This window comes from Povalibacter sp., from assembly GCF_036735925.1.
In the GTDB taxonomy this organism is placed as follows: domain Bacteria; phylum Pseudomonadota; class Gammaproteobacteria; order Steroidobacterales; family Steroidobacteraceae; genus Steroidobacter.
Window position 1 is genome coordinate 1 of sequence record NZ_DAINNK010000032.1, and the last position, 52,117, is coordinate 52,117.

Genomic DNA, 52,117 nt, shown 5'->3' on the forward strand with positions numbered 1-52,117 from the left:
ACCCTCTCCCCTCGCTGGGGGATTCCGGCGCGCATTCGCTCGCCTCCTCCCCGCTGCGCGGGGGAGGGGGCCGGATCTTCATCCCTCCTCCGCGCAGCGGGGGAGGGCAGGGAGGGGGTCTCCGACTGCACGGCGACAGTCTCACCGTCTTCGAGATACAGAGAACCATCGGTCACGACGGTCTCGCCGCTCTCCACGCCAGCAACCAGCGCAACGGCAGCGTTCTCGATGAACGCCACTTCCACTTCACGCCGTCGCGCGTGCTTGCCGTCGAGCACGAAGACGCTGGCGCGCCGGCCGTTGCCTTCGACGATGGCGGCGATGGGCACGTACACGCGTTCCGCCGCATGCGCGGTGGCCGGCACGATGTCGAGCTTGGCGACGAGGCCGCTCTTCAGCGGCTGGGTCGTCGCATCGAGCTGCACTTCGATGTTGAACAGGCCGCTGGCCGGATCGGCGGCGCTGGCGATCTCGCTGACCTTGCCGGTCAGCGTCACGCCCGGCAGCGCATCGAGCCGCACGTTCGCCGCATCGTGCGGCTTGATCTGCACGATCTCGCGGTCGGCGAGGCCGGCGCGCACCACGAAACCCTTGTCCTGCGCGCCCAGCACCAGCACCGGATTGCCGGCCGCGACCAGTTCGCGTTCTTCCGCCAGCCGGCGCAGCACCGTGCCATCGCGGGGCGCGACGATCGACGAGTAGCTGGAATTGAACTGCGCCGACTTCAGCGCGGCCTCGCTCACCGCGCTTTGCGTGCGCAGATCCTGCAGCTGTTCCAGGCTGATCACCTGATCGGCGTACAGGCGCTCGCCGCGTTCGACGTCGCGCTGCGCTTTCTCATGGGCCTGGCGAGCCTGCTCGACCTGCGCATTGACTTCCGCCAGTTCGATCTCCGCCAGCTTCTGGCCCTTGCGCACGCGATCGCCCTCGCGCACCGCGAGCTGACGGATGACGCCGCCCATCTTGAACGACAGACGGATCTCGTCCTTGTTGAGCAGCAGCCCGTTGGTGTGGATGGGCGGCGCGGCCGGACCGTTGAATGCGGCGGCCACGCGCACGGGTGTCGCCGTGACGATGGCCTCTTCGGTCTTGCCCTTGCAGCCGGCCAGGCCGAATGCGGCCGTTGCTGCGATCAGCGCCACGCGCACACCGGCTTCTTTTGCCTTCGTCACTGTCATCACCTTCGTCACATCCGTCACTTTCGATTCTCAGATCCCTGGATCGAGCGGCAGATCGCCGCTCGATGTCGCGTACTCGAGATCGGCACGCCGCGCGAGCACGTTGAAACGCGTGAGGTTGAGGTTCAGCTCGGCGCTGGTCAGCGTGCTGCGCGCATCGATGAACTCGACCTGGTTGATCACGCCTTCGTCGCGTTTGCGGCTGGCGATGCGGAAGGCCGCACTGGCCGCTTCGGCGCGCGCCTGCGCCGTGGCGAGCGAATCGCGCGCCGTCGTCAGACGATTGAAGGCCTGCTGGACTTCGAGACGGATCTGCTGGGCGACTTCTTCCTGACGCAGCACCAGTTGCCGCTCGGTCGCGCGGGCCTGCGCCACGCGTGCGTTGTCGCCGCCGCCGTCGAAGAGCTTCCACGTGAACATCAGCGAAGCCGTGCCGAAGTTGTAACCCTCGCCGAAACGGTATTCCTCGCCCTGGGAGCCGGCGTCGACGGCGAAGGCGAGCATCGGCCACTTCTGTTTGCGTGCCAGCGTCACCTGTTCGGTGCTCGCCTGTTTCAGCCGTTCGACCTGCGCGACTTCGGGGCGGCGCTGCAAGGCGTCGGACCAGAGTCGTTCCAGGGCCGAAGGCTGTTGGGCCAGCGTATTCGGCGCGGCGGTCGCGTCGATCGACGTCAGCAGGTCGCGGTTCAGCAGGAAGTTGAACCAGCTCTGCGCCTGCGTCGTCAGGTTCGCCACTTCGCGCTTCTGCTGTTCGACTTCGAGCAGTTCCGCCTTCGCGCGCAGGACCTGGTCTTCGGTGACCTTGCCGTTGTCGAACAGCGACTGATTGACGCGCACGTTCTCGCGCAGCAGCTCTTCGCTGGCAGCGACGATCTCGGTGGAACTGCGCGCCTTGAGCCAGTCGATGTAGGCACCGGTGATGTCGCGGCGCAGGGTGCGTGCGATCGCCATGCGCCGGTAATTGCTCGCGCCGAGCAGCGCACTCTGCGCGCGCACGGCGGCGGAAAGGGTCGGGGCATACAGCGGCTGGCGCAGCAGCAGCCGCGTGTCCTGTTCCTTCTCGCGCAGGAAGGGAATCTCGACATTGGCGAGCTGCGGAAACGGCGCGGGCTGGCCCTGCGCTGCCAGCATGTCGTTCAGCGTCGCGTAGACGGGATTCAGCGCATCGCCGATGGGAAACTCGATGACGCGGCCGCCCTCCGCGCGCGTGTACCGCGCCTGCATCGACAGCTCCGGAAAGAACCGGGCGCGTGCTTCGGCGAGCGCCTGCGTCGCCTTCTCGACCTCGAGGCCTTCCGTCTGCAGTCCCAGATTGGTCCGCAGGCCTTCGGCGACATAGTTCTCGACCGTCGTGTCGAAGTCCGCGACCGGCTGCGACAACGCAGCGAGCGGCATCAGGCACAGGCCGGCAATGATCTGGAGAAACCTCATTCCCTTCGTTCTCGTGTGTAAAAACGGTAGACAGTTGTCAAAAATCGGTCAAAAAAAGAGCTAATCCGCCGGACCCGACAGGGTGCGACGGATCAGGTCGATGGCGTGCTGGGTGAGCTGGGAAACGCTGATGCCCTGGTCGGCGAGCAGGGCGCCCTTGGTGATCGCGATCTGGATCAGTCCGTGCGTGAAGCCCCACAGTACGCGCGAGGTGATGGCGAGATCGCCCAGATCGCCGCGCACCGTGCCATCGCGCTGGCCGATGGCGAGTGCCTCTTCGACGATCTGGTGCACACGCTTGCCGGCTTCGAGCGAGGAGCTTTCCTGCGGACTGCCCTCGCCGGCGTCGGGCGCATGCAGTTCGAGACGTGCGCAGGCATCGAAATAGTGCGGAAATTCATGCCCATACGCCATGTAGGCGCGGCCCAGCGCCTCGACCTTCTCCATGCCCAGGCGGGTGCGGGCGCTGGCTTCCTCGAAGCGCTGGCGCAGCGTTTCCATGGCGCGCGCCGCGATGGCGAAATGCAGGTCGCGCTTGTCCTTGAAGTACACGTACACCAGCGCACGGCTCAGGCGCGCGCGCCGGGCGACGCTGTCCATGGTCACGGCGTCCCAGCCCATCTCCCGGTACAGGGCCTCGGCCGCATCGACGATCTCGGCGCGGCGGCGATCCTTTTCTTCCTGGCGTCTTTCGGCGATGTACGACATGCGCGGCACCCTAGCGAATGCATTGACACAATGTCAATGGATCAATTCATGTCCAGGTGAACAGTCCCAGCTGGCTGGACGAGTGCCCAGGGCCCACACTCGCGCCCACGTCAGTCATCCAGCGACGCATGGGACTACAAAGCGAACAGGAAGCGGAATGGGCTGATCTTCCCGCGATCGTGCGGCGGCTGCCGCTGTTCGAGGGACTCGAGCCCGAACTGCTGGATGGCATCACCGCGCAGATCGAATGGTTCGCGCTGCCGGGCGGCACCACGCTGTTCGAAGCCGGCGACGCGCCGGACGCGCTGTACCTGGTCATCAGCGGCAATCTCGGCGCCTATTCCGCTTCGGCCGAAGGCCATCGCCGCCTGGTCGGCACGATCGCCGCGGGCGAAACCGTCGGCGAGATGGCGCTGATTTCCGGCAAGCCGCGCAACGCCACCGTCATCGCGCTGCGCGACAGCGAACTCGGCCGTCTTTCGCGCGAAGCCTTCGAACAATTGATGCTGTCGCATCCGCAAGGCCTGCTGCGCGTCGCGCAGCTGATGGCGCAGCGGCTCGATGCTTCGCAGAACCAGGTGCGCGGCCGGCGCGCAACGCCGCGAACCTTCGCCGTCGTGCCCAACGACAAGCACGCGCATGCGACCAGCTTCGCCGCGCAGCTTGCCACGCATCTCGAACATGCCGGCCGCACCGAACTGGTCTGGAGCCAGCGCGGCGCCGATCACACGAGCCTGTGGTTCCACACCGTCGAGCGCGCCAACGAATTCGTCGTGTATGTCTGCGATCCCGGTCCGACGAGCTGGAGCAAGCTGTGCCTGCGTCAGGCGGACGTCGTGCTGCTGCTGGCGCAGGCCGACTCGAAACCCGCCGACTGGCCGGCGTTCGCGAATCATCAGGTGCGGCCCGTGGCGCAGCGAACGGAACTGGTGCTGCTGCACAAGGAACGGCTGCTGCCCGGCGTCGCTGCCGCGTGGCTCGATGTCCGCCCGGGCATGCCGTATCACCACGTGCGCGGCACGGCCGACATCGCGCGGCTGGCGCGGCTGCTCACCGGCCGCGGCCTCGGCATCGTGCTCTCGGGCGGCGGCGCGCGCGGCTTCGCGCACATCGGCGTGCTGCGCGCGGTGCGTGAAGCCGGCATCACGATCGATGCGGTCGGCGGTACCAGCATCGGCGCCATCATTGCTGCCGGTTTCGCGCTGGAATGGAGTGCGGAGGAGCTGAACCGGCGCGTCTACGAGTGCTTCGTGCGCACCAATCCCCTCAACGACTACACCCTGCCGCTGGTGTCGCTGGTATCGGGCCGCAAGGTCACGCGACTGCTGAAGCGCGAATTCGCAGATCTGCAGATCGAGGACATTCCGCTGCCGTTCTTCTGCGTGTCCTCGAATCTCAGCACCGGCCAGCTCGCGCTGCACCGACGCGGCGAACTATGGCGCTGGCTGCGCGCGTCGGTCGCGATTCCCGGCGTGCTGCCGCCGGTGGTTCACAAGGGCGAGCTGTTCGTCGACGGCGCCACCATCAACAACCTGCCCGTGGACGTCATGCGCGAAGCGGGACTCGGCCAGGTGATCGGCGTCGATGTCGGTTCCGACCGCGCCTTCGTCACCGACACCGTGGATTCGGACGTGCCGCCGTTCTGGAAGATGCCGCAGTGGTTCCGCGGCCGCAAACAGCCGGTGAACATCCTGCAGATCCTGTGGCGCGCCGGCATGATCAACAGCGCCGGCAATCGTGCGGCACGACACGAGATTTCGGATCTGCTGCTGCAGCCGCCGCTGGAACAGATCGACATGCTGAACTGGCGCGCATTCGAGCGCGCCGTCGATGTCGGCTACCGGCATGCACAGCAGCGGCTCAGCGAATGGCAGCGGGGGTAGGACCGTGGCCGACAATCTGTTCTTGCTGCAGGTCAGGCTTCAGCCTGACTGCGAAAAGGCCGGCTGAAGCCGGCCCCACAGTCAGGGCAGAGCAAAGTCCCCCGAGACGCTATTGCCGCGGCAGAACGAATCGCAGTCCCTGCTGGTTGAGCACCGCGCCTTCCGGCGTGATGCGCTCCACGGTCGGCCCCTCGGTGAGCGTCTGGCCTTCGGTGTACTTGCGCATGTTGATGAAGACGAAGCGCTCCGACGGCGTATTCGAGTAGACGTGGATGTCGAGCCGCATGTCGGGCAGCGACGTGCCGCTCGCGATGAGCGACGACGCGTTCGGCAGGACTTCGGCGCGCGGCTCGGCAGCCGGGCGCGCTGCAAGCGGTGCAACCGCAGGCGGTTCGATCGGACGAGCGGCGGCGGCAGCCGGCGGGTGTTCGTCGAAACCGGAGTCGTCCACGAAGTCGCTGCCTTCGTAGCTCTCTGCGGAAGCACCGGCCTCTTCCGCGAGCGAACGGACCGACGGATCGATGCTCGGCCGGCTCGCCGGCGGCGTGCGCGTGTAGGGAACCGGTGACGCGGCCGGGGCTGTCGTCACCGCCGCAGCGACGGGCGCAGCCGCTGCCGGCGCCTTGTCATCGCGCAGCAGCACGAAGAGCAGGATCGCGAGATTGCCGACCAGCAATCCGGCGACGGCCACGGCCCACCACGGACGCTCGCTCTGCGGCGCGCGTGCGGGCGCATCGGCGAGCGAGGGTCCGATGGTGCGCTGACGTTCGTTCTCGGATTTCTTCAGCGCATCGAGAATGAAGCTCATGCGTCAGCCTCCCGCCTGCGCCAGCAGCAGCGGACCGCCCACCTTGTTGCTGAGCGTGTCGAGCACGATCTGCGTCTGTACGCCGGCGATGCCGTCGACGTTCAGACGATGCCGACGCTGGAAATCCTCCACCATCTTCACGAGCTCCTGATCGTAAACGTCGCTGGCGGACCGGTCCGGCTGGCCCTGCAGCGAATTGAGGCTGCGCCGCAGCCAGCGAACGCCGTCGCCGCGCATGCCGGCCGACAGCGCGCGCGGCGACGTGGCCACCTGCGGCCGCCACAGCACGAGGTAGTCGCCGTACCAGAGTCGCGAGATCGAGGCGATCGAGACTTCGGGCTGCGAGTTGGCGAGCGCGATGAGTGCGTTGTCGGTGTCGTTCAGTCCGGTCACCGTGACCTGGTGCGCGCTGCCGTTGTCGTCGATCAGCGTGAGGATGGCCGGGCGGTTCAGCGTGCGCAGCTGACCCCACGAGCCCTGCTGGTAGACGCATTCGAGACCCTGCTGCAGCGCCTGATCGCAGGGCCTCGCGCCGAGCGGATCGTACTTCGCGCCCCAGGCGGCGAACATCTGCGAGAAGGCGCCTTCGGTATTGGTTTCGCTGGCGTGATCGCGCAGCACGTCGGCGATATCGCGCGCTTCGGGCGGCGCGGGCGGCGGAACGATTGCCGGCGTCGGTGCTGGCTGCGCTGCCGGCGGCGGCGAAGCCAGGGCGACGGCTGCCGGTTCGTGCGTCTGCTTCTTCATCAGCAGCCACAGGCCGATGCCCATGACTGCGAGCGCCGCGGCGATCGATGCGCCTGCCGCGGCCTTCATCCACGGCGGACTGAACGGCCGGCCATAGACTTCGCCGGCCGCGGCACGCACCAGCGACGGACCGACGCGATGCGATTCCTGCGTGAAGGCGCCGAGCAGGGCGCGGTCGCAGATGACATTGATGATGCGCGGAATGCCATTGCTGAGGCGATGGATTTCACGCAATGCGGCGCCGGTGAAGATCTCGCCGTTGGCACCCGCGACGCGCAGGCGATGGTTCACGTACAGCGCAGTTTCGTGCTTCGACAGCGGATCGAGGTGATAGCGGCCGGTGATGCGCTGCGCGAGCTGACGCAGCTCGACGCGATCGAGCACTTCGCGCAGTTCGGGCTGGCCGATCAGGATGATCTGCAGCAGCTTGTGCGAGGCCGTTTCGAGATTGGTCAGCAGGCGCACCTGCTCCAGCGTCTCGGGCGAAAGATTCTGTGCCTCGTCGACGATCACCACGACGCGACGGCCCTTGGCGTGCGCGTCGAGCAGGCGCCGATTCAGCGTGTCGATCAGATCCTTGAGGCTGGTCGTGTCCTCGTCGCGCAGGAAGAGGCCGAGTTCCTCGCAGATCGTCACGACGAACTGCAGCGGCGACAGCTGCGGATTGAGGATCACCGCGACGTCGGCGTGACCGGGCATGCGTTCGAGCAGCGAACGCACCACGGTGGTCTTGCCCGTGCCCACTTCGCCGGTGAGCTGGATGAAGCCGCCGGCCTCGGTGATGCCGTACAGCAGGTGTGCGAGCGCCTCGGCGTGCCGCGCACTCATGAAGAGGTAACGCGGATCCGGCGTGATGGCGAACGGCTTTTCGGTCAGGCCAAAAAAGCTCGCGTACATAGGGACTTAGGGGGACGGTCGAACCGCGGCTCGGGGACGGGATAATGCCATCGCCGCTACGCGCGGCGAAAGCTTTGCGGCCACGCGGTGGCGCTGCTGTGTCGTTGGCGATGCGGACGCTCCTGTCGCGCCGTCATCTCATTCGTGACGGGACTCGCCTTGCTCGCCCCGGAGGGGACCGATACGCTTGCGCGCCGATTTCGTCCCCGCTTCCGCGCGTGTTTTTCCGTCCTCACTCAAGGCTGTAGCGTCATTCCTCACATGCAGGCACTGTCATTTCGCGGTCTGACCAAGACCTACAAGAACGGGGTTCAGGCGCTCAAGGGCATCGACCTCGACGTGGAAGAGGGCGACTTCTTCGCGCTGCTCGGACCGAACGGCGCTGGCAAGACCACCGCGATCGGGATCGTGACCTCGCTGGTGAACAAGAGCGGCGGCACGGTCGAGGTGTTCGGGCACGACATCGACCGGGAACTGGCGGCGGCCAAGTCCTGCATCGGCCTCGTGCCGCAGGAAATGAACTTCAACCAGTTCGAGACGGTGACGACCATCCTGATCAACCAGGCCGGTTTCTACGGCATTCCGCGTCATACCGCGCGCGAGCGTCTGGAGAAGAACCTCAACGCCCTGCAGCTCTGGGACAAGCGCAACGCGGTCGCGCGCAGCCTGTCGGGCGGCATGAAGCGCCGGCTGATGATCGCCCGCGCGCTGATGCACGAACCGCGGCTACTGATCCTGGACGAGCCCACGGCCGGCGTGGACATTGAAGTGCGGCGCACGATGTGGACGTTCATGCGCGACATCAACGCCGCCGGCACGACCATCATCCTCACCACGCACTATCTCGAAGAGGCGGAGAACCTCTGCCGGCACGTCGCCATCATCGACAAGGGCCGCATCATCGAGAACGATCGCATGAGCCGCGTGCTGCGCAAGCTGCAGACCGAAGTGTTCGTCTTCAATCTGCGCAATCCGATCGCGGCCGCGCCGGCGCTGCCCGGTTACACCGTGACGATGCCGGACGATCACACGCTGGAGATCGAAGTCTCCAAGGACCAGAACCTCAACGACATCTTTTCGCGCCTGAGTGGCGTCGGCATCGAAGTGCTGTCGATGCGCAACAAGTCGAACCGGCTGGAGGAACTGTTCATGCGGCTGGTCGACAAGGGCAGCGAGCAGGCGGCGGCCCACGTTTGACCCGGCCAGGGCTGACATCCATGACACAGACAACGCAAGCGACCGCCATGAGCACACCTGCCGAACCCAACCTGGCGCACACGAATCTCGTCGGCTTCAACACCATCGTCATCCGCGAGTTCAGCCGCATCGTCCGCATCTGGAGCCAGACCGTCGTTCCGCCGGCGATCACCGCGACGCTCTACTTCGTCATCTTCGGCAGCCTGATCGGCCGTCGTCTCGGCGACATGGGCGGCTACACGTACATCCAGTACATCGCGCCCGGCCTCATCATGATGCAGGTGATCACGAACTCGTACGGCAACGTGGTCTCGTCGTTCTTCGGCGCCAAGTTCGGCAAGCACATCGAAGAACTGCTGGTCTCGCCGCTACCGAACTGGCTGATCGTCGCCGGCTACGTGGTCGGCGGCGTCAGTCGCGGCCTGGTGGTCGGCGGCGTAGTGACCGTCATCACCCTCATCTTCACGCACCTGCACGTGCACGACATGCTGGTCGTGATGTCCGCCGTACTGCTGAGTTCGATCGTGTTCTCGCTGCTCGGCATGATCAACGCGATCTTCGCCAAGAACTTCGATCAGATCACCTTCATCCCGACCTTCGTGCTGACGCCGCTGACCTACCTGGGCGGCGTGTTCTACACGATCGAGATGCTGCCGCAGTGGGCGCAGCATGTCTCGCACGCGAATCCGATCCTGTACATGGTGAACGCCTTCCGCTTCGGCTTCATCGGGGTGTCGGACGTGAACGTGGGATTCGCCTACGCCATCATGATCGGCGCCGTCGTCGTGCTGTATGTCGCCTGCGTGTGGCTACTGCAGCGGGGCGTGGGGACGAGGGAGTAGGCGGTGTCAGACCGGCGGGTGCTCTGCTAGGCTCGGCCTGCGATGAACGTAGTCAACGCAACAACCCCGGCCTGTCTTGCAGCCCAGCAGGCAGGGTTCGATCTCAGCCTCATGGAGGAGAGTCTGCGGTGCTCCTACGAACAGCGCGCCCTGCAGCATCAGGCTGCACTGCAACTGGCTCTGGAACTGGAAGCGGTCGGCAAGCAACTCCGTGAACGAGCTGAATCGCCTTCTGCAGATTCTCTGCGACGCTGACATTCCATTCGTCATCGTCGGAGGCTTTGCGGGGATGCTGTACGGCTCCTCGCTGGTCACGTGCGCCATCGATCTTTGCGCCGTGTTGACCGATGAGAACGTGGCGAAGCTGCGAACGGCGCTGCACGATCTGAAGCCGGTCCATCGGCTTACGCCGCAGCGTCTGTCATTCCTCGACAACCCCGAGCCCGGTGTGTCGGTCCGCAACCTGTACCTTCAGACGGACGTCGGACCCGTCGATCTGCTGACGTCCATCACGGGTGTCGGTGGCTTCGAGCGGGTCAATGCAAAGGCAATCGAGATCGTGCTGTTCGGTCGCCGCATCCGCGTGATCGGTCTCGATGATCTGATCGCAGCCAAGGAAGCCCTGGGCCGGGAAAAGGATCTGCTGGCGGCCAAGGAACTCAGGGCGATTCGCGAAGCTCAGCACGATGGGGAAAGCGGCTAGCGGCTACCCGCTCGCCGCCAACCGCTTCTTACGGCAGCTCCGTCGTCCCCATCAGATACCGGTCGCACTCGCGCGCTGCGCCGCGACCTTCGTTGATCGCCCACACCACCAGGCTCTGGCCGCGGCGGCAGTCGCCGGCGGCGAAGACGCCCTTGAGGTTGGTGTTGTACTTGCCGTGCTCGGCCTTGATGTTGCTGCGCGGATCGGCTTCGAGCGCGAGATCCTTGAGCAGCATCTGCTCGGGGCCGAGGAAGCCCATGGCGAGCAGCACGAGCTGGGCCGGATAGGACTTCTCCGAACCCGGTACTTCGACCGGCACGAACTGGCCCTTGTCGTTCTTCGACCAGGTGATCTGTACGGTCACGACTTCGCTGACGTTGCCCTGGGCATCGGCACCGAAGCGCTTCACGGTGGTGAGATAGGCGCGCGGATCGGCACCGAACTTCGCCGCGGCTTCTTCCTGGCCGTAATCCATCTTGTAGACCTTGGGCCACTCCGGCCAGGGATTGTCGGCCGCGCGATCCATCGGCGGCTTCGCCATGATTTCCAGCTGCGTGATGCTCCTGCAGCCGTGACGCACGGCCGTGCCGACGCAGTCGGTGCCGGTGTCGCCGCCGCCGATGACGATCACGTCCTTGTCGCGCGCGTGGATCGGGCATTGATCCGGACCGCCGTCGAGCAGCGATTGCGTGCTCTTGGTCAGGTACTCCATCGCGAAATGAATGCCCTTGAGATCGCGGCCTTCGACCGGCAGATCGCGCGGCTGGGTGGCGCCGGTGCAGATCACGATGGCATCGAAGTCCTTGAGCAGCAGCTGGGCTTCGACGTTCTCGCCAACGTTGGCGTTGCAGATGAACTTCACGCCTTCCTGTTCCATGAGCTGCAGGCGGCGTTCGACCACTTCACGCTTGTCGAGCTTCATGTTCGGAATGCCGTACATGAGCAGGCCGCCGGGGCGATCGGCGCGCTCGAGCACCGTCACCGTGTGGCCGGCGCGATTCAACTGCGCTGCGGCCGAGAGGCCGGCGGGGCCAGAACCGATGACGGCGACTTTCTTGCCGGTGCGGTTCTTCGGCGGCTCGGGCAGCACCCAGCCTTCTTCCCAGCCCTTGTCGATGATCGCCGCTTCGATGGTCTTGATCGTGACCGGCGGATTGTTCATGCCGAGCACGCACGAGCCTTCGCACGGCGCGGGACAGACGCGGCCGGTGAACTCGGGGAAGTTGTTGGTCATGTGCAGGCGATCGAGCGCCTCGTGCCACAGCCCGCGATAGATCAGGTCATTCCATTCCGGGATCACGTTGTTGATCGGGCAGCCGGAGGCCATGCCGCTGACCAGCTTGCCCGTGTGACAGAAGGGAACGCCGCAGTCCATGCAGCGCGCCGCCTGGTTGCGCAGGCGTTTCTCTTCCATGTGGTGATGGAATTCTTTCCAGTCGCGGACGCGTTCCTGCGGCGTGCGATCGACGGGCAGTTCCCGCAGGTACTCGATGAATCCGGTCGGCTTTCCCATGTTTCAGTCTTCGATTCGTAGTCGTTCAGTAGCAGCGGCCCCCTCCCTGACCCTCCCCCGCGAGCGGAGGAGGGAACCGGAGGTCAGTTGCCGCCGACGCGTGCCAGGTCGCGGGCGTTCTCTTCGAACGCTTCCATGATCGCGTCGTCGCCGGTGAGGCCCTGTTCGTGGGCACGGGCGATACAGGCGAGCATGCGCTTGTAGTCGCGCGGCATCACGCGCACGAACTGCTTCACCGATTTGTCCCACGCATCCAGCACCTGCTGGGCGCGGGCGCTGCCCGTGTAGTGCAGGTGGCGTTCGATCATGGCTTTCACGGCGGCGATTTCTTCGGGTTCGTCGAGTCCGCCAATCTCGACCATGTCGGCATTGATGTTGACGCGCGCGTCGCCGCGCTCGTCGAAGATGTAGGCCACGCCGCCCGACATGCCGGCACCGAAGTTGCGGCCGACGCCGCCCAGCACGATGACGCGTCCGCCGGTCATGTATTCGCAGCCGTGATCGCCCACGGCTTCGACGATGGCATGCACGCCGCTGTTGCGGACGCAGAAGCGTTCGCCCGCCATGCCGGCCAGGTACACCTCGCCGCTGGTGGCGCCGTACAGCGCGACGTTGCCGACGATGATGTTTTCCCAGGTCCTGAACGTGGACTGCTTCGACGGATACACGATGAGCTTGCCGCCCGAGAGACCCTTGCCGACGTAGTCGTTGGCATCGCCTTCGAGACGCAGCGTCATGCCGCGCGGCACGAACGCGCCGAAGCTCTGGCCGGCCGAACCGGTGAGATTCACCTGGATCGTGTCTTCCGGCAGACCGGCGGCGCCGTACTTGCGGGTGACTTCGCTGCCCGTGATCGTGCCGAACACGCGATTGATGTTGCGGATGGTCAGGTTGGCCGTGACCTTCTCGCCGCGCTCGATCGCGGGCTTGCACAGGTCGAGCAGCTGCGTCAGGTCGAGCGACTTCTCTATGCCGTGATCCTGCTCGATCTGCTTGAAGCGGCCGATGTCGTTGCCGGCATCGGGCTGGTACAGCAGGTTGCTGAAGTCCAGGCCCTTCGCCTTCCAGTGCGCGATGGCCTTGCGGGCTTCGAGCTTGTCGACGCGGCCGATCATTTCCTCGATGGTGCGGAAGCCGAGCTGCGCCATCAGTTCGCGCATTTCCATGGCGATGAAGCGCATGAAATTCACGGCATGTTCGGGCTTGCCCATGTAGCGCTCGCGCAGGCGCGGATCCTGCGTCGCCACGCCCACCGGGCAGGTGTTGAGATGACACACGCGCATCATGATGCAGCCCGTCGCGACCAGCGGCGCCGTGGCGAAGCCGAACTCTTCGGCGCCCAGCAGCGCGGCGATGATCACGTCACGGCCGGTCTTGAGCTGGCCGTCGGTTTCCACCGCGACGCGCGAACGCAGGTTGTTCATGACGAGCGTCTGGTGGGTTTCGGCGAGGCCGAGTTCCCACGGCAGGCCGGCATGCATGATGGAGGTCTGCGGCGACGCGCCAGTGCCGCCGTCATAGCCGCTCACCAGCACGACATCCGCATGCGCCTTCGCGACGCCCGCGGCGACCGTGCCGACGCCGACTTCCGCCACCAGCTTGACGCTGATGCGGGCGCGGCGATTCGCGTTCTTGAGATCGTGGATCAGCTCGGCCAGATCTTCGATCGAATAGATGTCGTGATGCGGCGGCGGCGAAATCAGGCCGACGCCCGCCGTCGTATGACGCGTCTTGGCGATCGGCGGATACACCTTGCCGCCGGGGAGCTGGCCGCCTTCGCCGGGCTTTGCGCCCTGCGCCATCTTGATCTGGATTTCGCGCGCATTGACCAGGTATTCGCTGGTGACGCCGAAGCGGCCCGAAGCCACCTGCTTGATGGCCGAGTTCTTCGAGTCGCCGTTCGGCAGCGTCTTGAAGCGTTCGGGATCTTCGCCGCCTTCGCCGGTGTTGCTGCGACCGCCGATGCGGTTCATCGCAATCGCCAGCGTTTCGTGCGCTTCCTTGCTGATCGAACCGTACGACATCGCGCCGGTCTTGAAGCGCTTCATGATGCTTTCGATCGGTTCGACTTCGTCGAGCGGCACGGACTCGCCGTTCTTGAATTCCAGCAGACCACGCAGCGTCGCGATGTTCGTCGACGCGTCGTTCACCAGCTTCGAGTATTCCTTGAACATGGCGAAGTTGTCGGTGCGCACGCTCTTCTGCAGGCGATGGATCGTTTCCGGATTGAACAGGTGATATTCGCCGTCCGAGCGCCACTGGTACTGGCCGCCGACCGGCAGCGTGTGACCGTCGACGCGGCGTTCCGGGAACGCGGCCTTGTGGCGCACCAGCACTTCCTGCGCGATCACGTCCATGCCGATGCCGCCGATGCGCGAGGCCGTCCAGGTGAAGTATTCGTCGATCACGTCCTGACGCAGGCCGACCGCCTCGAACACCTGGGCGCCGCGATAGCTCTGGATCGCGGAGATGCCCATCTTCGCCATGACCTTGATGACGCCCTTGGTCGCGGCCTTCACCAGGTTCTGGCAGGCCTTCTTGTGATCGATGTTGACCAGGCGCTCGTCGCGGATCATGCCGTCGATGGTTTCGAAGGCGACGTATGGGTTGATGGCGCTCGCGCCGTAACCGATCAGCAGCGAGAAGTGATGCACCTCGCGCGCTTCGCCGGTTTCGATCACGAGGCTGACGCGGGTGCGCAGGCCTTCGCGGATCAGGTAGTGATGCAGGCCGGCGATGGCGAGCAGCGCCGGGATCGGCGCGAACTCGCGATTCACGCCGCGGTCGCTGAGGATGAGGACGTTCACCTCTTCCTCTTCGATCATGCGCCGCGCCATCAGGCGGATCTCTTCCATCGACTTGACCAGGCCTTTCTCGCCGCGCGTGACGCGGAACAGGCTCGGCAGCACGCCGACCTTCAGACCCGGCAGATCCATGCGGCGCAGCTTGGCGAACTCTTCGTTCGTCAGGATCGGCCACTTCAGTTCGAGACGGCGACAATCGGCCGGCTGCGGATTGAGCAGGTTGCCTTCGGAGCCGAGACGGGTTTCGGCCGAGGTGATGATCTCTTCGCGGATGCAGTCGATCGGCGGATTCGTGACCTGCGCGAACAGCTGTTTGAAATAGTCATAGAGCAGGCGCGGCTTGTTCGACAGCACGGCGAGCGGCGTGTCGTTGCCCATCGAACCCACGGCTTCGACGCCGTTCTGCGCCATCGGCGCGAGCAGCATGCGCTCGTCTTCGAACGTATAGCCGAACGCGATCTGACGCTGCAGCAGCGTGTCGTGATCCGGCTGCGGCACTTCGGGCGCCTGCGGCAGATCGTTCAGATGGATCTGATGATCGGTCAGCCACTCGCGATACGGACGTTCGGTGGCGATGGCCTTCTTGATCTCTTCGTCCGGAACGATGCGGCCCTGCGCGGTATCGACCAGGAACATCTTGCCCGGCTGCAGGCGGCCCTTCTGCACGACGTTCGCCGGATCGATTTCCAGCACGCCGGCTTCCGACGCCATGATGACCACGTCATCCTTCGTGACGTAGTAACGCGAAGGACGCAGGCCGTTGCGATCGAGCAGCGCGCCCATCTGCGTGCCGTCGGTGAAACAGATCGAGGCCGGGCCGTCCCACGGCTCCATCAGCGAGGCGTGGTACTGGTAGAAGGCGCGCTTGGCGTCGTTCATGGTCTGATGGTTCGACCACGGTTCGGGAATCATCATCATCATCGCGTGCGGCAGCGAGCGGCCGGCGAGCACCAGCAGTTCGAGCGTGTTGTCGAACATCGCCGAGTCGGAGCCGTTGGGATTGATGATCGGCAGGATCTTGCCGATGTCGTCGCCGAAGGCTTCCGACTGGAACAGCGCTTCGCGCGCGTGCATCCAGTTGGCATTGCCGCGCACCGTGTTGATCTCGCCGTTGTGCGCGATGTAGCGGTACGGATGTGCGCGGTCCCAGCTCGGGAAGGTGTTGGTGCTGAAGCGCGAGTGCACCAGCGCCAGCGCCGTCTCCATGCTCGGATCGCCCAGATCCGGGAAGTACTGCGCCAGCTGCGCGGTCAGCAGCATGCCTTTGTAGACGAGTGTCTTGTGCGACAGGCTCGCCACGTACCAGGACGCGGAGCCTTCCATCGTGGAGGCGCGGATCTCGCTGTAGGCGCGCTTGCGGATGATGTAGAGCTTGCGCTCGAAGGCCAGTTCATCCGGGAGTTCGGCATTCCGGCCGATGAACACCTGCCGCATGAGCGGTTCGCAGGACTTGGCCGTCTCGCCCAGCATCGAGTTGTTGGTCGGCACCGTGCGCCAGCCGAGTACATGCTGGCCTTCCGACTGCACGATCTGTTCGAACTTTTCCTCGATGCGGCGTCGCAGGGTCGCGTTCTTGGGCAAGAAGACGATGCCGCAGCCGTACGAGCCGAACTCGGGCAGGTCGATACGAGCCTTCTTCGCCGCTTCCTTGAGGAACCTGTGCGGCATCTGCATGAGCACGCCCGCACCGTCGCCGGTGTTCACCTCGGCGCCGCATGCACCACGATGGTCCAGGTTGGTGAGGATCTGCAGGCCGTCCTGCAGGATCTTGTGCGATTTGCGGCCCTTGATATCCACGATGAAGCCGACGCCGCAGGCGTCATGTTCATAGGCCGGGTCGTAGAGACCCTGCTTGCCGGGCCGGACGGTCCGCAAGGGACCCGCCGCTTCGTGGTGCTCAGTGCTCATATGGGTACCGCTCGAAATCGTATTCATCGACGAAATTCTGTGCAGAATCCGCGCTTTTCGCGGCTTCTTCGGGCAGGAACCGGCGCGCGGTCATGGATGGGACCGTGAGCAACGGGCATTCCTGCCGGTATCAGTTCGCTTCAGCCCGAATCCCCGGGATTCCCATTGCGCGAGGCGTTCGCGCAAATCGCCGTCCCGTCTGGATGCACAACGCGGGCCGGGCCATGAGCCAACCTTCCCCGCGGGCGAGGCTCGGCGGCGCTTACCGACAACGGTCGATGAGCTCAAGCAACTGATTCAATTGGGGAGATTCAGGCGGCAGACCATCTCGCACGCGTCCTCTAGGGACGGTGACGGCCGGCGTCAGTTGAATACAACCCGAAGGAATGACGGCCATATTACAGAGGCAGGCATATGCGTCAATGCGATGCAGGAAGAGCGTGGAATGCCTTATCCGCCGGGCCGGCGCCGTGCTGCATGAATGACCCGCCAGTCCTCGCCATCGCGCCGCAGGGTCACGTCGAAATCGTGGACATCGGCGGCGAGATTCCAGGCGTTCGCCGCGTCGGCTTCGCGGCCGACCATGCCGACGGTGACCTGCAGGCGCGCCTCGTCGGGATGAGGAAAGTCGATCTGCTCGATGCGCGTCAGCAGGTGGATCGACTGGTTGGCGATGAAGTAGCCCTGCACGTAGCGGCGCAACTCGTCGCGGCCCTGTCCATAACCGTCGCGAAAGTCAGCGGCGATGAATTCCATCAGGTCGCCGACGTCGCGGGCTTCGGCGGCGGTTTCCATGGCGTCGACCGTGTGCCGCACCCGCGTCTCCGGTGAATCCCGATCGGCACAACCGGCGATCATCAAGGCGGTCGCGAGAACGAGTGCAAACGGTCGATGCATGGGAGGTTCTGCCATCAATGGGAGCGACACTATTGCGTGCCGGGTGTCGGCGGAGCAATCGCCGCCTGCACTTTGGGCCAATGGCAGCCATGGGGCCGTTGACCAAGCATCCTGCAGGCCGCGTCCTTGACCCTCCATCGGGGCCATGCTCAGATCGCGGCGGCACGCGCCGGACCTTCGCCAAGTGCCATTTTTCTGCGGCCGGACGCCGTTTCTGCAGGTCTCGACTGGCTTCGACGCTGCACTGTCCACGGATGGGACGTTTAAGAATTTGTACCGTCCTATTCGGGGAGAACAACACATGAAGTCTTTCGCTGCACTGCCCGCGAGTGTCCCTGCTGCCGTGCTGGCGGCGCTGTCGATGATGGCCTTGCCGCTGGCTCACGCCGCTGACGGCCCGCTCGCAACCAAGAAGGGGGCGGGCGGTTCGGAAGTGCAGGGCTCGGCCGGTCCCGGCGGTTCGCAGGGCGACAACGGCAACGAAAAGTGCGACCGCCCGATGGGCGCGATGGCCGTGGTCGAACCGCAGGATTACGTATCGCAGTCGCTGTCGCGTTATGGCCTGCAGTCGCCGACCGGCATCATCCGCATGATGATCCAGCAGTCGAACTGTTTCATCGTCGTCGAACGCGGCATCGGCATGCAGAACATGATGCAGGAACGCGCGCTCGCCGAATCCGGCGAACTGCGCCAGGGGTCGAACATGGGCGGCGGCCAGATGGTCAGCGCCGATTTCGTCCTGACTCCCGGAGTCGTCTTCCAGGAGAACAATGCGGGCGGCGTCGGCGGCGCGCTCGGCGGGCTGATCGGCGGCTCCGGTGGACGTGCCATAGGCGCGATTGCCGGCGGCGTGAAATTCAAGGAAGCGCAGACCAGCATGCTGGTGGCAGACGCGCGCACCGGCGTGCAGGTGGCGGCCGCCGAAGGCAGCGCCAAGAAAGCGGATCTGCGCCTCGGCGGATTCCTGTGGGGCGGCAGCGCGGCCGGCGGCGCCGGCGGTTACGCCAACACCAACGAAGGCAAGATCCTCGCGGCCAGCCTGGTCGACAACTACAACAACATCGTGCGTTCCGTGCGCGGCCAGCCGAGCCTGCATCGCGACGTCGGTACGCTCGCCGAAGAGGCCGGCAAGAAGACCAAGGGCGGCGCCGTCTACAACGAAGGCGACACCATCGTGCCGAAGCTCGGCAACCTCAAGGTCTATCCGGGCCCGGCGGAAACCGGCAAGCCGATCGCCACCCTCAGCAAGGGTGAGGAAATGATCGTGATGGGCGAGGAGGAGAACGGCTTCATCAAGGTCGAGACGGCGAATGGCGGTGGGTGGGTGAAGAAGGTGCTGGTGTCGAAGTAGATTACAGGCTACGGGCAACAGGCTACAGGCAACAGCCGGAGAAGATTTCTGTTTTCTGGCTGTAGTCTGTTGTCTGTAGCCTGTTGCCCCTTCCATGACTGTTATTCCCCGCACCCTCTAATTCTTCGCCGCTGCTATCTCCATCATCAGCCTCCAACAAAGGAGGCTTCCATGCTCACGGTACGCAAGGCGGAAGATCGCGGCGCGAGCCGCATCGGCTGGCTCGACAGCCATCACACGTTCAGTTTCTCGGACTACTACGATCCCGAGCACATGGGATTCCGCGCGCTTCGCGTCATCAACGACGACACGGTCGCCGCGGGCGCCGGCTTCGGCAAGCACCCGCATCGCGACATGGAGATCATCACCTACGTGCTCGACGGCGCGCTTGCGCATTCGGACAGCCTGGGCACCGGCTCGGTGATCCGTCCGGGCGACGTGCAGAAGATGAGTGCGGGCACCGGCATCTTCCACAGCGAGTTCAATCACTCGAAGACCGAGCCCGTGCACTTCCTGCAGATCTGGATCCTGCCGGATCGCGGCGGTGTGCAGCCGGGCTATCAGCAGCTGAACTTCGCGCGCGAAGCGAAGCTGGGCAAGCTGCTGCTGGTCGCATCGAATGAAAAGCGCGAGGACATCATCCACATCCAGCAGGACGCGAAGATGTACGTGACCGTGCTCGAGTCGTCAGACCAGAAGGTCACGCATACGCTCGAACCGGGGCGACATGCGTGGATTCACGTCGCGACCGGATCAGCCGTCGTGAACGGCAAGGTGCTGAAGGCAGGCGACGGTGCGGCGGTCACGGAGGAGTCGAAGATCGAGATCGGTGGCTCGCCGCAGGGCGAGGTGATTCTGTTCGATCTCGGATGAGGAAGAGGAGAGGCCGCAAAGACCGCATAAAAGAGAATTCTTTTATGCGGTCTTTTGCGGCCTCATGCTTTTTCTATGCCGCCAGCCCGAGCTGTTTCAGCAACGGCTCGATCTGCGGCTTGCGCCCGCGGAAATCCACGAACGCTTCCATCGCATCGCGGCTGCCGCCCTGTTCGAGGATCGCCGACAGGAAGCGGCGCGATACCTGCTCGTTGAAGATGCCCTGTTCCTCGAAGGCGCTGAAGGCGTCGGCGGCGAGGACTTCGGCCCACTTGTAGCTGTAGTAACCGGCGGCGTAGCCACCCGAGAAAATGTGCTGGAAGCCGTGCGCGAAACGATTGAACGCGGGCGGCTTGATCACGGCGACGCTGTCGCGCACTTCGCCGAGGATCTGCAGGACGCGTTCGATGCCTTCGCCTGCGATCTCGCTGTGGATGCGCAGATCGAACAGCGCGAATTCCAGCTGCCGCACGCTGGCCATGCCGGCCTGGTAGGTGCGTGAGCCGAGCAGTCGCTGCAGCTCTTCCTGCGGCAGCGGCTCGCCGGTGTCGACGTGCGACGAAATCAGCGGCAGTACTTCCGGTCGCCACGCGAAGTTCTCCATGAACTGGCTCGGCAGTTCGACCGCATCCCACGCCACGCCATTGATGCCCGCGATGCTCGGATAGTCGACGCGCGTCAGCATGTGATGCAGGCCGTGGCCGAACTCGTGGAACATCGTCACGACTTCGGAATGCGTGAGCAGCGACGGCTGCTTGCCGACCGGCGGCGTGAAATTGCAGACCAGATAGGCAACCGGTAGTGTCGTGCTGCCAGCACCGAGATGCTTGCGGCCGACGCATTCGTCCATCCACGCACCGCCGCGCTTCTTGGGACGCGCGTAGAGATCGACGAAGAAGCTGCCGCGTCGCGAGCCGTCGCGATTCAGGATGTCGTAGAAGCGCGCGTCCGGGTGATAGACATCAACGACCCCCTCCCTGCCCTCCCCCGCAAGCGGGGGAGGGGAAGGTTTCTGATCCCCTCCTCCGCGCAGCGGGGGAGGGTTAGGGTGGGGGCCGCTGCCAGTCGCACGCTCGACGATGTTCACCCCATAGAGCCGTTCCGCCACTGCAAACATTCCCTGAAGCACGCGCGGCAACGGAAAGTACGGCCGCAACGCTTCCTCGGACAGCGAGAACTTCTGCTGCTTCTGGCGTTCAGCGTAGAAGCCGACATCCCACGCACTCAAAGCGCGGCCGGCGAACTTCACGAGATCCGCGAATTCGCGCTGCGCGACGGGCTTGCTCTTCGTGGCGAGCTGTTCGAGGAACTCGCGCACTTCTTTCGTCGAAGAGGCCATCTTGGTCGCGAGCGAGTATTCGACGTAGTTGTCGAAGCCCACCAGGTTCGCGAGTTCGCGCCGTGTCGCCAGGATCTCGCCCATCAGCGCGCTGTTGTCCCAGCGCTCGGGCGACAGTCCCTGATCCGAACCGCGCGTCACCCAGCCGTGATAGAACTCGCGACGCAGGTTCTCGTCTTCGGCATGCATGAGCACGGCGGTGTAGTTCGGCGCATCGAGCGAGAACAGCCAGCCTTCCTTGCCGGCGGCTTCCGCCGCTGCGCGTGCACGCTGCACGACGGGCGCGGGCAGCCCATTGAGTTCGGCTTCGTTGGTGACGTGACGCGACCACGCGTTCGTCGCATCGAGCACGTTCTCATCGAACTTCGATTGCAGCGTCGTCAACTTCTCCATCAGCGTCTTGAATTGCTGTTTCTTTTCTTCCGGCAGCGCCACGCCGGCGAGGCGGAAATCGCGCAGCGCGTTTTCCAGCAGCTTGCGCTGCGCCGCGGTCAGGCGGCCGCTCTCGTTCTTCAGGATGTGCTCATAGGCTGCATAAAGATCGATGTTCTGCGCCAGATCCGTATGCCACGCCGTCAGCAGCGGCAGACAGGCATTGTAGGCGGCACGCAGTTCGTCGCTGTTCACCACGCCGTTCATGTGTCCGACCGGCGACCAGGTGCGCGACAGGCGATGCTGCATTTCCTCCAGCGGCACCACCAGCGAATCCCAAGTCTTCGCGCCGCTGGCGAGCAGCGACTGCAATTTCGCGCGGTTCTCGTCGAGCACCTGCCGGATGGCCGGCTCGATGTGTTCGGGGCGGATGGCGCTGAAGGGCGGCAGGTCGTGGGATTGCAGCAATGGATTGGTCATGGGCCTGAAGTCGCTGACGGCGTGGATCGCCAAGGGAGATGGGGTCTGATATATCGACTCTCAACCGTTCCGTGTCAATTGGATTTCCCCATGACCGTCAGTGCCTATCGCTCCGTCATGCCGACGCTGGGGGCGCGCGTTTACATCGATCCGAGCGCCGTCGTGATCGGCAAGGTCACGATCGGTGAGGATTCGTCCGTGTGGCCGACGGCCGTGATCCGCGGCGACGTGAATACCATCACCATTGGCGCACGCACCAGCATCCAGGATGGTTCCGTCCTGCACGTCACGCACGATGGGCCGTATCGCCCCGGCGGACGCGCCTTGATCGTCGGCTCCGACGTCACGATCGGACATCGCGTGACATTGCACGCCTGCACCATCGGCAATGCCTGCCTGATCGGCATGGGCGCGATCCTGCTCGACGACGTCGTCACCGAGGACTTCGTCATGATCGGTGCCGGCACGCTGGTGCCGCCGGGCAAGAAGCTCGACAGCGGCGGCCTGTACGTCGGCAGCCCCGCGAAGCGCGTGCGCGAACTCAAACAGAGCGAGATCGAATTCCTGACGTATTCAGCGGCGCACTATGTGAAGGTGAAGGACGAGTACCTGAAGTGACGAATACGCCTGCAAGGATTCCGCGCGCGTGAAATTCCTGCCGCTGATCTGGGCCGGACTGTGGCGTCGGCCGGTGCGATCGGTGCTCACGGCGCTGTCGATCGTCGTGGCGTTCACGCTGCTCGGCCTGCTGGAAGGCGTGAATGCGGGTTTCGCCAGTGCAATCGCCAATGCACACCGCGATTTTCTCATCACCGATACGCGCGTTCGTGGCGGTGCGCAGATGCCGATTGCGGCAATGGCGCGTATCGCGGCCCTGCCCGGCGTGCGGCAAGTGGCGCAGCGCGCCTACTTCATGGGGGTGTATCGCGAGCCTGCCGCCAAGAACACGCTCGCCGCCATCGCGACGGTGCCGGATCTGTGGTTCCAGGTACGGCCCGGCTTCGTGGTGGCGCCCGACCATCTGGCTGCGATGCGCGAACATCGCAATGGCCTGCTCTCCACGCCGCCCATGCTCGAGTATTTCGGCTGGAAGATCGGCGATGTCATCACGGTGCGTTCGCAGACGCTCAAGATCGATGGCAGCGGCGACTGGCAATTCAGGATCGTCGGCACTTTCGATACGGAGAGCGAACCCACGACCACCGGGTTCGGGCTGATCAACTACGCCTATCTCGATGAGTATCGCGTCGCAGACCGCGGCACGGCGGAACGCTTCTACGTGCGTATCTCGGATCCGAACCGTGCCGTGGCCACCGCGGCCGCCATCGACAGCATCTTTGCCAACTCATCGCATGAAACGCGTACGCGCTCGGATCAGGCTCGCGCCGAGGCCCAGGCAAAGCAGATGGGCGACGTGCGGTTCTTCACCAACGCCATCATGGCCTCCGTGCTGTTCACGCTGGCGTTCCTGACCGGCAACACGCTGCGCCAGTCGTTCCAGGAGCGCACCGCCGAATTCGCCGTGCTGAAGGTGATGGGCTATTCCGGCGCGCACGTGCTGACCCTCTCTTTCGCAGAAGCGCTGCTGCTGTATCTGCCGCCCGCGATGGCCGGTCTGCTCATCGCCCGTGCACTCGCTCCGTTCGTCGATCAGGAACTGGGCCGGATCGTCATCTCGCCCGCCGTCGCAGTCGCGGGAATTCTCTGTGCGGCGGCGCTCGCATTGCTGAGTGCTGCAATCCCTGCGTGGCAGTTGTCGCGCGCTCCGATCGCGGCGTCGGTGGGAAGGCGCTGAGCGATGCGCATCGTTTCACAGATCATCGCCATCGCCGCCGTGAATCTGCGCAGCCTCGGCCAGCGCAAGGGCAATTCCCTGGTGATCGTCACGGGCATCGCCGGTGTCGTGGCCGTGCTGCTGTCGGTGCTCGCCATGTCGATGGGGTTTCGCCAGGCCATCGACAGCGACGCAAGCGACGATCGCGCGATCGTGCTCGCGCCGAGCGCAGATTCCGAATATCAGAGTTCGCTTGCCCGCAGCAGCCTGGCCACCGTTGGCAACGCGCGCAATGTCCGGCGCGACCCGCGGGGCCGCCCGCTCGTTTCCGGCGAGACCATCCTCGTCGTGCCGGTGATGCGCAAAAGCGATGGCTCCGACGTGAACGTCACCCTGCGCGGCGTTGGCGAGCAGTATTTCGCCGTCCGGCCCGAGATGCGGATCGTCGCCGGACGAATGATCCGCACCGGCACGCAGGAACTGCTCGTCGGCGCGGCGGCGCTTGCCCAGTTCGCGGGACTGGAGATCGGCAGCCAGGTGCGCCTGCAGGACGGCGACTGGACGGTCGTCGGCGTGTTCCGCGGCGATGGCGGCGCACGCGATTCGGAACTCGTCGCCGACGTACTGACCGTCATGTCGATCTACAAGCTCCAGACCTTCAACAGCATCACCGTCGCCCTGCCATCGGCCAGCGCTTTCCAGCGCTTCAAGGAGGAGATGGCCGCCGATCCCACGCTCGCCGTGGACGTCCACAGCGAGCCCGAATATCTCGCCTCTGCGTCGAAGTCCGTGCGCGGAATGCTGCGGCTGGTGGCCTATGTGGTCGGCTCGATCATGTCGCTGGGCGCCCTGTTCGGCGCACTCAACTCGATGCATTCGGCAGTCGCCGCGCGCAGTGTCGAGATCGCCACGCTGCGCGCCATCGGATTCGGTTCGGGCGCCCTCGTCGTGGCGATTCTGCTGGAGGCGCTGCTGCTGGCGCTGGTGGGCGCAGCGGCCGGTGTCGCCATCGCGTATCTCGCCTTCAACGGCGCGGTCATCAGCACGCTGGGCGGCGCTGTCTGGGACTCGCAGCTCGTCTATGCGCTGCGGATAACGCCAGCCTTGGTTGCGTTCGTCGTGGCGCTGGCCTGCGGACTCGGGTTGATCGGCGGGATCGTCCCGGCGCTGCGTGCGGCCAGAGAGAATGTTGCCGACGCGTTGCGGTCCGTCTGAATCACTGCCGCCTTTCCCATCTGCAGACGTGGCGATCGTGACTGCGGGGCAGCGCGCCAGCGCATTCAGCGCTGGAACAGGCCCGCATATTGCGTGGGTGGACGCATGTACAGCCAATCGATCTGTCGCCAGCGATGGATCGCGAGCCTGCGGAGCAGAAGTACGCAGCCAAGCTGGATGACAACGACGATGGCGAGGGCGCGCCATGAGCCCTGGGCCAGGGAAAACATCACGACCTGCGCCATCACCAGCGAAAGGACACTCACGAAGTGGATGAGGTCAACCTGCCTGACTGTGAACGTACTGAGTGCGGCATAGGCGCCGCAGAGGCCGGCGCATGCCGCGATCATGAAGTGCGTGACGACCTGTCGCGGTGAGGCTCCGGCGAGCGGCGATGCGTAGAGCGCTGCCACACCGGCCAGCATCAGCGCAGCGGTGCAGAAATTTCTCAGCGCCGCGCGCTCGATTGCGCGCTGCACGTCTTCGCGCGAGCCCGGTATGCGTAGCCATAGAAAACGCGAATTTCGCACGATAGTCATGGTGGCGCTCTGCATCCCCGCCGTCACGCAGTACACCCAGAAGGCGCTCGTGACTGGAGGCAGATAAAGGGTGACCGTCCCCCAGAATCCGCGGATGCTGATCGCAAGCGGGTCCGTGAGCTGAGAGAGCAGGGCGACTACCACGATGACGATCACGACGATGTTCCAGAATTTGCGCCACCGGGTCGATAGCAGGGCTGAGCTGAGCAGCAGACCCAATGCGCGTTCACGCGTCACGTTCTCGTCGAGATCGATTGGGGACGATCGGTTGGCCGTTTGCCAGTAGCGTCGGCGCTGTCCTATGTGTCGCGTGCGGGTGTACCACAGGACGAAGGCGGTCCAGGCCGCGAGCGAGGCGCCGAACCATGTCCAGGGTGGGATTGCATCGAGCACGATACGCATCGATGGCATGACTCGGGATGCGATGAATCCCGCACTGGCCATCAGCCATAGCCACCACGCCCAGCGCTGGCCGGAGAGCGCCAGAAACATCAGGAGAAACGCGACTGTGGCGAATGTGAAGACATGGACGAGTGCCGGGAGCAGTGGAGTGCGACTCGATTCGGCGGCGACGAAGATCAGGGCAAACATCGCCAACTGCGCGATCATGAGCGCCGCGAGGGCGGCGAGCATCCAGATGTGGAAATGGGGGAGCAGTTGGTTTGAGCGCGATGCCGACAGGCCGTGAAAAATCGCGGGGCTCGCGAACAGCGTCACGATCCCGGCGGGTACGAACAGGGCGAGGAAAACGAAAGACCACGTCGGTTCTCCCACCTTGAGGTTGAGGACCGCAAGCATTCCGCACAGCACGATCCCGATACCGTTGAGCCATCGCTGCAATGGCATGGCAGTGAAGAACGTCCACCCGATCCGTAGAACCGCCTTCATCGGTGCAGCTCCAGAAAGATGTCTTCGAGCCCGAGCCCCTCGACGTCGATGCGCGCGTCGAACTGCGACGCCAGCGTGTCAGCCAGCGCGGGCTGCCATTGCGTGACGGTGACCATCGCTGTATTGCCGTCGATGCGCGTGGCGAGCGCATTCGGCGCCGCGAGGTTGGCCGGCAGCGGCGCGCGCGAGCGGATGTGCAGGCGGACGACGGATTCCTTGAGCGCATCCAGTTCGCCCTGCCAGTGCAGGCGGCCGTCCTTGACGATCCACACCTTGTTCGCCGCCCGCTCCAGATCGGAGACGATGTGCGATGAGAACAGCACGGCGCGGCGCTCGTTCTCGCCGATGGCGAACAACTGTTGCAGGAACTGCCGGCGCGCGATGGGGTCGAGACTGGCGACCGGCTCGTCGAGCACCAGCAGGTCGGGATGGTGGCCGAGCGCGGCAAGCACGCCGAGTTTCTGGCGCTCGCCGACGGACAACGAATCGATGCGGCGCGTGAGGGGCACCGTCCATTCCGCGGTCAATCGCTCGATGAGCGCGTGATCCCAGTGAGCATGAAAGGCGGCGACGATGGCAAGCTGCTGCCTGCCGTTCAGCATTCCGAACAGCTCATCCTGCTGCGGCAGAAAGCCGATGCGTGCCTTGGCGGCGGCGGACAGGTGCAGCGCGTCCTCGCCGAACACCGCGACCGAGCCGCGGTCCGGCCGGCTGAACCCAAGCAGCGTTTCCAGCAGTGTCGTCTTGCCCGCGCCGTTCTTGCCGAGTACGCCGATGATGTCGCCGGGCAGCACGTCCGCGGAAATCGAATCGAGCACGGCTTTCGAGTCGCGCCATGTGGTCAGGTCGCGAACGGAAACGGTTGGATCAGCCATTTTCCTTCTCCCACTGGTCGCCGACGAGCGTCAGCAGTTCCTTCTTCCCGATCTCGAGCTGGCGCGCCGCCAGCGCGAGTTCCGCGGCAGCCGCCTCGAGTTGCTGCAAGCGTTGTGCGAGCGGCGCCTGATTGCGGCGTCGTGTCGCGACCCGCATCGGCTTGCCGCGCTGGCGTTCGAGCAGCCCTTCGGTTTCGAGCAGGGTGTACGCCTTGGAGATCGTCATCGGGTTCACGGCATGCAGCTCCGCCAGTTCGCGCACGGACGGCAGCTCCGTGCCGGGCGTCAACTGGCCGCCCGAGATGAGGCGCGTGACCTGGTCGACGAGCTGCCGGTAGATCGGCGTGCCTGATTGCGGATTGAGTACGAACACCGGCGGTGCTTGTTCATGTATAATAGTGTATCGTTACACTAATACACATGGGAGAGAGGCGTCAAGCAGTCTTCGTGACTTTCGTCACTTCTGACTCTTCACCGCCTCCAGCACGGGCTTCGTCTCCGGCTTCACGCCGCGCCACAGATAGAAAGATTCGGCTGCCTGCTCCACCAGCATGCCCCAGCCGGTTTCGGCGCGGCCGGCGCCGGCATTCTTTGCCCAGCGCGTGAATGCCGTGTCGCCCTTGCCGTAGGCCATGTCGTAGCACAGCGTCGTGGGGCCGATGACTGCCGGAGGAATGGGCGGAATCGTGTCCTGCAGGCTGGCGGAGGTGGCGTTGAGGATCAGGTCGAACGTGCCGGTCGTACTGATGGCGTCGAAGCCGCAGCCCTTCACTTCACCCAGCAGCCGGAATTCATGCGCGAGCTGGGTGGCGCGATCGCCGTTGCGATTGGCGATCTCAATATATTCGGGCGCCGCGCCGAGCAGCGGCCCGAGCACGCCGCGCGCGGCGCCGCCGGCACCGAGCAGCAGGATGCGTGCGTTCTCCACGTTGAGCGACAGGTTGTGCGTGAGATCGGTGAGCAAGCCCGCGCCGTCGGTGTTGTCGCCGAGCAGGCCTTCTTCCTGCATGGCGAGCGTATTCACGGCGCCGGCGATTTCCGCGCGCGGCGTGCGGAAGCGGGCCAGCAGTGCCACGGCCTGCTTGTGCGGCACCGTGACGTTCAGTCCCTTGCCGCCGGATTCGAAGAACTCATTCACGTCGCGTTCGAGATTCTCCGGCGCGACTTCGAGGCGCGAATACGTGAGCGACTGGTTCGTCTGTTTCGCGAACAGGCCGTGGATGAACGGTGACCAGCTGTGTCTGATCGGAAAACCGATGACGGCGTAGCGGTCGGGCGTGGGGGAACTCATGGGCGCCTGTATGCCAGAGAATGCTGCGAAGGTCCGTGAAGCAGGTCATTTGCGCGTGTGCGGGAATGATTGTGTCGCGCGAACGTTGCATGTTCCCCGCAACGCCCCCTCCCCAACCCTCTCCCCTCGCTGGGGGATTCCGGCGCGCATTCGCTCGCCTCCTCCCCGCTTCGCGGAGGAGGGGGTCGGACGCTAGCGGCCTTCACGACTCCACGCCGCGGCCTGTTTGGCGAAATACGTCAGAATGCCGTCGGCGCCGGCGCGCCGGATCGACAGCAGCGATTCCATGATCGCGCCGCGTTCGTCGAGCCAGCCGTTGCGGATCGCTGCCGTCAGCATCGCGTACTCGCCGCTCACCTGGTACACGAACGTCGGCGCGCCGAAGGTGTCCTTCACGCGGCGCACGATGTCGAGGTAGGGCAGACCGGGCTTCACCATGATCATGTCGGCGCCTTCCTGCAGGTCGAGCGCGACTTCGCGCAGCGCTTCGTCGGAATTCGCCGGATCCATCTGGTAGCTGTACTTGTTGCCCTTGCCGAGATTGCCGGCCGAACCGACGGCGTCGCGGAACGGACCATAGAAGCTCGACGCGTACTTCGCCGAGTAGGCGAGGATGCGCGTGTTGGTGTGGCCTTCGAGTTCGAGCGCTTCGCGGATGGCGCCGATGCGGCCGTCCATCATGTCGCTGGGCGCGACGACGTCGGCGCCCGCGGCGGCGTGTGACAGCGCCTGTTTGACGAGTGCGGCGACGGTGATGTCGTTCAATACGTAGCCGCTGTCGTCGATGATGCCGTCCTGTCCATGGGTGGTGAACGGATCGAGCGCAACGTCGGTGATCACGCCGAGTTCAGGCACGGCTTTCTTCACGGCGCGCACGGCGCGTTGTGCGAGGCCTTCCGGATTCCAGGATTCCTCCGCATCGAGACTCTTCGCCTCGCGCGGCGTGACGGGAAACAACGCCAGCGCCGGGATGCCGAGCTTCACGAGTCCTTCGGCTTCGCGCACCAGTTCATCGACGCTGACCCGCTCGACGCCGGGCATGCTCGCCACGGCCTCGCGCTGATTGCGGCCTTCGATGACGAACATCGGGTAGATGAGGTTGTCGGGGCCGAGCGTCGTTTCGCGCATCAGGCGGCGCGAAAAGTCGTCGAAGCGCATGCGGCGCAGACGGGTGCGCGGGAATTCGCCGGTTTCTCGGTCGGACATGGCGGGCTCGGGTCTCTGGGGCTTGAGGTGCGAAGCGCAGGGCGCACAAGATTGCGAGGCCGAAGCCTACAACCTCCGGACCGGTGCCTCAAACATGCCAGTCAAGAATCCGACCCGCTGCCAGTGGGTCGCCAACGGCAACGATCTCTACGTCCGCTATCACGACACCGAGTGGGGCGTGCCGGCCTGGGACGATGCGACCCAGTTCGAATTCCTGATCCTGGAAGGCGCGCAGGCGGGACTGTCGTGGTCGACCATCCTCAACAAGCGCGAAGGCTATCGTGCGGCGTTCGCCGGCTTCGATCCGGAAAAGATCGCGCGCTTCGGCAAGCGCGATGTCACGCGACTGATGAACGATGCCGGCATCGTGCGCAATCGTCTGAAGATCGAATCCGCCATCGGCAACGCCAGGGCGTTTCTGGAATTCAGCGAGAAGGTCGGTTCATTCTCGAAGCATCTGTGGAGCTTCGTCGGCGGCAAGCCCATCCAGAACGACATCGCATTGCACGGCAAGGTGCCGGCCACCAGCCCCGAGTCGGATGCGCTGAGCAAGGATCTCAAGAAGCGCGGCTTCCGCTTCGTCGGCAGCACGATCATCTACGCGCACATGCAGGCGACGGGCATGGTGAACGATCACCTGACGAGCTGCTTCCGCCACAAGGAGTGCAGGACGCTGGCGCAGAAGAAGTGACTGCGAGCGCCAGCGTCGCCGCCCTCAGAGTTTGTTGTGGACCGTGATCTGGAATTCCTCGTCGAACTGATGGATCTCGGTGCCGGTGCTGTTCCGCTTGCGCCACTCGAAACCGCCGCCAGTGGGTTTGAGCGTGATGGCCCACGTCGCTGCGCGACCGGGAACGGCCTGTATCTCGTAGAAGGGCAGCCGGGTGTCGCGTACCGCGACGTAGTCGCTGTCGGTGCTCGTCGTGGACGAGGAATGCAGCGTGCCTCCCGCGGTCTCGATGTCCCTGGTAGTGACGTTGTCGCAATGGATCCTGCCCGGACCCCAGTCCATCAGCCACAGGACGATCGGCCGCCTGCCACCGTCGTTGCGAACATTCGGGCATCGCCCTGCAGGATGCCTTCGCCTTGCTGCTGCAGGCTGGCACTGAGATCGGTTCGGAAGAAGTAGGGTGTGCCCGGCGTGGAGGACGAGCTGTGCATCTCTTCGCCGTGCTGGTGCTTGAACTCGATCCGCAGGCGGAAACAGGAGTTCAGCGCCTCCTGCAGTTCGTTGGCGCGGCTTTCCAGGCCTTCGAGCAACAACAGGCGGATGACACGCAGGGCTTTCTGCACGTTGCCGAAACCGCCGCCGGAATTCACGCAGGAAACCTGCACGTCGTCGGCTGCGAGCGTCAGCAGGTCGATTATCGTCGTCCGCTACGCGCTCGGCGAGTGCCTGCGCCGTGGCGTCCGCCGCGTCGCCCATCAACATCTCCGCGCGCTGCCATCCGCGCAGCGCGGCGATGGCGGTCTCCATCTGCTCGTGGTTCGCGTACGCCGCAGCAACGACGGGAGCGACCCGATCGTTGTAGTACGCCAGCAGCGCGGCATTGAGCTCTGCGTTGGGATCGGGATCGTCGGCCGCCTGCATGCGCACGGCCGAGCCTTTCAGCAGGCGCGCGAGCGGGACGCTGCTGGCTGCGGAGGTCAGCGCGGCGAGTCGCGCCAGTCGCGCCGGCTCGGCACGCGCCGCTTCGAACTGCGCATCGATGGACTGCGGCCAGCGACCGGCCAGTGCCTGGCGCTGGACATCGGAGGCATTGGCCAGACCGACGATGCCGAGATGATCGAGCCGGTCGCACGTGAGTCTCCAGTATTCCTGCGAACTCCGTCGCCCGCGCGAGAACCGCAAGTCGGCGGGAACGGTGCCGGGCGTCGATTCGACTTCCTTGCGTATGTCGATCGCGGGCATTCGTTCGAACGCAGACGCCCATTTGCGCTGCGCAAGGAACGCTGCGTTCGTCTCATAAGAAGAATGCGGCCTCGTTTGCGATCCGGCTGTCCCCGAAGGGGCATCGTCATTCGCGCGTCCGCATGAGCGGCAGCAGCAGGATTGCGCTCAGGACTGCGACGCCGCACGCGACGAACGGCTGCGGCATGGGCGGCGATGACCACACGGCAGCGACGGCCTTCCAGCTCGCCGCCAGGCCGAAGCCGAAGGCGACGGCGAGACAGAGTGCAATGCACGTGATGATCGCGAGCCTGACGATGCGTGCTCGTTCCTCCGCTGCCACGGCCCGCGCGACGCCGCGAACGAAGTCCTCATCCGGCGATGGCGGTTCGTCCGCCATCCCCTGCGTCAGCAGCCGTTCGAATTCATTCATGGGCGTCTCCGGCTGCGCGGCGCATCTTCGCCGTGCCGCGCAGGATGTGGGATTTCACGGTGCCGAGCGGGATGCCGGTCGCCTGCTCGATTTCTCCGTGACTCAGGCCTTCGCCGAGATTCAGAACGACGCACAGGCGTTCGGGATCGGAAAGCTGCGCGAGCGCCCGGTCGAGGTCGAATTGCGCTTGTGCCGTGCGGCTCGGCGACGGCTCATCGGACGCGAGCGTATCGAGCGTCGCAGGCGCATCGAAGTCGCCACGTCTCAAGCGCCGGGCATCGATGAACCGATGCACCGCCAGCCGTCGCAGCCAGCCGGCGAATGCGGCCGGCTCGCGCAGATTCGCAATGCTCTGCCATGCGCGCAGGAACGTGTCCTGCGCGAGATCGTCCGCCTGTTGCGGGTGGCCGCACACGCGGCGCAGCAGCGCGCGCAGCCAGCGTTCCCTCCGCCGCACGAGTTCCTCGAACGCGATGCGGTCCCGCGACTGCGCCGCGAGCACGAGCGTCGATTCGGGGAGCGCTCTTGCGGCTGCAGGGTCCATGCGCGAGCCTCACGCTTCCTTGCAGGTCGCGAAAGTCCGCAGGATGAAGAGGCCGAGCGCGGTGAAGCCGATGCCGGTGCACGCGTTTATCGTCGCGCCGATGAGCATGCCGTGAGCCGCGCGCTCGCCCATCGCCGGCGCGATGTAGAACTGCGCGGCGAGCGACAGTCCGGTCGCTGTCGACAGCCCCGATACGCCGAGGAACAGCGTGACGAGCGCAAGGATCGACGCGTAGTCCCAGACCGGCGCCGGCCGGGTCGTGCCGGACAGGAAGCGCATGCTCAGCAGACCCAGCGTCGTGAGTCCGACGCCGCTGCTCAGGTTGATGAGCGCGCCGACCATCATTCCTGCGGCGTCGGCCGTCGATACCAGGAGGTGCGACGCGATCGACAACGCCGTGCCGACGCACAAGCCGCCGACCCCGACGACGAGATTGAACAGCGCAAACCACCTGCCGACGGGACGGCGGGGCGGAACGAGCATCTGCTCGATCAGGGCCGCATCGGCCAGCCGTCCGCTCGCAATGGCCTCACTGATCGTGCGCAACGCCAGCGTGCGCGAGCGATGTCGCAGCCAGCTGGGAATGACGATGACGATCGCGATGAATCCAAGGAACACGCTGGCAAGGGTGATGAGCTGGCTCATGGCCGATTCCTGACGGTGCAGTGCACGTGAGGACGAGATTCGGACTCGTATTGGATGCAGCCGTGCGAGAGTCTGTCAGCGGCTTTGCAGGTGCGGAGTCGCTCGCCTGTGTCGCCCGCGCCGGGGCCAGTGGCGAGATGGCAGGTGTCGCCGCGGGAGCGGCGTGTCTCGTCATGAACCAGGACAGTCCTTGTCGCGTCTCATTATTCCCCGGCCAGCCACTCGATCCGCACACTGCCGGTCTTGTCCGGCGACAGCAGTCGCAGCAGTTCATCGAGTGTTTCGCGCATCGCGATATCGAGCTGCCAGGGTGGATTCGCGATCAGCAGGCCGGAGCCGTTGAGACCGAGCGGCGAGTCCTCCGGCTTCAGGTGAAAATCGAGCAGCAGCAACTTCCGCAGACCGGACTGTTGCAGCGAGGCATGAAAGCGCCGGTATTCGCCGCTGGCCTTGATGGGATACCACACGGCGAACACGCCGTTGGGCCAGCGATCGAGGCCGAACCTGAGTGCCTTTTCGACGGCGGCGAATTCGTCTTCCGCTTCATAGGGCGGATCGATGAGCACGAGTCCGCGATTCTCTTTCGGCGGCAGATAGGTCTTGAGAGACGCATAACCGTCGCCGGTGATGACCGACATGCCGCGACGCCGCGGCAGGGATTTCTCCAGTGCGCGCGCTTCCATCGGCTGCTGTTCGACGAAGACGACGCGATCGGTGTCGCGAAGCACGCGCAGTGCGAGCAGGGGCGAGCCGGCGTACTGGCGGAATTGCCGGGTCGTTTTCTCCGATGCCTCGGACGCGATCTGCAGATAGGCGGCGAGATCGGCGTCGGCTGGACGGGCTTCGTGCAGCCGTCCTGCACCTTCGCGCCATTCGTTGCCCCGCGCGGCATCCTCCGAATGCAGGTCATACAGCCCGCGGCCCGCATGCGTGTCCAGAAAGAACAGCGGCGTCGGCTTGCGCGTCAGGCGGGCCAGGATGGCCAGCAGTACGACGTGCTTGTGTACATCGGCAAAGTTGCCGGCGTGAAAGGCGTGGCGATAATTCATGGAACGGGCCCACAGGCCCCAGGGTCTTAAATTGTGAGTCTCAACCGTTTCGGAGCCGGGAGATGATGAATGATGATCAGGACCATCGCCATCGCATTGCTCGCAATCGCCGGCTCGCCGGCCCTATCGGTCATGGCTGCTGAATCAGACGGCGCTGCGGCAGCAGAAGCGTCGGCCCTGGCCCGACAGACGCTGGCGGCCCATCTGAAGACAGCGGAGGGCGAACTGCAGGTCGATTCGGTGGAGCCGCGCACCTGGAACGATTCCAGCCTCGGCTGCGGCAAGCCCGGAACCATGGCGCTGCAGGTCATCACGGAGGGCTACGCGGTGACGCTGCAGGCGGCCGGTCGCACGTACCGCGTGCACGTCGCCGGCAAGAACGCCGTGGTGTGCGATCAGCCATTGCTGACGCGCAAGGAACAGAGCCGGCCCGCTCACGCGCGCGGCCTGGACGTGATGATCGAGAAGGCGCGCGCGGATCTGGCGATGCGTCTGCAGGCCGATCCGGCTGCCATCCGCCTGCAGGGCACGCGGCCGCAGCAGTGGCGCGACAACACGCTGGATTGTCCCCGGGCTGACGAAGCGGTGGTGGCGCAGCCCGTCAACGGATTCAAGCTTTTCCTGCGCTACCAGGGGCGCATCTATACCTATCACTCCGACCTGAGCGACGTACGCGCCTGTCCGCCGATCGAAAGCCAGTAGCGGCCGCTTCGATTCCTTCCGTCAGAAATGAAGAAGGGCCACCTTGCGGTGGCCCTTCGAGTCTGCGATCGGAAGACCGGTCGGATTACTTCCGGCCTTTCTTCTTCTCGACGTGCACCGACAGTGCCGGCTGCGCCAGCGAGATGTTGTTCTGCAGCAGCCACAGCGACGTGCCGGTCGGACCGCTCATTCCCACGTCGACGCTGTCGTTCGGGTCGATGCCGAACGAGTTCAGGTCGGGAACGATTTCCTTCGACAGATCCACCGTGCCGCGCTGCACGTCCTGATCGCCATTGCGTGCAGTCACCGTCAGCACGTAGCTGAACTTGTCGGGTACCAGGCCCGGGAACTGCGGCGACGACGCCAGCGTGAACGGCAGGGTGAGGACGCGGTCGTTGTAGTCCCACGTCACGATCGGTGCCCAGTCGATGAAGCCGCCGCCGGTCGCGTCGAACTGCAGCGTCGCGAACTCGCCCGGATCCTGATCGACATAGTCGGAGAGGTCGGTGCCTTCGAGATAGGCATCGGCGACGCCGTCATTGTCGGCATCGATCTCGAGCAGGAAGTTCAGGTTCGAGAGATGCTCGAACGGACGCTCCATGACGAAGCCGAGTTCCAGCACGCCGAGGCCGAGGTAGAAAGCCGGATTGGCGCGACGGAAGCCGACCGCAGCGATCGAGCCGTACGTCCTGTTCTGCCGTTCACCGCCGATCTTCGCCAGCGTGAAGGCTTCTGCCCAGCCCAGCGACGGACCGAAGTTGCGCAGCTTCACATCGGACAGGCCGTTGTCCGGCAGCACGAGCACGCTCGATGCCGGATCGACGACGGCGAGATAGCCGACGCGCAGCGAGTCCTTGCCATCGCTGAACACGCACCAGCCATCCACCTCCGTCTGGCTGACGACGGCGTCGTCGTACACGCCTTTCTTCCAGGCCGCTTTCGGGTCGAACTTGAACGTGATCTGCGCACTGGTCTTGCCCTTGGCATTCACGCTGACCGTGCTCGGGCATTTCACTTCGACGCCCGGATAGGTCTGGTTCGGCTCATGGGTCGCGCGGAACGTGCGACGTTTGCCGCTCAGATCCGTCAGCGTGACCTTCTCGCTTTCGAAGGCGGTGATGAGCGGATTGATGCGACCGAAAGAAACGCCGCCCGGCAAGGCATAACTCGTCAGCGACACGGCCTTGTCGACGCGGATCGAACCGACACCCTGGCGGGCGAGATCGGTGTCACCCGACGTATTCGCATCGACCGTGGAGTTCTGCAGCAACGCCTTGATCGCCGCCTGGTCCAGCTTCGGATGCTTCTGGCGCAGCAGCGCAGCGGCCCCCGCCGTGTGCGGCGATGCCATGGATGTGCCCTGGATGTTGAGGCTGCCCGTGCCGCTGCCCACGCCGGCCGAGACGATGGCCACGCCTGGCGCATTGAGGTCCGGCTTGAACGTCGAGCCGCCGCTGCCGGGGCCACGCGAGGAGAACGCAGCGATCTGGTCATCGTCGAGCGGATTGAGTGCGAGATCGATCGTTGCATTGACGTTGCTTGCCGCAGCCAGCGCAGCACCGTCTGCCTGCGTGATCATCACGCCGGGGATGGTGATGGTTGCGTCGAGACCGCCCATCACGATGGGATCGCCGGCCGCGTTGTTGTAGACGATGATCGCGCGCGCGCCCGCCTGCTGGGCCTGCGTGTACTTGGCGAGGAAGCCGCAGGTCCCAGGAAAACCTGTCGGCGCGCCACGAACGAACAGCGCGATGTTTCCTGCGAGCGCGGCGGCGTTGGTGAGCGGCAGACAGCCCTGGCGCGGTTCTGCCGGTACGACCTGTCCGGTGATGGGACCGGTACTTGCCAACGTCACAGGTCCTGCCCCTTCGACCGATGGTTTCACTCCGGCGACCGACGCCGGCGCCGTGACGTTCACGCGCGACGACAATCGTCCACCGGGAGTATTGGCTGCCGTCGAAATCGCCGATGAGGCGACGCCCGGTGCGCCCGTGACGTAAGGCGTGTTGCCTTCGTTGCCGGCAGACGTTGCGACGATGATGCCGACCTTCGCGGCATTGTTCGTCGAGATCGCCGACGGATCGTCCGGTTCGCCGAAGGGCGAACCGAGGCTCATGTTGATCACGTCGAGGTGATCGCTCATGTCGCCGTCGCCGTTCGGATCCATCGCCCATTCGATGGCGAGCGAGGTCAGGTCGGTGCTGCCGCCGGCATCGCCGAAGACCTTGAGCGCATAGAGTGCTGCGCCAGGCGCCACGCCCGCTCCGACGCTGCCTGCCACGCCGAGGCCGGCCGCGGTGCCGGCGACGTGCGTGCCGTGACCATTGCCGTCGAGCGGATCGCCGTCGGGTTGCGGCACGGAGGTGGGGATGTTCGCGTTGTAGGTCGGGCCGGCGAAGTCGTAGCCGCCCTTCACTTTCGCCGTCGGGAACGTGCCCGGCTCGACGATGCTCTTGTTGTTGCCGGCGTAGTCGGCCGGATTGCCGCTGCCGCCGAAATCGGCATGCGTGTAGTCGATGCCGGTGTCGATGATGCCGATCTTGACGCCTTCACCTTTGCCGAGCGCAGCCCAGACTGCCGGCGCGCCGATCCACGGCACGCTGTCGATGTTGTCGAGCGTGTGGATTTCGACGCGGCCCACCGAACGCACGCCGGGCAGCGAGCGCAGGCTGTCGAGTTCTGCAGGATCCACGTTGATGCGGATGCCGTTGGCGGCCACGCGCTGCGTGGAGAGGATCTCCGCGCCGTGGCTTGCGAGCACGGATCTCATCTGCACCTGCTGCTGCGATACGCGCTCGGCTTGTGCGCGCTGTGCCGCAGGCGATGCGAATGAGCCCTGCGTTTCGAGCGCCTGCGCGTTGAGTTCGGCGACGGCGGGCTGGTCGAGTTGCACGAAGACCTGCACGCGCTTGCGCGGCTGGTCGAGCGATTTGCCGTGCAGTTTGAGAGAGGGAGCAGCGCCGCGCGGCTTCGCTTCGCCGGCCGCCTGCGTCGCCAGGGGCACGACCGCGAGCGCTGTAGTCAACAGCGTGCCTGCGATCACCGATCGCAAGCCGGGTACAGAGTGATCCATTGGAAAATCCCCGAGGTTGTTATGGCGCCTGATGCGCTTTCGCCGGGGATGGGCTGTCGCTCGAGCGCACATCCAGTCCGCGTCGAAACTCGCACCTCCTTGCGTGCAGGCGACACTGCCCGAACGCAACGGGACGCGAGCCGCAGCAGATGGCCGCAGTGAACCTGCAACTGACGGGAACCCGATTGCGGCTCGCGCAATCGTCGCGACGGACGCTACTCCGCGTGTTGTGTGAATTCAATCACGCTATTGGGCAGTCGCAGAACGCGCGAACGACACGGCGACTCGCGCTGCTGCTTGTATACAGATGCTGCGAATCGCGCAGCGAGCGGTGAGTCAGACGGGAGTCGACGTGCTGCGGCTGTCGAGTTCGCGCAGCCAGTCGCGCGGGCGCAGGAATTCTTCGTAGAGACGCGCTTCGGGCGAACCGGACGCGGGATGCCAGTCGTATTCCCAGCGCGCGAGCGGCGGCATCGACATGAGGATGGATTCGGTACGTCCGCCGGACTGCAGGCCGAACGAAGTGCCGCGGTCGTATACCAGATTGAATTCGACATAACGGCCGCGGCGATACAACTGGAACTGACGCTCGCGTTCGCCCCACGACATCGCACTGCGTCGCGCAACGATCGGCAGGTAGGCGTCGAGGAAATGGTCGCCGACGCTGCGTTGATAGGCGAAGCAGCGCTCGAAGCCCCAGGCGTTGAGGTCGTCGAAGAACAGGCCGCCGACGCCGCGGGTTTCGTTGCGATGCTTGAGGAAGAAGTAGCGGTCGCACCAGTCCTTGTGTTCGCGATAGACGTCTGCGCCGAACGGTTCGCACGCACGCTGCGCGGTGCGATGCCAGTGCAGCACGTCCTCATCGAATGGATAGAACGGCGTGAGATCGAAACCGCCGCCGAACCACCAGGCAGACTGTGCGCCGCTGTCTGCATTGAAGAACCGCACATTGGCGTGGGTCGTCGGGATGTAGGGATTCGTCGGATGGATCACCAGCGAAACACCCATCGCTTCCCATGCGGCGCCGGCGAGCTCCGGTCGCTGTGCGGTGGCGGAGGGCGGCAGCTTCGCGCCTTTCACGTGCGAGAAGTTGACGCCGGCCTGTTCGAAGATGCCGCCATCGCGCAGCACGCGGCTGTCGCCGCCGCCGCCTTCGGCGCGCTGCCAGGTGTCGCTGCGGAAGCGCGCCCTGCCGTCGATCTGTTCGAGGCCCGCGCAGATGCGGTTCTGCAGCTCGCGCAGATAGGCGAGCACGGCGTCGACATTGGCAGGGCCCGTGGTCATCGTGCGTGAGCGTTACTTGCCCGGCTTCTTGCTCTTCGCCGATTTCGCCGGCGCTGCTTTCGCTTTTCTGGCCGGCGCTTTCTTCGTGGGTGCCTTTGCTGTCGCTGTCTTTTTCGCCGCAGGCTTGGTCGCCGTCTTCGCAGCAGCCTTCAGCGGTTTTTCCTTTGCCTCGGCCGCGGGTGCTGCCACCGTCTTGGCGGCAGCTTTCTTCATGCCGAAGCGGCCGCGGCGTACGGGTGCTGCTGCGAGCAGTTCCTTGCACTCGTCCAGCGTCAGCGTTTTCGGCTCGCGTTCCTTGGGGATCTTCGCGTTCTTCACGCGATCGGTGATGTACGGACCGTAGCGGCCGTTCAGCACCTGGATGCCCGCTTCCGGGAAATCGAGAATGATGCGGTTGGCGTCGAGCTCTTCCTTCGCCTGGATCAGTTCCATCGCGCGCGGCAGTTCGACCGTGTAGGGATCGTCGTCCTTGATCGAGGCGTACTTCTTGTCGCCGTACTGCACGTACGGCCCGAAGCGGCCGATGGCGACGCGGATCGGCTTGCCGTCCGGCATGTGACCGAGCGTGCGCGGCAGCTTGAAGAGTTCGAGCGCGTCGGCGAGGACGATGCTGTCCATGCGCTGGTGCGGACGCAGGCTGGCGAATTTGGGTTTCTCTTCGTCGTCCTTGGTGCCCATCTGCACGAACGGGCCGTACTTGCCATAGCGCACGGAAATGGGTTTGCCGGTTACCGGATCCTTGCCGAGTTCGCGCGCTTCGGAAACGTCTTCGCGCGTCACCGACTTGTCGACGAAGTCGACCTGGTGCTTGAAGTCCTTCCAGAACTTGTCGAGCACCGGCACCCACTGTTCTCTGCCGTCGGCAATTTCGTCGAGATCGTCTTCCATCTTGGCGGTGAAGCCATAGTTGACGTAGTGCTCGAAATTGCGAGTGAGGAATTTGTTGACGAGCTTGCCGAGATCGGTGGGGAAGAATCGCTTGTTGAGCAGTTCCGCGTACTTCTTGTTCGTCAGCGTCTGGATGATGCTGGCGTACGTCGACGGTCGGCCGATGCCGTACTCTTCCAGCGCCTTCACGAGGCTCGCTTCCGAGTAGCGCGGCGGCGGTTCGGTGAAGTGCTGTTCGGGGCGGACTTCCAGCAGCTTCAGCTCGTCGCCGACCTGCAGCGGCGGCAGGATGCGGTCGTTGTCGTCGTCCGCGACGTCGTCGAGCCCTTCCTTATATACAGCGATATAGCCGGGCTTCACGAGCGTCGAGCCATTGGCGCGCAGCACGGCCGCGGCGCCTTCGCGCTTGGCGCTCTTGCCGGGCACGAGATCGACCGCGACGGTGTCGTACACCGCCGGTTCCATCTGGCTGGCGACGGCGCGCTTCCAGATCAGGCTGTAGAGCTTGAGCTGTTCCGGGTCGATCTTGCCTTCGAGCCGTTCCGGCGTGATCGAGGCGGAGGTCGGACGAATCGCTTCGTGCGCTTCCTGCGCGTTCTTCGACTTGGTCTTGTAGACGCGCGGCGCCTCCGGCACCGAATCCCTGCCGTACATCTTCTCGATGACCTGGCGGATCTCAGTGATGGCCTCGTTGGCGAGGTTGACCGAGTCGGTACGCATATAAGTAATGAGACCGACGGCGCCTTCGCCGAAGTCGACGCCTTCATAGAGCTGCTGCGCGGTGCGCATGGTGCGCTGGGCGCCGAAGCCGAGCTTGCGCGCGGCTTCCTGTTGCAGCGTCGACGTGGTGAACGGCGGAGCGGGGTTGCGCTTGCGCTGCTTGCGGTCGATGGAGGCGACGCTGAGAAGACCGCCGGCCGCCTTCTCGATGCCGGCGCGCACGTCGTTCGCCTGCGCTTCGTTCGTGACGGTGAACTGCTCGACCTTCTCGCCGCCGTATTCGATCAGGCGCGACGGGACCGTCTGCGCTGCCTTCTGTGCGTCGGCGTCGATGGTCCAGTATTCGCGCGCGACGAACTTCGAGATCTCTTCCTCGCGTTCGCAGATCAGTCGCAGTGCCGGGCTCTGCACGCGGCCGGCGGACGCGCCGGGCAGACCGGCCTTCTTCCACAGCAGCGGCGACAGATTGAAGCCGACGAGATAGTCGAGCGCGCGCCGCGCCTGCTGTGCATTCACCAGATCCACGGAAATCTCGCGCGGCTGCTGGATGGCTTCGCGGATCGCGTTCTTGGTGATTTCGTAGAAGACGACGCGATGCACGTCCTTGCCGTCGAGCGCGTTGAAATCCTTCAGCAGTTCGGTGAGATGCCAGGAAATCGCCTCGCCCTCGCGATCGGGGTCGGTTGCGAGATAGAGAGCGCCGGCTTTTTTCAGTGCCCGTGCAATCGCCTGCACGTGCTTTTCGTTCTTTTCCAGGATCTGGTAACGCATCGCGAACTTGTGCTTCGGATCGACCGCACCTTCCTTCGGTACGAGATCGCGCACATGGCCATAGGACGCCAGTACCTCGAAGTTGTTGCCGAGATACTTCTTGATGGTCTTCGCCTTGGCAGGCGATTCGACGATGACGAGATTTTTCTGATCCATAAAAAAGAAAACCGCGGGGGTCCGCGGTGCATCAGCAATCGAATGTCACTTCGTTTCTCAATGCACCGCATCCAGCCGGTTGTCGAACACCAGGTCTTCCATCCGCAAGTAGGCACTCTCCTGCCCCGGCTGGCTGAACAGCACCATCAGCACCACCCATTTCACCTGCTCGATATCGATCTGTCGCGTGTCCAGCGCCAGCAGACGATCGATCACGAGTTCGCGCTGCGAGGCGTTCAGAATGCCGATGTTCTCCAGATACAGGATGTATCCGCGACATTCGGTATCGAGGCGCGCCTGTTCACGCGGATCGAACACGCGGATCGCGCGTGCCGTCGGCACGGAAACGACGCGTTGCGGATCGGCCGACAGCTGTTCGAGCCACTCGAGTGCCCGGTCGACTTCGCGTTCCGAAAATCCTGCTCGTTCCAGTTCGTCCTTGAGGGTGTCGCGGTCGGGTTCGGGAGCTGACTCGATATCGGCGTCGAAGTAATTCTCGAAAAGGTAAATAAGAATATCGAGAACGCTTTCCTTCATTTCACTGCCTTGGAGATACGCGGACGTAGAGACCGCCGGGGTGGGAGAGGACGTGACCCTCGAGTTCGAGGATCAGCAACATCGACGCCACCTCGTCGGCCCTGAGCCCGGTACGCACGACCAGAAGGTCCACGCCGGTCGGCTCGAAGCCGAGGGCATCTAACAGGATTTCATATCCTTTGTCCAATCGCGGCCCGGAATTGCCTGATATTTCAGGTTTTCTCCGCGATGACTCTTCCTGCGGCAAAAATGTCGGCATCTGCAGCAATCGTGCGAGCGGACGCAGTTCGTCGAAGATGTCCTCGGCGGTTTCCACCAGCTTCGCGCCCTGACGGATCAGGCGATGGCAGCCGCGAGCGAGCGGGTTGTGAATCGAGCCGGGAATCGCGAATACCTCGCGTCCCTGTTCCGATGCGAGCCGTGCAGTGATCAGCGATCCGCTCTGCACTGCAGCTTCCACGACCAGCGTGCCGAGGCTCAGGCCGCTGATGATGCGATTGCGCCGCGGAAAGTTCTGTTTGAAGGGTCGCGTGCCCAGGGGGAATTCGCTGACGAGCGCGCCCTGCGCGGCGATTTTTCCGGCGAGCGCCGCATTGCTGCGGGGATAGATGACATCGAGTCCGGTCCCGCAGACCGCGATCGTCTGCCCTTCGCCGGCGAGCGCGCCCCGATGGCTGGCCGTGTCGATCCCGATGGCCAGGCCGCTGGTGACGGTCAGCCCGCAGCGTACGAGATGCGCGGCGAAGCCGTGTGCCGTTTCGCTGCCGGCCGGCGTCGGATTGCGTGCGCCGACCATCGCGAGCTGGGGCATCGACAGCAGGCTCGCATCGCCTCGCACATACAGTGCGTAGGGCGCGTCGCTCAGTTCGGCGAGCAGGCGCGGATAGTGTTCCGATCCCCAGGTGACGAAATGACGATCGGACGGTTCGAGCCAGCACAGGTCGTTGTCGATCTCGCGTCGCGGAGGCGATCGCAGGTAGGCAATCAGCCTGTCGTCGATGCCGGCCTCGCGCAGCGAAGACGGCGGACTGGAAACGAGCGCGGCAGCAGAGCCGAACTGCTGCAGCAGCGGTCCGGCAGTGCCTGCGTGAAATGCGGGGGCTCGCGCCAGGGTCAGCGATGCGGTCAGCTCATCCATGAGCCGCAATCTAAAGCACCGATTCGGGTGTCAGCGGCGCTGTTAGCGGGGATCTTGTCGAGAAATGGAGATCGGCGACGGCATGTCGCCGATCTCGGGGAGCAGATTCAGGGATTCGCAGCGGAATCGCCTTCGCGAATTTCCTTCTGCGATTCCAGTACCAGCGCGTAGCTCATGCGCGGCGTGGTGTTGAACACCATGACCAGGCCGATGCGTTCGTCGGGAAGCTGCACTTTCTTGCCGCCGCCCATCACGCGGCTGTTGCCTGCACCGAGGCCGCCCTTGTTGAACTTGTCGCGCACGACCTCGCCGCGTTCCGACACCGCGAGGATGTGGCCGGGTTCGAGGCCGGCGGACGAACCGCGATTCAGTGCGACGAGCTGGTACTGACCCATCACCGTCGCTTCCTTCACGGCGATGACCGTGGCCTTCACGTCCGAAGACGGGGCGTGCGGCACGAAGTCATCCTTCACGTCCGTGGCTTCGGGGAAGAGCTTGTCGCCCTGCAATGCTTCGCGCACGGTTTCGGTCAGCACGAGCTTGGCGGGGTCGCCGGCGCGGGCGACCGGGCCGGAACCGACATAGATGCCGGTGTAGCCGAGCAGATCGTTGTTGTCCGGGTCGCGCAGCTTGCCGTCCACGTGAACGATGCTGTAGCGGGTGTCCACCGCTGCGTCGCCGATGCCGCGCGCGTAGATCTCATTACCTTCGCCGCCGATCATGTGCTCATCGCGCAGGGCGACGATGTAAGGCGCTTTTTCCACCTGGTCCTTGTCGAGCAGGACCGGACGCCCGGCGAACCCGGCAATGATTTCGTACGGAATCGAGGTCACCGCGCGGCTCAGCGGCTCGCGACGGACCTGCGGCGACAGGCGCTTGCTGCCGTCGCCGCGCTCGGCCACGGTCAGGCGCGGCTGGCCATCGATATAAATGAGTTTGAGAACGTCACCCGGATAGATGAGGTGCGGATTGGCGACCTGCGGATTCAGGTACCAGATTTCCGGCCAGTACCAGGGGTCGCGCAGGTACAGCTTGGAAATGTCCCAGAGCGTGTCGCCGCGTTTGACGACGTATTCGTCGGGGGCACTCGCGGCGAGCGGGATGTTGCTGCCCGTGGCGATGGTGCGGGTGGAATCCTGGGCCGAGGAGGTGAGGGGCACCGTGCCTGCCGCGAAGGTCAGACACGCCATCACGCCGAGCACCACCGCCGGACGAATTTGCGAAGTCGCAGTCTTCATGCGCCGAACACGCTCCATTGCCTTTGACCATCGATATCCCGTGCCTGCCGTTCCTGGCCTTATACTTCTGGCGGAACGACCGGTGCGTCGGGGGCTGCTGCGGCGCGTCAGGGACCGCCGCTACACGCCTGTTTGGGCTGTATTAAGTTCAACGTTCACTGAACTTTAGCAGCATCATTGCAACGAGTGCACAAACGGCCTTCAGCCCCGAGACGTGGTTCTCATTCCGGTTGAATCGACCCACCGGACCGCAGTCATCGGGTCCGGAGCATGATCGAGTGCAGGTAAACAGACATGGCATTACTTCCCATTCTTGAATTTCCGGATCCGCGCCTGCGGACCAGGGCCGAGCCGGTCAAGGAAGTCGATGCCGCCCTGCGCAAGCTCATCGATGACATGTTCGAAACCATGTATGCGGCGCCCGGTATCGGCCTGGCGGCGACGCAGGTCAATGTCCACAAGCGCCTGCTGGTGATCGACATCAGCGAGAAGCACAACGAGCCGCTGGCGCTGATCAATCCGGAGATCATCGCGCGCGATGGCGTCGAGGAAACCGAAGAAGGCTGCCTGTCGGTGCCCGGCATCTACGACAAGGTGCGCCGCGCCGAAAAGATCCGCGTACGCGCGCTCGATCGCAACGGCAAGCAGATCGAGCTCGATGCCGATGGCCTGCTCGCCGTGTGCATCCAGCACGAGATGGATCATCTCGACGGCAAACTGTTCGTCGACTATCTCTCCGATCTCAAGCGCACGCGCATCCGCAAGAAGCTGGAGAAGGAGCGTCGTGAGGCGCCCGCGCCGCGCGCCAAGGTCCCGGCGATCTGATCGGGCCGGTCCAGACGCTTGAAATCCCTGTCCATCGTTTTCGCCGGCACGCCGGATTTTTCGGTGCCGGCGCTCGACGCATTGGTGGCCTCGCGCCATCGGGTCGTCGCCGTCTATACGCAGCCGGATCGTCCGGCGGGTCGCGGTCAGCAGCTGGCGATGAGCGCAGTCAAACAATGCGCGCTGCGTCACGGGTTGCCGGTCGAACAGCCGCCGACCTTGCGCGATGCGGCTGCAGTCGAGCGCCTGAAGTCGTGGCAGCCGGATCTCATGGTCGTCGTCGCCTACGGCCTGATCTTGCCGGCGACCGTGCTGCAGATTCCGCTGCTCGGCTGTCTCAACATTCACGCCTCGCTGCTGCCGCGCTGGCGCGGCGCGGCGCCGATTCATCGCGCGCTGCAGGCCGGCGATGCGCAGACGGGCGTGACGATCATGCAGATGGATGCCGGGCTCGATACCGGGCCGATGCTGCTGGAGCGCGTGACGCCGATCGAGCCGACCGACACCGGTTCGACACTGCACGATCGCCTCGCACAGCTCGGTGCCGAAGCCCTGATCGCCGCGATCGACGGCCTTCAGGACGGCTCGATCGCGCCCCGACCGCAGCCCGAGACCGGCGCAACGTACGCCAGCAAGCTGCGCAAGGACGAAGCGCTGATCGACTGGCAGCGCACGAGCACCGAGATCGACCGGCAGATCCGCGCCTTCAATCCCTGGCCCGTGGCCGAGACACGCTGGAACGGCCAGCAGTTGCGCATCTGGCAGGCGAGCCCTTCCGCCGAAGCCGTCTCTGCCGCACCGGGCACCGTGATCGGCGGCGATGCGCACGGCATACGCGTCGCGACCGGTGATGGCGTCATCGCGCTCATGCGAATCCAGCTGGCCGGGCGTCGCGCCGTCAGCGCTGCTGAATTCATGAACGCGCATCGCATCACCGGCGCCGTGCTGACGTGAGCCGCTCCGCCGCCATCCGTGCGCGGGCCGCGCGCATCGTGGCGCAGGTTGCTTTTCACGGTCGTTCGCTCGATGCCGCGCTCGCCGCCGACGCGGCCGGCACGCCGCAGGAACGCGGACTGCTGCGCTCGCTCTGCTACGACAGCATCCGCTGGTATCTGCGTCTGGATGCGCTGCTCAAACGTCTGCTGACCCGGCCCGGGCAGACGCTCGATCCCGACCTGCACGCACTCGTCATCGTCGGCCTGGCGCAATTGCTCTACACGGACATTCCTGCGCACGCGGCGGTCGATGAAACCGTCAACGCCGTGCGCAATCTGCGCCAGCCGCGTGCGGCCGGACTCGTCAACGCCATCCTGCGTCGCTGCCAGCGCGAAGGCGCGAAGCTCGGCGAGCAGATCGATCGCGATCCCGCCGTGCGTACGGCACATCCGGCATGGCTGGTGAGTGCGCTCGAACAGGACTGGCCGGATCGCGCGCCGTCGATCCTCGCCGCCAACAACGAACGTCCACCGTTCTGGTTGCGCGTCAATCGCCGCCGAATCGCGGGCAGCGACTATCGACGGCAGCTGGAAGCGTCGGGACACGAGATCGCCGCGAGCCTGTTCGACGATCACGCCCTGCGGCTGGCGCGTGCCATCGATGTGCACGAGTTGCCCGGATTCGCGGCAGGGCTGGTGTCCGTGCAGGACGCCGCGGCGCAGCTCGCCGCCTTCCTGCTCGATCCGGAGGCGGGTCATCGGGTTCTCGATGCGTGCGCCGCGCCGGGCGGCAAGACCTGTCACCTGCTCGAGCTGCAGCCGCGAGTGGCGGAACTCATCGCCATCGATGTGTCCAAGGAAAGGCTGACGCGCGTCGACGACAACCTGCGGCGCCTGCAACTGTCTGCAACGGTATTCGCCGCCGATGCGGCCGAGCCGGCGCAATGGTGGGACGGCCAGCCGTTCGACCGCATCCTGCTCGACGTGCCGTGCTCCGCGACCGGCGTCATTCGGCGACATGCGGACATCAAGCTGTTGCGGCGTGCGGAAGACATCCCCGTGCTGGTGCAACGGCAGAAGGAACTGCTGGCGCGAGCCTGGCCGATGCTGCGTCCGGGCGGACGGCTGCTGTATGCGAGTTGTTCCGTTCTCAAGGCCGAGACGCGCGACGTGGTGGGAGACTTTCTCGACCGCACCCCGGATGCGCGCGACACGACGCAGCACCGGTTGCCGACATTGCCCGCGGACGTGACGGCAGGAATGCGGTCCGACGGCCCCGGGCAGGCCATCCTTACCGGGACAGCCGGCATGGATGGCTTTTATTATGCGTGCCTGGAGAAGCAGGCAGGATGAGGGTTCGTTGCGAGCGATCGGTCCACAAGTGGCTCGGCGGGGAGGCGCGAATGCAGCCATGCGCTGCACGCTGTGGTTCCTCGTCTGCGCGCTGTGGTCCGTTGTGGCGTGGTCGCAGCAGCAGCGCTTCGAGATCCGCTCGGCCTATGTCGAACGCACCGAAGGTGTCTATCAGCTCAATGCCACGCTGGTTTTCGAGCTGCCGGACGGCGCGCGCGAGGCGATCCGCGAAGGCTCGCCGCTCACGCTCGATCTGGACATCGTGCTGCATCGATCGCGCCGTCTGTGGCTCGACGAGAGCGTCGCCTCGCTGGAACAGCACTACGAAGTCAGTTTCCACGCGCTGAGCGAGCGCTACCTGGTCCGCAATCTCAACAGCGGCGAGCAGTCTTCGTTCCCGACACTCGACGCCGCGCTCGATTCGCTGCGCGTCATTTCCAATCTGCCGATTCTCGATCAGTCGCTGGTCGTGCCGGATTCGCGCCATGAAATCAGTCTGCGCGCGCATCTCGACGTACGCACCATGCCCGATGCGCTGCGGTTCATCGTGTTCTGGGCCAATGACTGGCGCCAGAGCACCGAGTGGTACACATGGTCGCCGCAGATCTGAAACGCATCATCGTCACGGTCCTGGTGCTGATCGGCTCCGGACTGTGGCTGGCTGCGTTGTTGATGATGGCCCAGACGGTGCAGCAGTCGGCGAATTTCAGCGACCTGCATCCCATCATCCTCGGCGTCAACGTCGCCGGCCTGATCGTGCTGCTGGTCCTCATCGGCGGACGACTCACCCAGCTCATGCGCGACTGGCGCAAGCGCGTCGTCGGTTCGCGGTTGGAAGCGCGCATGGTGTGGATGTCGGCGACGCTGGCGCTGGTGCCGCTGCTGCTGGTGTTCTACTTCTCCGTCGTGTTCCTGAATCGCGGCATCGACAGCTGGTTCCATGTCGAGATCCGCGCCGGCCTCGAAGACGCGCTGACGCTGTCGCGCGCCGCGCTGGATCTGCGCATGCGCGAGGATCTGGATCGCACGCGCGCGATTGCGGATGAACTGTCGCATCACGCCGATGACCCGGTGCGTGTGCTCGACGAACTGCGTCGCGCCAACGAAGCGATCGATGTCACGCTGCTCGGCAGCAACAATCGCATCGTCGCCGCGAGTTCGGATCGCATCGCGGAGATTCCGGCGGCGCCGAGCGACGAACTGGTGATGCAGGTGCGGCAGGGCCGCCAGTACGTGACGCTGGATCCGCTGGCCGGCGGCGGCTACGTCGTGCGCACCGCGGCACAAGTGCCGCGCACGCAGCCGGGCGAGGAAGTCCGCATGGTGCTCGCGACCTTCGCGATCGAACGGCGTCTCGGCGAGCTGGCCGACACGGTCGAATCCGCCTATCAGCGCTATGGCGAAAAGGCACGCCTGCGCGAACCGCTGAAAGACAGCTTCACCCTCACGCTCACCCTCGTGCTGTTGCTGTCGTTGTTCGCCGCGCTCTACGGCGCGTTCTGGTCGGCGCGTCGGCTGGTGCGACCGATCCAGGATCTCGTGGCGGGAACGCGCGCGGTGGCGAAAGGCGATCTGGACATGCGCCTGCCGCTCACCTCGCACGACGAGATGGGCATTCTCGTTCACTCGTTCAATGACATGACGAAGCGTCTCGCGCGCAGTCGCGAGGAAGCGCGTCGCAGCCAGCAGGCGGTGGAAGCGGAACGCACGAATCTCGCCGTGATCCTGGCGCGCCTGTCGACCGGCGTCATTTCGCTCGAACCGGACCGGACGATTCGCACCGTGAACCAGGCTGCCGCCGCGATCCTCAATGCCGACATCGAAAGCAGTGTCGGCAAACCGCTGGCAGCCGCGGCCACGGATGCGAACAGCGCCCTGTTCTCGCAGTTCGAGACCGCCTGCAGCGCACATCTCGATTCGGGCGAGACGGAATGGCGCGAGCAGCTCGTGCTGCAGGGAGAGACGAGCCGTCGCGTGCTCATGTGCGCCTGCACGACCTTGTCCGGCGAGGATCGCAGTCCCGGCGGCTATGTGATCGTGTTCGATGACATCACGGCGCTGCTGCAGGCGCAGCGCGATGCCGCCTGGGGCGAGGTGGCACGCCGGCTGGCGCACGAGATCAAGAATCCGCTGACGCCCATTCAGCTGTCGGCGGAGCGCATGCGGCGTAAATTGCTCGGATCGATGGATGAGGCGCAGGCGCAGGTGCTGGATCGCGCCACCCACACCATCGTCCAGCAGGTCGAGGCCATGAAGGAAATGGTCAATGCCTTCAGCGAATATGCGCGTGCGCCGGAAATGGATGTGTCACGATTCGATCTGAATCAGCTCATCACCGAAGTGGCCGAACTGTACCGCGCGCAGGGGCCGAGGCATCAGCCGAAGCTCGATCTGGCGAGCGGACCGCTGGAGATCGAAGCTGACCGGGGCCGGATGCGCCAGATCCTCCACAACCTGCTGGCCAATGCCATCGAGGCGCTGGAGGGGTCGGCCGATCCGGCGCTGCGTATCGAGACCCATCGGATCGAGACATGCAGGACAGAGAATCAGGGTGACAATGGCTCCGGGGATCCCGTGGCGAGTACGGCGGAAATCATTGTCGAGGATAATGGGCCGGGGTTCAGGCCGGACGTCATCGGCCAGGTCTTCGACCCCTACGTCACCACGAAGCCGAAGGGCACCGGGCTGGGGCTTGCAATCGTGAAGAAAATCGTCGAAGAACACGGCGGAAAAATCGAAGCGGACAACGTCCGTACCGGCGGAGCCCGGGTGCGGATCGAACTGCCGCTGAGCGCGACTTCCCGGACCGGCGCTCCGATCCGTGAAAGACGTACGGGGCCGAGGAGGGAACGTGCATGAGTGCTGCGCGCATTCTGGTCGTCGATGACGAATCCGAGATTCGCGGACTGCTGAAGGAAATCCTCGCGGACGAGGGTTACGAGGTCGACGTCGCCGCCGACGCTGCGGAAGCACGCACGCGTCGCGCCCAGCACGATCCGGACCTGGTGCTGCTCGACATCTGGATGCCGGACATGGACGGCATTACGCTGCTGCGCGAATGGTCGCAGACCAACGGCGCCAACTGCCCTGTGGTCATGATGTCCGGGCACGGCACGGTCGAGACTGCAGTCGAAGCGACCCGGCTCGGCGCCTTCGACTTCGTCGAAAAGCCGCTGTCGCTCGCCAAGCTCCTGCGCACCGTCGAACGCGCGCTCGATTCGGGCCGCAATCGCCGTCAGGCGGGACGCACGCTGGTGCCGGCACTGATCGCGCCGGTCGGCAAGAGCCGGGCGATGCATGCGCTGCGCGAACAGGTACAGCAGGTTGCGCCCCACGATACGCCGGTGCTCATCGTCGGCGAGTCGGGCACGGGTCGCGAGGCCTTCGCCCGCTACATTCATTCGATCAGTCCGCGTTCCAGCGGTCCGTTCGTGCAGCTCGTGGCGACCGGCATGACGGACGACGGCGCGGCCGCAGCGCTGCATGGCACCGAAGATCGCGAAGGCGTCCATGCCGGCCTCCTGGAACAGGCCGCCGGCGGCGTGCTGTTCATCAATGGCCTGGAAGATCTGCCGCAGAAGGCGCAGGGCCTGCTGGTCGCTGCGCTGGAAACGCAGAGCGTCACACGCGTCGGCGGTGCTGCACCGGTAAAGCTCAATCTGCGCGTCATCAGCTCCGCGACGCCGCGCATGCTCAACGGCGAATCGGGCGCGACCCTCCGCCCCGAACTGCTCTCGCGCCTCAACGTCATCACCCTGAACGTGCCGCCGCTGCGCGACTACGCGCAGGACGTGCCGGACCTGCTGCGCTACTACGTCGATCGCCTCGTCGACGAAGAACGCCTGCCGTTCCGCCGCTTCGGCGTCGCCGCCCAGAACCGCCTGCGCAACTACCCCTGGCCGGGCAATGTGCGCGAACTCAAGAACCTGGTGCAGCGACTGCTGATCCTCGGCGGCGAAGAAGAAATCCGCCTCGAAGAAATCGAACGCGAACTCGCCTCGCAGGCCCCGACCACCGAACCGCTGGTGAAGCAGGACCTATTGGCCCTGCCGCTGCGCGAAGCGCGCGAACACTTCGAACGCGCCTACCTGCAGCAGCAGTTGATCCTGTGCAACGGCAAGGTCGGCCAGCTCGCCAAACGCGTCGGCATGGAACGCACGCACCTGTATCGCAAGCTGCGCTCGCTCGGGGTGGATTTCAGGCAGCTGGCGGAAGA

Annotated in this window: 45 protein-coding genes; 19 read left to right on the forward strand and 26 right to left on the reverse strand. The window is 64.9% G+C overall.

Annotated elements, in window-relative coordinates; genetic code table 11:
• From V7D81_RS11410 to V7D81_RS11420, 3 genes are all read right to left on the reverse strand, one after another.
• Positions 1–1,172: efflux RND transporter periplasmic adaptor subunit (locus V7D81_RS11410; protein WP_324316644.1), on the reverse strand; the 1,172-nt coding region annotated here is incomplete at its 3' end.
• A 36-nt stretch (positions 1,173–1,208) separates the two neighbouring features.
• On the reverse strand, positions 1,209–2,609 hold the full coding sequence (locus V7D81_RS11415) for a TolC family protein (protein WP_324316645.1): 1,401 nt from the start codon (positions 2,607–2,609) through the stop codon (positions 1,209–1,211).
• A gap of 60 nt (positions 2,610–2,669) precedes the next feature.
• Complete coding sequence (locus V7D81_RS11420) at positions 2,670–3,317, reverse strand: TetR/AcrR family transcriptional regulator (protein ID WP_324316646.1); 648 nt, start codon at positions 3,315–3,317, stop codon at positions 2,670–2,672.
• A gap of 128 nt (positions 3,318–3,445) precedes the next feature.
• Here V7D81_RS11420 and V7D81_RS11425 point away from each other — a divergent pair, with 128 nt between their 5' ends.
• Positions 3,446–5,200 carry a patatin-like phospholipase family protein gene (locus V7D81_RS11425; RefSeq protein ID WP_324316647.1) on the forward strand — a complete coding sequence of 585 codons (1,755 nt, stop codon included), beginning with the start codon at positions 3,446–3,448 and terminating at the stop codon, positions 5,198–5,200.
• A gap of 109 nt (positions 5,201–5,309) precedes the next feature.
• On the opposite strand, the gene V7D81_RS11430 is transcribed toward V7D81_RS11425, so the two are convergent.
• Positions 5,310–6,008, reverse strand: a complete 699-nt coding sequence (locus tag V7D81_RS11430; RefSeq protein ID WP_324316648.1) for a general secretion pathway protein GspB — start codon at positions 6,006–6,008, stop codon at positions 5,310–5,312.
• 3 nt (positions 6,009–6,011) lie between these two features.
• Entirely contained in the window at positions 6,012–7,652 is a 1,641-nt protein-coding gene (locus V7D81_RS11435) for an AAA family ATPase (protein ID WP_324316649.1), read from the reverse strand.
• Positions 7,653–7,913: 261 nt separating this feature from the next.
• On the opposite strand from V7D81_RS11435, the gene V7D81_RS11440 reads away from it, so the two are divergent.
• The 4 genes from V7D81_RS11440 to V7D81_RS11455 are packed head-to-tail and all read left to right on the forward strand — an operon-like array spanning position 7,914 to position 10,394.
• Complete coding sequence (locus tag V7D81_RS11440; protein ID WP_324316650.1) at positions 7,914–8,849, forward strand: ABC transporter ATP-binding protein; 936 nt, start codon at positions 7,914–7,916, stop codon at positions 8,847–8,849.
• Positions 8,850–8,896: 47 nt separating this feature from the next.
• Entirely contained in the window at positions 8,897–9,691 is a 795-nt protein-coding gene (locus V7D81_RS11445) for an ABC transporter permease (protein WP_324316651.1), read from the forward strand.
• A gap of 42 nt (positions 9,692–9,733) precedes the next feature.
• A complete protein-coding gene (locus V7D81_RS11450) occupies positions 9,734–9,946 on the forward strand; it encodes a hypothetical protein (protein ID WP_324316652.1) in 213 nt (70 codons plus the stop codon).
• Positions 9,903–10,394: a hypothetical protein gene (locus tag V7D81_RS11455; protein ID WP_324316653.1), complete on the forward strand. Its 492-nt coding sequence runs from the start codon at positions 9,903–9,905 to the stop codon at positions 10,392–10,394. Before V7D81_RS11450 ends, V7D81_RS11455 begins: the two co-directional genes overlap by 44 nt.
• A gap of 28 nt (positions 10,395–10,422) precedes the next feature.
• Here V7D81_RS11455 and V7D81_RS11460 read toward each other — a convergent pair whose 3' ends face one another.
• From V7D81_RS11460 to V7D81_RS11470, 3 genes are all read right to left on the reverse strand, one after another.
• On the reverse strand, positions 10,423–11,907 hold the full coding sequence (locus V7D81_RS11460; protein WP_324316654.1) for a glutamate synthase subunit beta: 1,485 nt from the start codon (positions 11,905–11,907) through the stop codon (positions 10,423–10,425).
• Between the two features lie 83 nt (positions 11,908–11,990).
• The gene (gene gltB, locus V7D81_RS11465; protein WP_324316655.1) at positions 11,991–16,619 is read right to left on the reverse strand and encodes a glutamate synthase large subunit; all 4,629 of its coding nucleotides are present in this window, start codon (positions 16,617–16,619) and stop codon (positions 11,991–11,993) included.
• 450 nt (positions 16,620–17,069) lie between these two features.
• On the reverse strand, positions 17,070–17,516 hold the full coding sequence (locus V7D81_RS11470) for a hypothetical protein (protein ID WP_324316656.1): 447 nt from the start codon (positions 17,514–17,516) through the stop codon (positions 17,070–17,072).
• Positions 17,517–17,817: 301 nt separating this feature from the next.
• On the opposite strand from V7D81_RS11470, the gene V7D81_RS11475 reads away from it, so the two are divergent.
• A complete protein-coding gene (locus tag V7D81_RS11475) occupies positions 17,818–18,867 on the forward strand; it encodes a CsgG/HfaB family protein (protein ID WP_324316657.1) in 1,050 nt (349 codons plus the stop codon).
• A gap of 171 nt (positions 18,868–19,038) precedes the next feature.
• On the forward strand, positions 19,039–19,740 hold the full coding sequence (locus V7D81_RS11480; protein ID WP_324316658.1) for a pirin family protein: 702 nt from the start codon (positions 19,039–19,041) through the stop codon (positions 19,738–19,740).
• A gap of 73 nt (positions 19,741–19,813) precedes the next feature.
• Here the strand turns inward: V7D81_RS11480 and V7D81_RS11485 are convergent, their stop codons facing one another.
• The gene (locus V7D81_RS11485) at positions 19,814–21,931 is read right to left on the reverse strand and encodes a M3 family metallopeptidase (RefSeq protein WP_324316659.1); all 2,118 of its coding nucleotides are present in this window, start codon (positions 21,929–21,931) and stop codon (positions 19,814–19,816) included.
• A gap of 90 nt (positions 21,932–22,021) precedes the next feature.
• Between V7D81_RS11485 and V7D81_RS11490 the strand changes: the two genes are divergently transcribed.
• Genes V7D81_RS11490 through V7D81_RS11500 form a run of 3 tightly spaced genes read left to right on the forward strand, consistent with a single transcriptional unit; the run spans position 22,022 to position 24,920 of the window.
• Positions 22,022–22,549, forward strand: coding sequence for a gamma carbonic anhydrase family protein (locus V7D81_RS11490; protein ID WP_324316660.1), 528 nt, complete (start codon positions 22,022–22,024; stop codon positions 22,547–22,549).
• A gap of 28 nt (positions 22,550–22,577) precedes the next feature.
• A complete protein-coding gene (locus V7D81_RS11495; RefSeq protein ID WP_324316661.1) occupies positions 22,578–23,726 on the forward strand; it encodes an ABC transporter permease in 1,149 nt (382 codons plus the stop codon).
• 3 nt (positions 23,727–23,729) lie between these two features.
• On the forward strand, positions 23,730–24,920 hold the full coding sequence (locus V7D81_RS11500) for an ABC transporter permease (protein ID WP_324316662.1): 1,191 nt from the start codon (positions 23,730–23,732) through the stop codon (positions 24,918–24,920).
• A 65-nt stretch (positions 24,921–24,985) separates the two neighbouring features.
• Here the strand turns inward: V7D81_RS11500 and V7D81_RS11505 are convergent, their stop codons facing one another.
• The 5 genes from V7D81_RS11505 to hemB all read right to left on the reverse strand — a co-directional run bounded on the left by V7D81_RS11505 (position 24,986) and on the right by hemB (position 29,719).
• Positions 24,986–26,347: a hypothetical protein gene (locus V7D81_RS11505; protein ID WP_324316663.1), complete on the reverse strand. Its 1,362-nt coding sequence runs from the start codon at positions 26,345–26,347 to the stop codon at positions 24,986–24,988.
• Entirely contained in the window at positions 26,344–27,222 is an 879-nt protein-coding gene (locus V7D81_RS11510; protein ID WP_324316664.1) for an ABC transporter ATP-binding protein, read from the reverse strand. The genes V7D81_RS11505 and V7D81_RS11510 overlap by 4 nt, the downstream gene beginning before the upstream one ends.
• Positions 27,215–27,595: a GntR family transcriptional regulator gene (locus V7D81_RS11515; RefSeq protein ID WP_324316665.1), complete on the reverse strand. Its 381-nt coding sequence runs from the start codon at positions 27,593–27,595 to the stop codon at positions 27,215–27,217. The genes V7D81_RS11510 and V7D81_RS11515 overlap by 8 nt, the downstream gene beginning before the upstream one ends.
• An 84-nt stretch (positions 27,596–27,679) precedes the next feature.
• Positions 27,680–28,513 carry a shikimate dehydrogenase gene (gene aroE / locus V7D81_RS11520; protein ID WP_324316666.1) on the reverse strand — a complete coding sequence of 278 codons (834 nt, stop codon included), beginning with the start codon at positions 28,511–28,513 and terminating at the stop codon, positions 27,680–27,682.
• 192 nt (positions 28,514–28,705) lie between these two features.
• Positions 28,706–29,719, reverse strand: coding sequence for a porphobilinogen synthase (hemB, locus tag V7D81_RS11525; protein ID WP_324316667.1), 1,014 nt, complete (start codon positions 29,717–29,719; stop codon positions 28,706–28,708).
• Between the two features lie 94 nt (positions 29,720–29,813).
• Here hemB and V7D81_RS11530 point away from each other — a divergent pair, with 94 nt between their 5' ends.
• A complete protein-coding gene (locus tag V7D81_RS11530) occupies positions 29,814–30,410 on the forward strand; it encodes a DNA-3-methyladenine glycosylase I (RefSeq protein WP_324316668.1) in 597 nt (198 codons plus the stop codon).
• A gap of 24 nt (positions 30,411–30,434) precedes the next feature.
• Here V7D81_RS11530 and V7D81_RS11535 read toward each other — a convergent pair whose 3' ends face one another.
• Positions 30,435–30,731: a hypothetical protein gene (locus tag V7D81_RS11535; protein ID WP_324316669.1), complete on the reverse strand. Its 297-nt coding sequence runs from the start codon at positions 30,729–30,731 to the stop codon at positions 30,435–30,437.
• Positions 30,731–31,039: a hypothetical protein gene (locus V7D81_RS11540; protein WP_324316670.1), complete on the reverse strand. Its 309-nt coding sequence runs from the start codon at positions 31,037–31,039 to the stop codon at positions 30,731–30,733. The genes V7D81_RS11535 and V7D81_RS11540 overlap by 1 nt, the downstream gene beginning before the upstream one ends.
• Between V7D81_RS11540 and V7D81_RS11545 the strand changes: the two genes are divergently transcribed.
• A complete protein-coding gene (locus V7D81_RS11545) occupies positions 31,014–31,757 on the forward strand; it encodes a hypothetical protein (RefSeq protein ID WP_324316671.1) in 744 nt (247 codons plus the stop codon). The genes V7D81_RS11540 and V7D81_RS11545 overlap by 26 nt on opposite strands.
• Here the strand turns inward: V7D81_RS11545 and V7D81_RS11550 are convergent.
• The 4 genes from V7D81_RS11550 to V7D81_RS11565 all read right to left on the reverse strand — a co-directional run bounded on the left by V7D81_RS11550 (position 31,738) and on the right by V7D81_RS11565 (position 34,281).
• Complete coding sequence (locus V7D81_RS11550) at positions 31,738–32,043, reverse strand: hypothetical protein (RefSeq protein WP_324316672.1); 306 nt, start codon at positions 32,041–32,043, stop codon at positions 31,738–31,740. The two genes, V7D81_RS11545 and V7D81_RS11550, sit on opposite strands and share 20 nt — an antisense overlap.
• A complete protein-coding gene (locus V7D81_RS11555; RefSeq protein WP_324316673.1) occupies positions 32,036–32,587 on the reverse strand; it encodes an RNA polymerase sigma factor in 552 nt (183 codons plus the stop codon). The genes V7D81_RS11550 and V7D81_RS11555 overlap by 8 nt, the downstream gene beginning before the upstream one ends.
• A gap of 9 nt (positions 32,588–32,596) precedes the next feature.
• On the reverse strand, positions 32,597–33,232 hold the full coding sequence (locus V7D81_RS11560; RefSeq protein WP_324316674.1) for a hypothetical protein: 636 nt from the start codon (positions 33,230–33,232) through the stop codon (positions 32,597–32,599).
• 203 nt (positions 33,233–33,435) lie between these two features.
• Positions 33,436–34,281, reverse strand: coding sequence for a 23S rRNA (adenine(2030)-N(6))-methyltransferase RlmJ (locus V7D81_RS11565; RefSeq protein WP_324316675.1), 846 nt, complete (start codon positions 34,279–34,281; stop codon positions 33,436–33,438).
• Positions 34,282–34,350: 69 nt separating this feature from the next.
• Between V7D81_RS11565 and V7D81_RS11570 the strand changes: the two genes are divergently transcribed.
• Complete coding sequence (locus V7D81_RS11570; RefSeq protein WP_324316676.1) at positions 34,351–34,983, forward strand: hypothetical protein; 633 nt, start codon at positions 34,351–34,353, stop codon at positions 34,981–34,983.
• An 85-nt stretch (positions 34,984–35,068) separates the two neighbouring features.
• On the opposite strand, the gene V7D81_RS11575 is transcribed toward V7D81_RS11570, so the two are convergent.
• From V7D81_RS11575 to V7D81_RS11600, 6 genes are all read right to left on the reverse strand, one after another.
• Positions 35,069–38,056 (reverse strand): S8 family peptidase, encoded by a 2,988-nt coding sequence (locus V7D81_RS11575; RefSeq protein WP_324316677.1) that lies wholly within the window; start codon positions 38,054–38,056, stop codon positions 35,069–35,071.
• Positions 38,057–38,392: 336 nt separating this feature from the next.
• Positions 38,393–39,340 (reverse strand): oxygen-dependent coproporphyrinogen oxidase, encoded by a 948-nt coding sequence (gene hemF, locus V7D81_RS11580; protein WP_324316678.1) that lies wholly within the window; start codon positions 39,338–39,340, stop codon positions 38,393–38,395.
• 12 nt (positions 39,341–39,352) lie between these two features.
• Complete coding sequence (locus tag V7D81_RS11585; protein WP_324316679.1) at positions 39,353–41,875, reverse strand: DNA topoisomerase I; 2,523 nt, start codon at positions 41,873–41,875, stop codon at positions 39,353–39,355.
• A 57-nt stretch (positions 41,876–41,932) separates the two neighbouring features.
• Positions 41,933–42,412, reverse strand: a complete 480-nt coding sequence (locus tag V7D81_RS11590) for a DUF494 family protein (RefSeq protein ID WP_324316680.1) — start codon at positions 42,410–42,412, stop codon at positions 41,933–41,935.
• A gap of 1 nt (position 42,413) precedes the next feature.
• On the reverse strand, positions 42,414–43,550 hold the full coding sequence (gene dprA, locus V7D81_RS11595) for a DNA-processing protein DprA (protein ID WP_324316681.1): 1,137 nt from the start codon (positions 43,548–43,550) through the stop codon (positions 42,414–42,416).
• Positions 43,551–43,657: 107 nt separating this feature from the next.
• Positions 43,658–44,788 (reverse strand): LysM peptidoglycan-binding domain-containing protein, encoded by a 1,131-nt coding sequence (locus V7D81_RS11600; RefSeq protein WP_324316682.1) that lies wholly within the window; start codon positions 44,786–44,788, stop codon positions 43,658–43,660.
• A gap of 294 nt (positions 44,789–45,082) precedes the next feature.
• Here V7D81_RS11600 and def point away from each other — a divergent pair, with 294 nt between their 5' ends.
• The 6 genes from def to V7D81_RS11630 all read left to right on the forward strand — a co-directional run.
• Positions 45,083–45,613: a peptide deformylase gene (gene def, locus V7D81_RS11605; RefSeq protein WP_324316683.1), complete on the forward strand. Its 531-nt coding sequence runs from the start codon at positions 45,083–45,085 to the stop codon at positions 45,611–45,613.
• Between the two features lie 18 nt (positions 45,614–45,631).
• Positions 45,632–46,567, forward strand: a complete 936-nt coding sequence (fmt, locus tag V7D81_RS11610; protein WP_349257648.1) for a methionyl-tRNA formyltransferase — start codon at positions 45,632–45,634, stop codon at positions 46,565–46,567.
• Positions 46,564–47,901 carry a 16S rRNA (cytosine(967)-C(5))-methyltransferase RsmB gene (gene rsmB, locus V7D81_RS11615; RefSeq protein ID WP_324316684.1) on the forward strand — a complete coding sequence of 446 codons (1,338 nt, stop codon included), beginning with the start codon at positions 46,564–46,566 and terminating at the stop codon, positions 47,899–47,901. The genes fmt and rsmB overlap by 4 nt, the downstream gene beginning before the upstream one ends.
• 58 nt (positions 47,902–47,959) lie before the next feature.
• Complete coding sequence (locus V7D81_RS11620; RefSeq protein ID WP_324316685.1) at positions 47,960–48,511, forward strand: DUF4390 domain-containing protein; 552 nt, start codon at positions 47,960–47,962, stop codon at positions 48,509–48,511.
• Entirely contained in the window at positions 48,493–50,760 is a 2,268-nt protein-coding gene (locus V7D81_RS11625) for an ATP-binding protein (RefSeq protein WP_324316686.1), read from the forward strand. The genes V7D81_RS11620 and V7D81_RS11625 overlap by 19 nt, the downstream gene beginning before the upstream one ends.
• Positions 50,757–52,117, forward strand: a 1,361-nt coding sequence (locus V7D81_RS11630) for a sigma-54-dependent transcriptional regulator (RefSeq protein WP_324316687.1), incomplete at its 3' end; no start/stop codon positions are given. The genes V7D81_RS11625 and V7D81_RS11630, both read left to right, overlap by 4 nt.

Excerpts from the sequence above, each read along its gene's own strand:
- V7D81_RS11415 (WP_324316645.1), bottom strand. The coding sequence starts at position 2,609 with ATGAGGTTTCTCCAGATCATTGCCGGCCTGTGCCTGATGCCGCTCGCT.
- V7D81_RS11420 (WP_324316646.1), bottom strand. The coding sequence starts at position 3,317 with ATGTCGTACATCGCCGAAAGACGCCAGGAAGAAAAGGATCGCCGCCGC.
- V7D81_RS11425 (WP_324316647.1), top strand. The coding sequence starts at position 3,446 with ATGGGACTACAAAGCGAACAGGAAGCGGAATGGGCTGATCTTCCCGCG.
- V7D81_RS11430 (WP_324316648.1), bottom strand. The coding sequence starts at position 6,008 with ATGAGCTTCATTCTCGATGCGCTGAAGAAATCCGAGAACGAACGTCAG.
- V7D81_RS11435 (WP_324316649.1), bottom strand. The coding sequence starts at position 7,652 with ATGTACGCGAGCTTTTTTGGCCTGACCGAAAAGCCGTTCGCCATCACG.
- V7D81_RS11440 (WP_324316650.1), top strand. The coding sequence starts at position 7,914 with ATGCAGGCACTGTCATTTCGCGGTCTGACCAAGACCTACAAGAACGGG.
- V7D81_RS11445 (WP_324316651.1), top strand. The coding sequence starts at position 8,897 with ATGAGCACACCTGCCGAACCCAACCTGGCGCACACGAATCTCGTCGGC.
- V7D81_RS11450 (WP_324316652.1), top strand. The coding sequence starts at position 9,734 with ATGAACGTAGTCAACGCAACAACCCCGGCCTGTCTTGCAGCCCAGCAG.
- V7D81_RS11460 (WP_324316654.1), bottom strand. The coding sequence starts at position 11,907 with ATGGGAAAGCCGACCGGATTCATCGAGTACCTGCGGGAACTGCCCGTC.
- gltB (WP_324316655.1), bottom strand. The coding sequence starts at position 16,619 with ATGAGCACTGAGCACCACGAAGCGGCGGGTCCCTTGCGGACCGTCCGG.
- V7D81_RS11470 (WP_324316656.1), bottom strand. The coding sequence starts at position 17,516 with ATGCATCGACCGTTTGCACTCGTTCTCGCGACCGCCTTGATGATCGCC.
- V7D81_RS11475 (WP_324316657.1), top strand. The coding sequence starts at position 17,818 with ATGAAGTCTTTCGCTGCACTGCCCGCGAGTGTCCCTGCTGCCGTGCTG.
- V7D81_RS11480 (WP_324316658.1), top strand. The coding sequence starts at position 19,039 with ATGCTCACGGTACGCAAGGCGGAAGATCGCGGCGCGAGCCGCATCGGC.
- V7D81_RS11485 (WP_324316659.1), bottom strand. The coding sequence starts at position 21,931 with ATGACCAATCCATTGCTGCAATCCCACGACCTGCCGCCCTTCAGCGCC.
- V7D81_RS11490 (WP_324316660.1), top strand. The coding sequence starts at position 22,022 with ATGACCGTCAGTGCCTATCGCTCCGTCATGCCGACGCTGGGGGCGCGC.
- V7D81_RS11500 (WP_324316662.1), top strand. The coding sequence starts at position 23,730 with ATGCGCATCGTTTCACAGATCATCGCCATCGCCGCCGTGAATCTGCGC.
- V7D81_RS11505 (WP_324316663.1), bottom strand. The coding sequence starts at position 26,347 with ATGAAGGCGGTTCTACGGATCGGGTGGACGTTCTTCACTGCCATGCCA.
- V7D81_RS11510 (WP_324316664.1), bottom strand. The coding sequence starts at position 27,222 with ATGGCTGATCCAACCGTTTCCGTTCGCGACCTGACCACATGGCGCGAC.
- aroE (WP_324316666.1), bottom strand. The coding sequence starts at position 28,513 with ATGAGTTCCCCCACGCCCGACCGCTACGCCGTCATCGGTTTTCCGATC.
- hemB (WP_324316667.1), bottom strand. The coding sequence starts at position 29,719 with ATGTCCGACCGAGAAACCGGCGAATTCCCGCGCACCCGTCTGCGCCGC.
- V7D81_RS11530 (WP_324316668.1), top strand. The coding sequence starts at position 29,814 with ATGCCAGTCAAGAATCCGACCCGCTGCCAGTGGGTCGCCAACGGCAAC.
- V7D81_RS11535 (WP_324316669.1), bottom strand. The coding sequence starts at position 30,731 with ATGGACTGGGGTCCGGGCAGGATCCATTGCGACAACGTCACTACCAGG.
- V7D81_RS11550 (WP_324316672.1), bottom strand. The coding sequence starts at position 32,043 with ATGAATGAATTCGAACGGCTGCTGACGCAGGGGATGGCGGACGAACCG.
- V7D81_RS11555 (WP_324316673.1), bottom strand. The coding sequence starts at position 32,587 with ATGGACCCTGCAGCCGCAAGAGCGCTCCCCGAATCGACGCTCGTGCTC.
- V7D81_RS11560 (WP_324316674.1), bottom strand. The coding sequence starts at position 33,232 with ATGAGCCAGCTCATCACCCTTGCCAGCGTGTTCCTTGGATTCATCGCG.
- V7D81_RS11565 (WP_324316675.1), bottom strand. The coding sequence starts at position 34,281 with ATGAATTATCGCCACGCCTTTCACGCCGGCAACTTTGCCGATGTACAC.
- V7D81_RS11570 (WP_324316676.1), top strand. The coding sequence starts at position 34,351 with ATGATGATCAGGACCATCGCCATCGCATTGCTCGCAATCGCCGGCTCG.
- V7D81_RS11575 (WP_324316677.1), bottom strand. The coding sequence starts at position 38,056 with ATGGATCACTCTGTACCCGGCTTGCGATCGGTGATCGCAGGCACGCTG.
- hemF (WP_324316678.1), bottom strand. The coding sequence starts at position 39,340 with ATGACCACGGGCCCTGCCAATGTCGACGCCGTGCTCGCCTATCTGCGC.
- V7D81_RS11585 (WP_324316679.1), bottom strand. The coding sequence starts at position 41,875 with ATGGATCAGAAAAATCTCGTCATCGTCGAATCGCCTGCCAAGGCGAAG.
- V7D81_RS11590 (WP_324316680.1), bottom strand. The coding sequence starts at position 42,412 with ATGAAGGAAAGCGTTCTCGATATTCTTATTTACCTTTTCGAGAATTAC.
- dprA (WP_324316681.1), bottom strand. The coding sequence starts at position 43,550 with ATGGATGAGCTGACCGCATCGCTGACCCTGGCGCGAGCCCCCGCATTT.
- V7D81_RS11600 (WP_324316682.1), bottom strand. The coding sequence starts at position 44,788 with ATGAAGACTGCGACTTCGCAAATTCGTCCGGCGGTGGTGCTCGGCGTG.
- def (WP_324316683.1), top strand. The coding sequence starts at position 45,083 with ATGGCATTACTTCCCATTCTTGAATTTCCGGATCCGCGCCTGCGGACC.
- V7D81_RS11620 (WP_324316685.1), top strand. The coding sequence starts at position 47,960 with ATGCGCTGCACGCTGTGGTTCCTCGTCTGCGCGCTGTGGTCCGTTGTG.
- V7D81_RS11625 (WP_324316686.1), top strand. The coding sequence starts at position 48,493 with ATGGTCGCCGCAGATCTGAAACGCATCATCGTCACGGTCCTGGTGCTG.